Raw genomic sequence first — 47034 nt, 5'->3', positions numbered from 1 at the left:
AGGGCGAACTGAGGAGCGCGCAGGACCTCAACCGTGACGTCGAGACGCGCCTGCGGTCCCTGCTGGCCGAGGCCGGCGTGCACGGGCTCGTCGACGACGGCGAAGCACTCGGCAACGACCGGGCCGCGATCACCGGCGCTTTGCGGCGTGCGGCGTCCTTCCAGAGCCGGCGCGTCACCGACGACGAGACACAGCGGGGCCGGGAACTGGAACTCGGCCAGCAGGCCGGCACTCTGAGGCGCCAGCTACGGGTCATCGCCGAGGAACGTAAGCTCCTGACCGACCTCCAGGCCCAGGAGAGCGGCTATACCAGCGCGGTCGGCCGCGGTATGTCCCGCCTGTCCGCGCTCCACCTCGTCCCCGACGCATTCCCCGGCGAGGAATCGTGCCCGGTGTGTGGGTCGGTGCTGGACGAGCCCGATCCGACCGTCACCGACATGCATGCCACCCTGGGCGACCTCACCCGGCAACTGGACGCGGTCCACGCCGCACGCCCGCGCCGCGAGCACGCCCTGCGGGAACTGGACCTCCAGGCCGCGGAGATCCGCCAGCAGCTGCGCGGCGTCGAAGGCGCGCTGAGCGTCATCGCCGAGGAACGCTCAGCCACGCCGGACTCCTCGCCCATCCGAGACCCAGGCCTACACTCGCGGCCGATCGACGCCTACCTCTCTCAGATCGACGCGGCCGGCCCGGCGGCGACCTGCAGCGCCTGGAAGCCGACGTCGCGATCGCCCAACGCGTCGTCACCGGACTCGAAGCCAACTCGACGGCGACGACGCCGAGGACCGCCTCATCCACAGCCTCAGCTACATCAGCGGCAAGCTGACCAGTCACGCCGCACTGCGCCTCGAACACGGCGACCGCTGGTGCGCCTCGATGTGAAGAGACTGACCGTCGTCGGGACACCCCACAGGGCCGACGGAACTGTTGCGGATCGGCAGCGGCAGAACTGGGTCGGCTACCACATCGCCGCCACTCGCCTGCACCAGTACCTGGTCGCCAACCAACGGCCCGTCCGCGGTTCTGATGCTCGACCAGCCGACCCAGCCTACTACCCTCCGACATGGCCAAACGAAGCGGTCGCCTCGAAGACATCACCCTCGACGAGGACCGAGAAACCGTCAAACGGCTCTTCGAACTCATGCATCAGGTCACCACCAGCCTCTCCCCGGCTTCCAGATGATCGTCAGCGACCACGCCAACCTCCCCGACCCTGGTTCCAGGACTGCGTCCGCTACAACTGGCGCGACGGCGAAGCCCTCATCCCCAGACCTGGATCGACCAGCACTCCGCCGGTGCCTGACCCGTGTGAATCCCGCCTCCGCGGCACCGGGCTCCTCCACTGCCGGCGCCCCTGCCGCCACGACGCACAGAGCACCAGACAGGGGAAGGAGGGTGGCCGCCTGGCCTTGCTCCGTGAGCATCCGGCCGGCTGACAGGCGGATCGTGAACCGAATGCCCAGGACTTGCTGGAAGAGATCGCTGCGGGCGTCTGAAGGAAGGCGCTCGAGAGCACCGGGGGAAACGGTCATGACCGACCCGCTGTCATGAACTCCCGGCGGCCGATTCGATCACGGTGCGCAAGCGGTAAGCGAGACCCCCTCGCGAACCCGCACCCACGCCACCACGGCCGGGCTCGGGCCAGCGCCCCGGAGGTCATCAACAGCCGTGCCGTCGCCGCAGACGTGAAGACGCGATCCCCGCGCGCGCAGGGCTGACACGGTGTGGCAACCCGGCTCCGACGCAAGGCCCGCTCGTCCCGCAAGTGCGGGGCCGGCACCGGCGTCGAGGCCGTGTGATCCGGGGCGAGGCTTCTCGCTGCCACCCGTGCGAGGCCGACACCCCTGGCCGAGCCGTCCACCGCACCCGGGCCCCGACCGTCACAGCCCTGCCCGTCGGGCACCGAGGAGCCTCTCCCGAACATCTACCGGCCGGCGCAAGCCCCCTGCCCCGGTAGCCACCGCCCGTGCGCCTCACGGGCCACCACCAGGAGTACCCGGACGAGCTCCTCCCGGCACGAGCCACGCTCCTTCATCGCATGGCAGTTGGGGCACAGCGCAACCATCTGCGACGGATGGTCACGCCCACCCTCCGCAAGCCGCCGCACGTGGTCCACCTCCAGGATCGCCCGGCCGTCATCGGTGCAGTCGACGGGCTGACCACCACAGCCAGGGTTCTCGCAGAACCCCTGGCAACGAAGCAGTACAGCCTCCCGGGCCTGCGGGATCCGCACCGGGTTCCGGCTCACCGCATCACGCCGCCGGCCGGGGAGAGCGGCCTCGCGCCGCTCCACGTCCGCCACCAGCGTCCGGTAGCGCTCCACGGCCTCCGCGGTGGCGGGTTCCCGTGCCGCAGGCCGGGGTTCCGCAGGCTGCGGAGCCGCACGCCGCACCGCAGCGTCCACAGTGAGCGCACGGCCCTCGCACCGCTGGTGACGGCTACGGCCCGGCGTGGTCAGCCGTTCGCCGCACACCGGGCAGATCCTGCCGGCCCTCTCGGCCACTGGCGGGCCGGCTCGGCGCGTGCCGGCCCGGGTACGCCGGTGGAGCGGGGGAAGTGTCGGCACGGAACGGCCGACACTTTCGCGCGACGGCGGCGAATCCTGCGCACGGGCTGCGGTGAGCGGAATGGGCCACTCCACCACCGGCTCCCCTTGAGGCGGGGCTGCGGCACCGACCGCGCCGGAACCGGACGCGGCGGCAGGGTCCGAGCCCGGCCCGGCTCCGGCTCAGCGGGCCGCCGTCCCAGGCCGAGCCGGGCACCGTGCACCAGGAGCTCGTCCGCGCGGACGATCCACTTGCGGGCGCGGCTGCGCGACGCCAGGTGCTCGGCCGGCGGGCACCCGTTCGACTCCCAGCGCACCGGCACGTCCGCTGTCACCGAGACCGCGCTGCGCTGCCGGTCGAAGCGCACCTCGCACCCCGGGCCCAGGATGTCCAGCAGGTCGTCCTGCTCCCGGCGCAGGCCCGACAGGACCTCCGCCCGCCGTTTCCCGTCCCCGGGCGCCCAGTACGGCCCGGTCAGGGTGAGCGTGACCCGGGGCCGGGATCCGCGGTGCAGCGAGACGAGGACCGTGAACCACCGGGTGCGCCGAAGGACCACACTGCGTCGGTCGCTCGCCCAGACACTGGTGTAGTCGCCGACGAACTCCAGGAAGTCGTCCTCTTCCACATCGGTGGGCCTGTCCTCGATCACCGCGACATCCTATGATCCGCCCGACGAGCAAGCCGACGGCCCCGAGGGATCAGGCGACGCACAAACTTCGGGCCGGCCCGGACCACGTTGAACCTCCTCCCGGCCGCCCCGGAGAAGCATGACCGCTCGCAAGGAGCCTGATCCGGCCCGCGCGGAAGCGAGGCACCTCGCGCTCCACGCATCAGCCCTCCGCCACCGGCCGCACACCGCGGAGGGAGTGCTGGAGCGGCTGGACGGTGTCCGGCTCGACGCCGTCACCGCGGTCGCCCGTACCCACCGGCTCGCGCTGTATCGCGGGCTCGAAGGCCGTGTGCTTGCGTCGTCGGTGCGGGTCCGGCCTGCGGCCCGGCGCAGGAAGTCCTGGGCCATCGCCCCCGGAGGGCCCTTGTACTGCGGAAGCTCTCACCGGGCTCGGGATCATGATCGGGTGATCTCGGGCACGCCGGCGTGGTCGAGGAGCGCAAAGAGGCCGGCAATGGGTCCCGTGCGGGCGTCCGGCATGGTGGTGGTGACGATCAGACGCTCCGCGGCCCTGGAGAGACCGACGAAGAAGGCCCTCTGGCTTTCGATCGGGTCTCGGCTGTAGGCCCACCACTGGTTCTCGTCGAGGCCGAGGAGGAAGACGGTGTCGTACTCGAGGCCTTTGCTGCGGTGTGCGGTGAGCAGGACGATCGCGTCGGCGGCCTCGAGCCCCTCGAGGACATCGCTCCATTCGGCTGCTTCGTAAACGGCGGCGTCAAGGCGGGCTTCGAACGCCTCGGTGATGAGGTCGAGGTCCATGGAGGGAGTCGTTGCCTTCACGTACCGGCGCAGCGCGGGTGCGTCGAGGAGGTCCAGAAGGTGTCCGACGACGGTGGCGGCCGAGGTGGCCGACGGCGGGTTGGCGTGCAGCCAGGTACGCAGTTGAGCGGTGAGGCGGGGCGAGGTGTTCGCCGGTGTGGCGTTGAGTGGCTTCGTCGTCGCCGGATCCGTGGATGCGGAGCATGCCTGCCGAGGCCTCGCGCCACACGGGGGGCCAGGCCGTTAGGCCGGTCGGCGAGCCGGAGCAGTCCGAGGAGCAGGCAGGCGGTGTCGTTCTTCAGGAGATCCTGAAGTGTCACGGGGCGATGCGGGCCGCGACCCGCGCAAAGCCGACCGCGGACTACTGTTGTCGCTTCTGTGCGGGTTGCCGCCTGCACCGGTCCGAAAGGGACGGAATGAGACCATTTCACCAGCCGCTCGTCTCCGCCGTTGAGGTGGAGGAGCTCTTCGGGCTCTACAGCTATGAGTTGAGTTTCGGCGTCGGCACGAGCTCAGACATGCAGAGCGATCGCCTGACGCTGATCTACGGGAACAACGGCAGTGGCAAGACCACCATTCTCAAGCTCCTGTGGCATACGTTGTCCCCGTCCGACTCTCATGATCATCGGGCTGGCATTGCCAGGACCCCGTTCAAGTCGTTTATCGTTCACCTCACCAACGGGGACGTCATCCGGATCTCCAAGCTGAACGGGCTTCTGGTCGGGGGCTTTCTCGTCAAGGTGACGACGGACGGAGTGCCCCGGTTGGAGCAGCTGTACGTCGAGCTTCCGAACCGCGGTGACGTGATCGCCGTCTCCCCGGAAAGCCTGTCGGCTCCCGGGCCGTCGCAGGAAGGGCTCTTCGACGATCCGCAATCCGGGCCGCGCTGGCACGGCGACCCGATCCGGCGTCAACGGGAGGTCGCTTCCAGACGACGTGTACTGGGAACGGACAACGCGTTCGTCGCCTACCTCGAGAAGCTGAACGCCGCCCCGTATCTCCTGGCCGACGACAGGCAGATCTACGGGGATACGATCACGTCGCAGCCCGACAGGCGTCCGCGCTATGAGGCGGACTATCGGCCGCCGCCCAGACTCGGTGTGCAGCAGGACGAGGGTCCTGGCGGCGGGGTGGCGGCGGAGCTGGCCAATGCGATCAGCCGCGTGAACGCGATGATCCAGAGGAAGGCGCTCGCCGGCAGCGTCCAGGGGTCAAAGGGCTCCAACAGCGCCTACCTCGGAATTCTGCAACGCGCGGCGTCCACCGACCTCACCAAAGCCGACGAGAGGACTCGCGAGGAGCTCATCGAGAGCCTCGACCAATTGGCGGAACAGAGCCGTGAGTACAGCAGGTACGGTCTACTTCCCTCGTTCGAGCGGGACCAGTTCGTCGAGGCGGTCAAAGCTGTGCCCTCGTCGAAGATCGGTGTGGTCGAGGACGTGCTGAGCCCCTTCATCGATGCGCAGCAGGCGCGGCTTGAGGCTTTGGCGGGGACCGTCAGCCTGGTCCGCACCTTCACGACGGAGATGAATCGGTTCTTCAACAGCAGCGGGAAGGAGGTCACCTACAGTCGCGGCCGCGGACTTCAGGTCAGGCACGTGCCGGGTCGCATGCCCAGTGCAATCGGCTCCCGTAGCCGGAACTCGGGTCTGGGCGGGAGCCTCTTCCCGGAGCAGTTGTCGTCCGGAGAGCGGCAGATCCTCCTACTCCTACTCAACACTCTTCTCGCGCCCGGGAACACACGGCTGTTCCTGATCGACGAGCCCGAGCTGAGCCTGAATGTGAAGTGGCAGCGGCAGCTCATGGACGCGATGCTGGCCTGCACCGAGGGCAGCCAGGTCCAGTTCATCGTCGCCACCCACTCCATCGAGGTAGTGACCGGGCACCGCAGCTCCCTCGCTCGGATGATCTCCCGTCAGCGCGAGCCCGAGCTCGACCTGGAGGAGGAAGGTCAGGCCGACGGCGAGGCTTGGGAGTCGGAGGAGACAGAGCAGTGACGCGGGACGGGGAGATGGAGCTTCGACGCCGCCCGGAGGAACTGGCCACGCTGTACTTCCTGGAGCCCGAGATTCGGGACGTCATCGTAGAGGGGCGCGGCGACAGAAACTTCTTCACCTGGTTCGTCTCCGAGACACCGTCGCGGGGGCTTGTCCGGGTCTATGCCGTCTCCGACCGCGTGGACCTTCCGGACTCGGAGCTGATCAAGTACGGCCTGTTGACCGGGCAACGAAGCAGAGTGCTGCACCTGTCGAACGTCCTGTCGGAGCTGGGAGTCGACTCCGGGGCGGCCCGCCTGGTGATGGACGCGGACCTCGTGAGCATCGGGCTCGACGCCGACGCGGAGAACGACCTCCTCCTGCGCACAGACTTCTCGGCGCTCGAGGCCTACGCGTTCAACGAACGGACCATGAACAAGCTTCTGAGGATGGGGCTTGGAGCGCCGGAGACGGTGACCGCCGCAGACGTCCTCACGGCGGTCACACCGGGCCTGGTGACGCTCTTCCTAATCCGCGCCTGTCTGCGTGAATCGGGATGCGGAGCAGCTGTTCCGAACAAGGCCTTCGAGAAGATCTTCTCGGCCACGTCCTTGCCCATCACTGTCGGCGAGATATTCCAGGACGCCCTGAACGGGACCGGGAAGGCGGAACGCGGCGCCACCACGAAGGAATCACTCCTCAAGCGGTTCGGTGAGCTCGAGAAGCTCGTCACAGGCGACCCCCGGCACTTCGTCAACGGCCACGACATCAGCGAGCTCGTCGTTCAGTTCCTCAAAGCGCGCTGCAAGTCCGTCTTCAACCGAGACACGACCCGGACATACCAAGCCGGCCCCTCGCTGGAACTGCTGCTCATGGGAAAGGTGGATCTCAACGACCTGCGCCACCCCCTGTTCGAGAAGCTGGAGCAGTGGCTGCGTGAGAGCAGCTGCCCTGATAGCGCTCCACCCGTGTAGGACCGGCGTGGGCGGGTCGGCCCTCGGCCTCCGTCCTTGATTCGCCCTGCCGACCCGCCGCTCCGGTTCAGCCGCCCGCGGGAATGCTTCGCCCCTCTCTCCGGGGCGGGTCGGCTGCGGTACGCCCCCGTCGGCCATGCACACGGGAGGGCTTCGCGGGACCGGTGCGCGGGGCTGTTCCGGGCGAGTCTGGGCTGACCGTCGCCGACGTGGGCACCGTGCACGCACGCCTGGCAGTGGTTGTCCGGGCGCGCCGTGGCCTCTCCACGCCGACCGGGTGCCACGGGCTGGCCTGTCCCGCTCCCCCCAGCCGGCCGCCGCTGCCCTGGCCCGCCGAACCGGCACAGAACAGCGTCTTAAACAGCTAGAGTCACAGGTCAGGAAATGCCGTCCCCGCACATGCAGGGCTGACACCCCTACGGCGAAGGCAGCGTCGTCTACCTCGGAACCGTCCCCGCGCACGCAGGGCTGACACCCGCGGCATCACCGAGCTCGCGCTGACCGACCGCACCGTCCCCGCGCACGCAGGGCTGCCGTTTCCCTCCCTCCGGTCCTCACTCCTCCTGCATGACAAGACGACCCCGCTCTGACCACACCGCAAGCCCGGCCGAGTCCCGGCGCCTTCAGCGGAGCCGATTTCCTGCGTATGCAGACGCAGCGGCTCCAAAGCGGCTGGCCAGAGGGCTGCGGCCATTGCAATTCTCACCAGAGTGACTTGGAAATTCCCACAAGTCGTCATACGCCGATCTCATTCAATGACATCCAGGTGAAGGAGGACGCCCGCACCTGCCTGCGCCCTTGGCCAAGGCGTCATTGACACATCAGTGAGACAGCCTCAGGACATCCAGCTGAGACTTCGCACGCTGACGCCCCACCCAGGCGCCGACCGCGTGGCCGTCCAGCTTCTCGGCGGCCGGGACCGCCAGGTGGCCGTGGGTCTCGGCCCAGGCGCGGGCGTGGGCGTAGCCGCGGTCCCAGGAGCGGGCGTGCTTGTCCCAGATCATGCCGAGCTGGTCCAGCTCGTGGATCCGGACCGGGGAGAGCAGGCCGGCACCGCGCAGGTAGCGCTGGCGGTCGAGCCAGGAGATCAGCGCGCCGTCGCGGGTCTTGTCGGTGGGGTCGAGGTGGTGGTGCCCGCCCTGGAACGCCGCGGCCAGGGCGAACATCCGCTGCCACTCGGTGGCGCGCGGGTTGAAGGCGCGCAGCTTCACCGTGCGCAGGATCTGCGCGGCGTGCTTGCGGGCGTTGATCCGCAGCCAGTCCACCGGCGACTCCTCCGCGCCCTCCTCCCCGGTCTCGCCGTCGGCCTCCGAGGTGGTGAGCTCCTCCTCTTTCTCCCCCGCCCGCTTGGTGCGCAGCTCGGTGATCCGGCCGACCACGCGGGCGTCGTGAGCGGCCAGGGCCCGCAGGACGCGCCAGATGGTGCGGAAGGAGGAGGCCTCGATCTCGTCGTCGGCTTCGGCCTTCACCGCTTCTCCGGCCTCGGTCACCTTCGCCGGGTCGGCGGCCTGGGTGTCGTCGCCGACGAGGGGGGTCGGGAGGTAGACGGGGATGATGATCCAGGACACCTTGCCCTGCCGGTAGGCCTGGCGCAGGGCCCGGCCGACGGCCTGGACGACGTCGATGACGCTGGACTTCGGGTCCGCGAAGACGATGGCGTCCACGGCGGCCACGTCGATGCCCTCCGACAGCAGGCGCGAGTTGCAGATGATGCAGCACTCCTCGCCCTCCTCCCCCGGGCGCTCGCCGGTGGAGGCGGAGAAGGTCGTGAACGCGGCCCGCCGGTCCTTGAGCTTGTCGCTGCCGGCGACCGCGAGGGCGGTGACCCGCTCGGGCCGGTCCGCGACGGGGAGCAGCTCGGCGGTGGCGGTCATGGTGGCGGCGAAGTCCCGGGCGGCCTGCACGCGGGAGTGGAAGGTGATGACGCGGCGGAGGTCGAGGTCGGCGACGGCGCGCAGCACCGCGATCTGCAGGGCCAGGCGCAGGAGTTCCTCGTTGGAGCGCTGCGAGCGCAGGTCGGCGACGGCGGGCAGGTTGAGGAGTTCGCGCAGGTCCTCGTCGGTGACGACAGGTACGAGTACCCGGTAGTCGGCGAGGTAGCCGTGTTCGATTCCCTGTCCGAGGGTCCAGGTGAACACCGTCTCGCCGTAGATCGCCGGGTCGTCCATGGAGCAGAGCGCGGGCAGTTCCTGGCCGTCGCCGCCGGCGGTGAGGTCGGCCAGCCCGGCCTTGGCCTTCGAGTCGTCGGCGATCTTCGGGGTGGCGGTGAAGTACAGCCGGCGCAGCGCGCGGACCTTCTCGTCGGAGTGGATCGCCGCCCACGCCTTGCCCTCGGAGCCCGCGGTGCGGTGGGCCTCGTCGATGACCACCAGGTCCCAGGCCGGGAGCCCGAAGTCCTTGTGCGCCTTGACGATGCGCTCCAGCGACGCGTAGGTGGCGTAGACGGTGACCGGCTCGCCGGGCTTCACCGTGGCGACCAGGTCGGCGATCCGGGCGGCCTGGGTGGTCACCTGCGCCTCGACGCGGCCGCCGGCCTCCGCGCTCTCCAGCGCCTCCGCCCGCGAACACGCCGCCACCGCCAGGCCCCGGCGGCCGCCCTTGAGCGACCACGCGGTGGCGGTCTGCTCCAGCAGCTCGATCGTGGGCACCAGCACCAGGACCCGGCCCCTCGCGGCCAAGCGCCGGGCGCAGCCAGCCGCGATCAGCGTCTTGCCCGAGCCGGTCGCCGCCACGATCGTGGCCCGGCCGCCCATCTTGACCGCCTTCACGGCGGCAGCGACGGCGTCCTTCTGGAACCAGTGCAGGGGCAGCGGGTTGACGAGGACGGGCGGCTCTGTCTGGGCGGGCAGCGACGCCGGGCCCAGCTGCCCGGCCGGGACGTCCTGCCCGGTGGCGGCGATGGTGGTGGTCGTGGTGTCCACGGCGGCGGGGTTCTCCTTCGGATGCCGGGTGGTACGGGAACGGGGCGGCCTCGCCGTGGTGGAGAGGCCGCTGGTGCTGCGCTACTGCTCGGACACCGGGCCCTCTCCGCTGGGGCAGCCGGGAGAGTGCGCGGCGTACCAGTCCTCGGCCTGCTCTCGGCTCGGCAGGCCGTGCTCTTCTTCGGCGCAGAACCAGCACACCGCGGTGGTCGGCTCATCAGGGGCAGCGGGATAGACCAGCAAGGCGACTCCCTCGGGATTGGGCTGGGGGCGGCTGTCCGGTTGCGCGGCCGGCGGGCTGCCGGCTGCTTCGTCAGTCCGGGTAGGCGTACTGGTGGAGGCCGTCGATCAAGCTCTCGATCAGGTCACCGGAGGCGGTGGTCATCCACTCGGCGTCGAAGCCGTCGGTCAGGAGGATGTCGGCGAGGGCGTCGACGAGCCGCTGCGCGTCCTCCTGGCCAGGTGGGGAGTGCGGGTCCAGGGTCACTGTGGCTTCGGCCGCGGCGCGGGTCAGCAGGAGCAGTGCCGCTTCGGGGCCGGTGAACCAGCCGGGGCGCTGCGCGTGGTCGGGGACCGGCGGTGCGCTGGGGCGGTCGGCTTCGGCGAGGAGCCGGCGGGCGGTGTTCGGTGAGATGCGCAGGTTCCAGGCGATCTGGACGGGGTTGTGGCCGCTGTCCCTCAGCTGGGCGGCCATGGTGCGCAGCTCGTCCCGGCCGGGCTTCGCGGGCTGAGCGGGTTGGGCGGGCTTCTTCGGGTTCACGTGTTCTCCTCCGGGACCCAGGCGCGGACTTCGAGGTAGGCGATGTCGGCGTCCTCTACCGCGCGGCCGGTCTCCACCAGCCAGGCCTTCATGGCCTCGGTGACGTCGCCGTGGTGGTCGGCGACGCGCTGGGACCACTCGACGGCGTCGAATCCGCCGGAGGAGGCGGAGCCGTAGGTGCGCTCCTCGGTGCCGTCGGAGCGGGGGATGAAGCCGCGGCGGACCCCGCCGGAGTCCTTCTCGGACCCGGCAGAGTAGACGTACTGGTCGGCGCGCATCCGCACGGTGAAGGCGAGCTTGCCGCTGGTCTGCCCGGTGGAGTGGACGACCGGCGCGAGGTGGCTCGCGCCGGAGCGGATCGCCTGCTTCCCGGCCCGGCCGGCCATGGACCCGCCCGGGGTGCCGATGGTGTCCTTGCCGCGGACCCTCGCCTTCTGCCCGCCCTTGGTGGTGCGCCGCTTGGTGTTGGCCCCGGCGACGGCGGCCAGCGCCTCCTCGTCCCGCTCCCCGCCACGCACCGCACGGACCACCTGGCGCAGGGCGTTGACCATGCTGGCGCCCTTGCCCTTGGTGAAGAACTGCGAGACCAGGGAGGCGTCGCGGCCGAGCATCTTCGCGACCTGCCGCTTGGTGTAGCCCTGGTCGATCAGCTCCTGAGTCAACTGGGCGGCCTCGTTGGGGTTCTGCGGGTCGGCGGGGCTCAACTCTGCTCAGCTCCCTTCGCTGCGAGTTCGACGCGGCCCTGGCCGCGCAGCGTCAGGTAGTGCTCCTGGCTGACCGGGTGCGGGATGGGTCCGGTGAGGTGGCCCTTGAGGAGGTAGTCGCCCACCTCGCCCCGGTACGGCCAGGCCTGACGCTCGGTCAGGGCGATGGCGTCGGTACCGAAGTACACGACCGTGCCCGGCTTCGCGTGCAGCGCCCCGGCCGCGCCGACGATCTCCTTGCCGTCCCGGTACTTGGTGTCCAGCAGCGCCGCCCTCGCCCCGGACCAGACGTTGGCGGGCAGCTCGGGGTGGGCGTTGGGGTCGCGGGAGAACCCGGCCTGCCGCTGCCAGGTGACGACCTGCTCGTCCTGGCCGAGGATCTCCACCCCCGCCGGGAGCGCCTCGGTCAGCGGGGTGGTGCCGGTGACCAGGCGCGGGCGCTGGGCGAAGCCGCCCAGGCCGAACAGCAGCACGCTGCGGACCGCGCGGGAGGCGAGGTAGGCGGCGGTGCGCTGCCGCTCGTCGCCGTGCAGCTTCGAGAGGTTGGTCAGGTCCGCCCAGGCGGCCTTGAGCTTCTTGCCCCACTCATCCAGCGGCTTGCCGTCCTCCCACACGAGGCCGTCCAGCACCTCGACCTTCCACGGCATCAGGTGATTGGAGAGCGCCAGGTGGACCTCGGCGCCGCCCGCCCAGGTGGTGAACGTGGTCCCCGGGTCGGAAGGGTAGATCCAGGCGCGCTCGCCGGTCACCGGGGCCGGGAGCAGACCGACGTGGTTCCACCCGGCCGGGACGGTCACGCGGATGTTCCAGTGGGAGCAGGACATCAGGGCCTTGGTCTGCTCAGCCTCGCTCATCGCCGCGAATGCGGCCGCGGTGACCCGGCGCGGGGTGCCGACCGGGGACTTCCACAGGTGCTTGGCGTAGGCGAAGGTCCGGTCGTACTCCACCAACGCGGGCAGCTGCTCCGGCACCCGGGGCGGGAGGATGAGCTCGGTGCGGCCCTGACCGGCGGTCGCGTGCAGCAGACCGCGCAGCTCCTCGGACAGCACCGGGTAGCCGCCCGCCCACTTGCCCTTGGTGGGGATGGTGCGGGTCCACAGGTCCCGGCCGGTCTGCGAGGGGGAGCCCATCAGCACCGCGTCGTCCCAGTGCCGGCGCAGCGCCTGCCACAGCAGCGTGAACGCCATACGGCACGTCGCGACATCGGCGCCGTCCGCGTCGAACCACTCCCCCATCGACCGGACCTCCACCATGCCCGTGTCGGGCGCGGCCGTGGGGGCGTAGCGGCCGATGGGCTGACGCTGGTGCACGAAGTGCCCGGCCAGCTTGTCCCGACCCGAACCCACCGCGGTCGTCCACCGCTCGGACGGCGCGTTCAGCCAGGCCGCGACCGCGTCCTTGAGAGTCGAGTACCGCTCAGCACCGTCGTGCCACGGGGCACCCGCGGTGACGTAGACCCGCTCCGTGCCCGGCGCGGCGTGCAGCACCGCGTCCAGGATCTCCCCCGGCGTCTTCGCGCCCAGGGTAAGCCGGACGACCTGGTCGCGGACCGCCAGCTCGCCGGACGCGGCGTCCAGGAACACCGTGGCACGGGCCTGCTGCGTGAAGGCCGGACGCTTGGACACCAGACCGCTGGTCACCGCCTCGAACCGAGCACCCGCCGGGCCCTCCGGAAGGGTCGGCAGCTCACGCGGCACGGACTCCACCACCGGACCGGCCGGGGCAGCGACCGAAGCGACCGGGGCGGCGGAGACCTCAACCGGAACCTCGGCGACGGCCTGGTCCTCCACCTCGTCCGGCACCGCAGCCGTCACGGCGGCCGGGGCCGACTGCTCGACGGCGGGGGCGGGGCGGGTCAGCGCCGGAGCCACCGCGCCGACCGACGGCGGCGCAGCCTCAGCCACCGGAGCCAGGGCTTGCACGGGCGCGGCAGTGGGGACAACAGCGGCGGCCTGGTTCTCGGCCTTGGCGACGCGCAGGGCGGCCGGGGTGGGGTCAAGCAGTGGCGCGATCCGCACCACGTCCGCGAGCGTCAGGCCAGACGCCTTGGCGACCGCGTCGGCCTTGGCGGCCTCGTACCCCGCCAGGCCCGCGACCTTGCGCGCGCGCTGGGCAACGAGCCGGTCCAGCTCCTTCTGCGCCGCGGCCACCACCTTCTCGGCGGCCGTGATCTCGGAGCGCAGCTCGCGCAGACCGGCGAGCTCGGCGGTGTACGTCTGACGGTCCATCAGAACCTCACTCCCCTTCCGAGGTCTCGGCGGTGGCGTCAGCGATGGTGCCGAGGGGGCGGGCCCGGCGGGCCAGCGTCAGCCAGCCATCCGGGCCCTCGGTGCCGTGGATGTCCGCCAGCCCGGCGAGCAGGTGCGCGTACGCACCGCGCTTCGGCGCCCGCGGCTGCGCCGTGCCGCTCTCCCACTTAGCGAAGGTCTCCCGCCGGGTGAACAGCGCCGCCGCCACCTCGACCTGCGTCAGGCCTGCGGCCTTGCGCAGCCGCTCACGTTCGGCGGGCTCCGGCAGGTCCCCGCCGTCCCGTGCCTTGGCCAGCAGCGCGTCCACCGACGCATAGATCTCACTCATCACATACCTCCTATCTAGATAGATAGCACAGAGCATCGCATAGTTAGATATATTTTTCACCACATGCAAGTACACATAATGACCTCGTCAACGCCCGAGGGTTGCAGCCGGGAAGCCACCGTCGAAGACTGTGCCGCCAACGGCGGATGCCTGTCTGGCCCCACCGGTACCGTTGGGCCATGAGAGAAGCTGATGCACCCTCCGACGCCGAACGCCGCCGGGCGATCGAAGCGGAACTGATGCGGCTTGAGGAGAGTGCCAAGTACAGCTCTCAGGGCCAGTTCGAGCAGACAAAGCAGTGGCGCGTGGTCAACCTCGCCGTCGGCCTTCCCGCCAGCGTGCTGGCAGCAATCTCCGGAACCACCGCCTTGGCATCGACGGGCGGGCGGATCTGGGCCGGGATCCTCGCGCTCGCGGCGGCCGGCCTCGGCACGGTCCTGACGACCGTGAACGCATCCCACCGCATGAACCAGGCCTCCGCTGCCGCGAACGCCTACCTCGAAGTCCAGACAGCCGCTCGGCAACTGCGCGAGATCGACCTGCCTGTCCTGCCGGTAGAGGAAGCCCGCGCCGCACTCGCCGAGCTGACGGCCCGCCGGGATGAGCAGAACAAGACGGCCGAACCCATCAACCGCCGTGCACGCCGCAAGGCCCAGGAAAACATCGCCACCGGCGGCCAGACCTACGCCGTCGACCAGACCCTCACCACCCCGGATCGGTAGGAACGAATTGGCACTTTCCGTTGACCAAGGGTTCACGGTCTTCCTCGACCGTCTGGTGCCCTTGCAGAGCCAGCGCGACGCCGCAGCCCGCCACCGCGCCGGGATCGAGTCCTCGCTGCGCCAGGCACCCTTCGGTGTGCAGCGGTTCCGGGAGATCGGCTCCTCCTTCGGCCACGGAACCGGGATACGCAGCTACTGCGACGTGGACCTGCTGGTGAGCATCACGGCGTCCCGCCCGGGCAGCTCGGACACGGCGCTGGGCTGGGTGCGGGACGCCCTGACCCACAGCTTCCCCTCCACCGAGGTCGTGGTGCGCCGGCCGACAGTCGTGGTCAGGTTCGCCAACGGAACCGAGACCTGGGAGGTCCTGCCGGCTTTCCGCACCTCCCACGACGACCCGCCCGTCTACGACATCCCTGCCGCCGCCAGCGGGTGGATGAGTTCGGCCCCCACCGCGCATCTGAGCTACGTCAACGAGATCAACCAGAGGACGGGGATTGCTGGCGGAGCGAAGAAGCTCGCGCGCCTGGCCAAGGCCTGGAAGTACTACAACCAGGTCCCGGTGTCATCGTTCTACCTGGAGATGCGCGCCGCCCAGCACTTGGCCGGCGAGCGTGCATTCAGCCCGGTCTGGGACATCTGCCTGCTGCTGGAGAAGCTGAACACGAACCAGCTGGCGGCCATGAACGATCCGCAAGGACTAGCAAGCCCGTTCCACGCTTGTTCCACCGACGCCACCAGGCGGGACGCGCTGTCGAAGGTCAACACCGCCGCCGTCCGGGCCCGCAAAGCCCTAAACGCCCACAATGCCGACGACCCGGCAACCGCTTTCTACTACCTCGACCTGCTGTTCGGCGGGCGCTTCCCCGCCCGCTGACGCCGGCACCACGAGCTCTGGCCCTGTGCTGAAACCCAGCTTGGGTCGCCGTACCGGCGCCGCCGAGCGTCTGCCTCCAGCGGAGCGATAGCAGCACCCGCTCTGTCCGTGCCCATCTCCAGGTTGAGGCCGTGGTGGATGTCGGCCCCCGGGCCCGGCTTCCGTCGTCGGGCCGCGGGCTGGAGCCGGTGCCGGTCGGCAGCGTCGGCTGGCTACAGCCGTGATCACGGTGAGTCACTTTCGAGGGTGGCCACCGGCGTGCGGTGGACCAGACCCCGCCCGGAGAGGCTCACAAACTCCTCAGCATCAGGCAGCTTCAGGGAGTTCCGGTTCCAGGAATCGCGGTGCGACCAGTAGGCCGAGCGCGTCGAGCGCTGCAACCTGCTGGTGGGTGAGTTGGGCGGCGTCGCACCGACGCTGGTCGATCCAGGTGTCCAGCCTGACGTGGTCGGTGTCGACGGTCTCGACATGTCCGTCGGGAACCTGGAGGTGACCTTCGCGTCGGAGGAACCTTCGCGCGGCGCGCAGTCCGCGCGCGAAGGCCACCGCCGGGCCGGTGGTCTGCCGCAACAGCAGCAGGGCGTGCGGGTGAAGGTCCGGGTGCTGGCGTGCCAGGAGAGCCAGTTGGGCGAGCTGCCCCGGCTCCAGGATGTGACTCCGATCGATCTGGTGATCCAGCCACGCCTCCAGTGAGAGGTCCGTCTCGGCAGCGACCTGGTACGTGGGCCCCCAGTCGCCGGTGGCGAGGCAGCGCTGTACCCGGGCGCAGTTGTACTGCCAGTCGATGCTCCAGGCCGGGTTCCAGCAAGGGTCGATGGAGTTCAGCGCCTCGATGCGTTCGGGGGCAGTTCGTCCTCGCGGGTCATGGCTCGCATCTGGTCGAGCCATCGGGCCAGGTGGGTGTCCGCGCCGGGGGTGTCGGCCGTGACTGCGAGGGTGTGGTGGGCGTTCGCGTAGTCGCGGGCCAGGGCGAGGTTGTGCTCGAAGCTGCCGGGTGGGTGGGGCCAGGAGATGCGCAGTGCGTACAGGGCGAATGCCTGGTCGGGGTCGAGGGTGCCCTCGGCGTAGCGGTTGCGCTGCTCGCCGATCCAGGAGCCGAGGTGGACGCCTGCGGAGTCACGGTGGTCGGTGGGGACTTCGAGATGGCCGTGCTCCTCGTAGAAGCGCATGGCGGCTTCGTAGCCGCTGTTCCAGCCGTCGCCCTGGAACTGGTGGGCTCGCAGGGAGAGTACGCGGGCGATCTCGTCGGGGCGTTCGGGCTCGGTCAGGACCGGGTCTTCGGAGCGGCGGCCGGGGCCGCGGCGCAGGCGGGTGTAGAACTTGCTGTCGGCGGTGCGCAGCCCGTCCAGGATGGCCCACAGGTCGCGGAAGTCGGAGGACTCCATGGCCTCGCGGGTGGTCTGTCCTGGGCGGATGTACACGGGGATGATCAGTGTGGCGATCTTGCCGCTGCCTGGTGGCTGGCGCAGGGCGCGGCCGAGGGTCTGGATGATGTCGACGACGCTGCGTTTGGGGTCGGCGAGCAGCACCGCGTCGGCTTCGGGCATGTCGACGCCTTCGCCCAGGCATCTGACGCTGCTGAGGATGTGGGTGTGGGTCTGTCCGGGTAGGAGGGTGGTGCGGCTCTGCCAGGAACTTCCTGCGAAGCGCCAGAGTTTGGTGTTGCGCTCGGAGCGGGCCTGGCGGCTGTCGACAGCGGCGGCCCACAGTTTCATGGGCTGGTCGCCCTGGGTGAAAGCGGTGGCGGTGCGTGGCAGGGTGCGGGCGAAGGTGCGAGCGGCCGCGATCAGGCGGTGGAACGTCAGGACGCGGCTGAGGCGGTAGTCCTGTACGGCGCGCAGTAGTCCCACTTGCATGGCTGCCAGGCGCAGTCCGTCCAGGTGAGGGGTGGTCTCGGCCGTGGTGAGGATGTCGTGCAGGTCCTCCGCGCTGATGACGGGGACGACGACGCGGTAGTCGGCGAGGATGCCCTGGGCGATGGCTTCGGCCAGTTCGAGGCGGAAGACGACGGGTCCGAACAGTGCGGGGTTGTCCATCGATGCCAGTGGTTGCTTGTACGCGCCGGGCTTTCTGGACTTCGGGTGGCTCCAGCGGCGTGGCGTCGCGGTCATGTAGAGGCGGCATTGGGCGGGGATCTGGGCATCGTCGTGGATGTCGCCCCAGCTCTTGTCGAGGCTGCCGGTGGTGTGGTGGGCCTCGTCGGCGACGGCGAGGGCCCATTCCGGCAGGCCGTGGCGGCGGTGGGCCTCGACGATCGCGGGCAGGGACTGGTAGGTGGAGAAGACGATGGTCGGGCCGCTGTGGTCGGCGACGTGGCGGGCGAGTTCGGCCGGGTTGGTGGTGAAGGGGATGCACAGATCGCCCCGGCCGGACGGGGGCAGGGCGCAGACCGCGATGTGCTTCTCGTCCGGGCGGCCGCGGTCCCACTCGCGTGCTGTCTGCGCCACCAGGTCCTGGCTGGGGGCGAGTACGAGGATGTTGCCGTGGCGGGTGTAGGTGTCGGCGCTGACCCGGGCGATGACGGTCTTGCCGGTGCCGCAGGCCGCGACCACGGTCACGCGTGGGTGGCTTCGGAGGCCGGCGGTGATGGCGGTGACGGCGCGCTGCTGGTGCGGGCGCAATCGGATGGGCTGGTGGGGCACGTGGGGCGTCCTAGGCGACCGACAGTTGGATCGGCGGGGCGCTCGCCGTGCCTGCACGGCTCGCTGCCCCGTTCCGGACACCGATTCGATCGTATTTCCGGTACCCCTTGTCAAACGGATCTCGGAATTCTCGTCGATTTGACCATCAGGGTTGCACCTTCAGGACCGTGAATGTCATTCTGGCACGTTCGGGTTGCCTTGATTCCTCTGTTCCGCGTGAATCGGTTGGGCCGCGGGTGCAGCGGGGCCGTTGCCGTGACAGGTTGCAGCGGGCAGGGGTCACATCGCCAAGCGGCCGCCGGTGTGGTGTCCCGCGCCCTGCCGTGCGGCGCCCAACGGCTTCCGCCGCTTTTCGTGGTGGCGCTCTTGGAGTCAGGGGAACGATTCTCCCATCCGACAGACGGGGCAACCTTTCTCATATTCGGCAGACAATTGTCAAGATTTGGCGCGCTTTGCTGAATTCTTTTCCCCGTTCCTGCGCTTCGTACTGCTCGGCGTGGTAGCCATGACCGCAAAGGTGAGGGAGAGTCATGGATTCGGTGGCGGGCTTGGATCGGGTACGGGTGCGCGAGCTGCCGTTGCACGTCCGGTTCATGGCGGGCGAGTCGACCGGCTCTTACGTGACCCGCCTGGCCGGCCGAAACGGGCTCGAGGTCCAGCAGTTGCTGGACGAGGTCGGGCAGGGCAGCACGAGGGCCGTCGCGCCACACCTGACCGAGCTCTACCTCAACCGCACCGCCGCCGAGCGCTTGGCCGCCCTGGCCGGCCGGCCGCTGGAGGTGATGCGGCGGGCGCTCGCGAGCCTGGACACGGCGTACCTGCTCGACGACGGTGACGGAGCTCCCGCCTGGTCGTTCCCGTGGTCGGTGCAGGACGGCTATCTCGTGCGGGCCTGCGCGTTGTGCGCGGCCCGCCGCGGCATCGGTGAGCCGGCCTGGATGATGGTGGCGGACCCCTGGCACCTGTGCGCCCGGCACGCACGGTGGTCGGACAACTCCCGTGATCCGCAGACCCCCTGGATCGACGTGGCCGACTGGCCGCAGATCCTGGCAGCGGAACGCCAGCGGGTGGCCATGGAACGGCGCCTGGGCCGCACCGCACGCGCGCTGTTCGCCGACGCGCACACGATGAGCGGAACCGACCCGAGCGCACCGGACAGACTCCGGTCGATGGCCGACCGGCTCGGGGAGGCACGGGCCGCCCCCTTGCTGTCCTACCCGCACACCGTGCGCATCGCCCGCGTCCTGGCGCGGGCCGAGCGTCGCCGGCTCGGCCAGGAGCTGACGGCGGACTCCTACAAGGACTGGTTCACCCGCAGCTCACAGGAGCTGGGCCCCAGGTACCGGGGAGTGCTGAGGCGGTGGATGGAGTGCCACAAGCCGGTTCCGGCCCCGGAGCCGAGGCACAGAGGAGAGTCGGGGCGGGCCGTGCTGGTCGCACCGCACACACGGATCGCGCCGCTGGATTCGGTGCACCAGCTCAGCTGCCTGCCCTCCGGCCCGGTGGCCGGCCCGTTCGACCGGCCATTCCTGTGACGGCCGCAGTCCGCGAGGAGCGAGGGCGGCCTGGCAACCCGGTACGGGTACCGGCAGCCGGAGCCGGCGACGCTCAAGTCGCTGCGCCCGAAGCGCGGCGTAGCTCCTGTGGAGAGGAATGTCAGGGTGGACGTCTGGGCCTCGGTGAGCTCTGGTGAGGACGGGGCGTCGTGGGTCGATCCGCGAGTTCTGCGCGGGGAAACACTGGAGGAGGCCCCGTCGTCGATCCCTGCGACCTACCCGGGGCGGCAGGGCATCGCGACAGGGTGGTGGGCGTCCACCACCGGCACTCTCGTGGAGTGCGGTACGGAGGTGGAGCGCCGCGGGGCCGTATACCTCGACTTCGATCCGTCGGTCACGGCCTTCACCGCCTCCCGGGTCCGGCTGCGATGGCAGCACGAGGACCAACAGGGCACGGTGGCACCGGCGTTCTTCGCCCGCACCCGTGCCGGGCGGCGCTTGGCGGTCGTCCACCCGGCCCGGCCCGGGCCTCGGGGCCGGTACGAACGCGAGGTGCTGCAGGTGGCCGCTGAAGCCGCCGGGTGGAGCCTGCGCGAACTTGGGCCGCCTGACCGGATCCGGATCGCCAGCCTGGAACGCGCCGCGGCGTTCAGGTTCGCCGAGTTCGGCGACCCTCGGGTGCGGACCGCACTGCGAAGGGCCTTCAGCGTGCCGCGCCCGCTCCAGGAAGGCGTGGCAGCCGCAGGCCTCCTGCCGGGCAGCAACTCCCGTGCCTACCACCTGCTGTGGACCGGTGACCTGATGACCGACTGGAGCCGGCCGCTGCTGCCGATATCGACCGTGTGGACCAGTACGGAGGACGCGTGATGACCGCCGTTCAGGACAGCATCCCGCCGCTCGTTGAGAGTTCGGCAGCCGTGTGCGCTCTCGAGCCCGGCCAGCGGGTCCGGTTCGACGGCGAGGCGTACGTTGTCGCCGGCGTCCGGGGCCCCAGCGTGCAGCTGCTGTGCGAACAGGAGCCCTGCAGGTCGGCCGCCGTGCTCCTCCAAGTGCTGACCGGTGCCGCGGACTTCGCGGTCCTCGACGCGGCCGGCGCGCCCAGGCCGCTGCAGCAGGTCCCGGACGTGGACATCCTCGATGTGCTCGATCAGGGCAGACGCGAGCGGATCCGCGCGTGGGAATGGCATCTGGTCGAACTGCGCGACGGAGTCCCGCCCGGCTCGGCAGCAGGCACGAAGCCACGCTCCGCCTACGAGACGACGAGGTCACAGCGGGAGCGGTTCGCCGCCAAAGCGGCGGAGCTGAGGGCACTGGGCTGGCGCGGCGTGTCGAACAGCACCATCCGGCGCAAGTTCCTGTCCTACCAGGACCAAGGCGTCGCCGGGCTCGCGCGGCTCGCCATCGGACAGGTCCGCACTGACGAGCGGGTGATCCAGTTGCTGCTGCGCGAAGTCAGGCTCGCGGTCGGCGAGTCCTCGGGATGGGCGAACCGGGTCTACGAGCGGCTGCTGACCGCGCTCCACACGGAACACCCCTCCGAGTACGAGAAGTTGGCGATCTCACCAGCGACGTTCTACCGGCTGATCAAGCGCCTGGGAATCTCCGTCGCCTACCTGCAGGCCCCGGTACAGAACCGGCTCGACCAAGAGAACTCCCCCGCGTCGCCGTTCACACCGACCACGGCAACGATGCTGGGAGAGCAGGTGCAGATCGACTCCACCGGCCTGGACATCCTGGCGGTCGGCGACGACGGATTCACCGTGAGCGCGGAGCTGACCTGCGCCATCGACGTGGCCACCCGCAGCATCATCGGTGCGATGATCGTGCCCAAGAGCCCGGGCCGGGGTCCGCGCGGCCGCAGGCTCGGCGGGCGCGCCACCCGGACGTTCGACGCGACGCTCCTGCTCGCGCAGGCCCTCGCCCCGATGCCAGGCCGGGCCGGCTGGTCACCCCTGGCCCTGGCCGAGCAGTCCGACCTGCCCTACGCGGACCTGGTGGCCTGCGACCCGCGGATGGCCAGCGCGGCCGCCCGCCCGGTGATCCGTCCCAAGATGGTCGTCGTCGACCACGGGAAGATCTACCGCAGCGAACACTTCGTGGACGTGTGCACCTCTCTGCAGATCTCGGTCAGGCCGGCGCGGGAGCGCACCCCCACCGACAAGGCGGTCATCGAGTCGACGTTCTCGGCGATCAAGAAGATGTTCTGCCAGTACGTTTCCGGCTACACCGGCTCCAGCCTGGCCAAGCGCGGCAAGCTGGTCGCGCGGCAACCGCTGTGGAGCATCAACGAGTTGCAGGACCTGCTGGACGAGTGGATCGCCCTGCGCTGGCAGCAGACCCCGCACGACGGGCTCCGCAGCCCGCTGCTGCCCGGCATGAAGCTGACCCCGAACCAGATGTACTCGGTGCTGGTGGCCTGCGAGGGACAGGTGCCGCTGCCGCTGAGCGCGGAGCAGAACCGCAAGCTGCTGCTGTGCGAGCGCCGGGTGATCACCGAGAAGGGCGTCACCATCAACAACCGCACCTACAACAGCGACGCCCTGCAAGCCTACGCACGGCTGCACACCGGCATCACCGGTCAGGGACACCGCTGGGAGATCCGCCATCACCCCTACGTGCCGCGGTACGTGTGGCTGTACGACCACCGGGACGGGCAGTGGGCCGAGGCCGAGTTCATCCACCAGAAGCAGATCGGCGACGAGTGGACCCAGTACGAGTGGGAGGTCGCAACCGCCCACCACCTGGCCCGGGGCAGCACCAAGGAGCAGCAGCAGGCCATCGCCCAGGCGGTGCGGGAACTGCGCGAGCGCGCCCGCTGCGGGCCCACGGACCAGCCCGCCCCGGACAGGACAGGGCGACGCCCACGGCCCGCTGCCCCGTTCACCGGTCCCGACCTGCCGGTGCGGGTGCCCGAGGTCGACCCCTACGAGGGCATCACGCTCCCCACTCCGGAGAGCGTGGCAGCCGCACGCGTGCTGGACGCGTCGGTGAAGAACCTGTTCCCCGGCCAGTGGTCGCCCGCGACGCCGACGCTCTCCGCCGACGCCACACCCGTCTCCGGGCAGGAACCCGCACCCGCCACGGACGACGAGGCCGCCAGCCTCGTCTCCCCCGACGAACGGGCCAGAGTTTCCCGGCCGCGACTGGCCGCCAGCGCCGCTGGCCTGTTCCGAGACCTCACCGCTCCGCCCCGGGCCGACAGCCGGCCGGCCACGGGCACCCCTGTCCCTGATGACCCGTCGAAGGAGCCCGCATGAACCGCCTGGACCTGATCCGGTCCACTCCGCTCCCCCACGGCATCGCGGTAACCGGCGCCTACCGGCCCGCCCGGCTCACCACCAAAGAAGGCTGGAACGAGTTCGCCCACCACATCCTGGCCGCGCCCGACCTGCAAGACTGCGCTCCGCTGGGCACACCCGTCCGCGACAGCGACCCGCGGATGCTCCACCACGGCGAGATGCTGCCCGTGGACACCGACGACCTGTGGCGGGGCCTGATCGATGCGCGGCGGATCCTGCGGGCCAACCGCTCGCGCAGGGGCCGCCGGGTGAACATCGCCATCGACGGGGACCGCGGCACCGGCAAGACCACGCTGCTGCGCCTCATCGGCCGGGCCCACCAAGGGCAAGCCGAGGAAGCCCGCGGCGTCGACCCCGAACGCATCCCGGTCGTCTACGTCGACGTCCCGCTCGAGCGGGACAGCAACCTGCACTGGTCGCTGCCGTTCGCCGACTTCCTCGGTCTCAACCACTTGGTCCAGCCCGCCCGCGCCAGTGCTCAGGGCGGTGCTCGAGAGGACCGCAGCGTCGACATGACCGGGCCGATCACCCGCGTCATGGAAGCGGCCCAGACCGAGCTGATCCTCATCGACAGCATCCACCGGCTCACCGAAGCCGAGCGCCACATCGCCTTCCAGTACTTCTTCACCCTGCAAGAACACGTTCCGGCCACCTTCGTCTTCTGCGGTGTCGGCGCCCAGGAGACCGTCCGCTCGGCCTACCAGAAGTACCGCAGCCGGATGCCGCACCAACGTGCCTCCTTCGACAGCGACATCCCCGTGCTCTGGGTGGGCCCGGTCTCCCTCGGCAAGAGCGAGGGAAGCGACTGGATCAACGTCCTGCAGCGCATCGAGGGGGACCTGCGCCTGTACCGGCACACGCCGGGCACGCTCACCACCAAGGAGATGGCCCTCTACCTCCACAAGCGCACCGGCGGCTACATGGAGACCCTCACCTTCCTCATCTGCCAGGCAGCCCAGGCCGCTATGGACGACCCAACGTGCGAGGCCATCACCAAGGAACTCCTCGACACGATCCGCGCCGGCCGCAACGACCCCACCCCATAGCCCCCACGCGCCCGGCCCTCACCCGCCCAACCGCTGGTCGGTCTTCGAGGTACCACCGACCAGCGGACCGTGACCGCAGCACACAGTCCGCTCCACTCCCGGAGCTTGAACAACCGGAAGCAGCGGCAGCACTCACTGCGGGTCATAGAAGCGGACATCGCAGCCCGCTCACATGCCGGCCACACAGACACCAGTCCGCAGGGTCCGGCCTGCCCGTGGACATGGGCAGGCCTCCGGAGACGGAGACAGTCGTCCCCGGGGCCTTCTCCATACGTTCCACATGAGCGCCCGGGAGTGACTTCCTCCCCTACTGTCGCCAGCGCAGCCCCGGCCGCGCCCCACCCGACAGTGCGCGGTGGCCTTGGTCAAGCAAGCCCTGGGCACATGCAACCACCAAGGCCACGCCTCCTGCAGTCCCGACTCCTTGGCAGCACCAGCGCCAACAGAAACCCAGGCAGAACCACCCGGCCGGTACCGCTCTGACACCCGCCCCCTCACCGATAGGCTGACTGACAGCCCCAACAGCCAAAGCCTCTGATGGCGTTCTCATAAGCCTTGGAACGTAGTTGCAGCTCCTGAAACACTGCAGCTCAGATGCCCTGCTCTGAGTACTCCCTGACGCACCATCCATCAAAAAACCAGGCCAGCACCCTGTTACGGCACGCCTACCTGATCTCTCAGCTTGTGAAACAGACCAGTTCAGAGGCCATCAAGAGCCCCACTGCGTTTCAGATCCACTGAGGCCACACAGTCGTCACGGCGTCAGGGGGTTGCGCCAGCTCCGGAGCCGGTCGGCAGCCGCTCGGGTGTCGGGGTGGTCGTGTCCAAGCACCCGCTCACGGTCGGCCAGCACCCGCTCCAGCAGGTCGGTCGCCTCACCCATACGCCCAGCCTGCCAATAGGAGGCAGCGAGGTTCGCACGGGCGGACAGGGTGTCGGGATGCTCCTCACCGAGGAGCCGCTCACGGTCGACCAGCACCCGCTCCTCGAGCACGATCGCCTCACCCGTACGCCCAGCCTGCCGGTAGGAGGCGGCGAGGTTCGCACGGGTGGTCAGGGTGTGGGGATGCTCTCCACCGAGGAGTCGCAGGCAATCGGCCAGCACCCGCTCCACCAGGTCGATCGCCTCACCCGTACGCCCAGCCTGGTAGTAGGAGGCGGCGAGGTTCGCACGGGCGGACAGGGTGTCGGGATGCTCCTCACCGAGGAGCCGCTCACGGTCGACCAGCACCCGCTCCTCGAGCACGATCGCCTCACCCGTACGCCCAGCCTGCCAATAGGAGGCGGCAAGGCCCGCACGGGCGGACAAGGTGTGGGGATGCTCTCCACCGAGTAGCCGCTCACGGTCGGCCAGCACCCGCTCCAGCAGGTCGGTCGCCTCACCCGTACGCCCAGCCTGGTAGTAGGAGGCGGCGAGGTTCGCACGGGCGGACAGGGTGTCGGGATGCTCTCCACCGAGGAGCCGCACGTAATCGGCCAGCACCCGCTCCTCGAGCACGATCGCCTCACCCGTACGCCCAGCCTGCCAATAGGAGACGGCAAGGCCCGCACGGGCGGACAGGGTGTCGGGATGCTCTCCACCGAGGAGCCGCACGCAATCGGCCAGCACCCGCTCCTGCAAGTCGGTCGCCTCACCCGTACGCCCAGCCTGCCGGTAGGAGACGGCAAGGCCCGCACGGGCGGACAGGGTGTCGGGATGCTCTCCACCGAGGAGCCGTTCGGCGTCGGCTGCGAGGCTCTGCCAGTGGGTGACGGCGACGCCGAACAGGCCGGTGTTGTTCAGGCTGGTGCCCGCGGTGAACAGGAGTGGGTGGCCGTTGGGGTGCCAGAGGTGGTTGTCGGCGTGGGTGGTGAGGGTGTCGGTGTTGGCGCGCAGGACGGTGGTCAGGTCGCGGGCGGTGTGCTCGTGTTCGGGCCAGGTCTCGGCGAGGGCGTCGGCTGCGGCGTGGACGGTGGCGGGGAGTTGGGTGGGTGGGGTGGTTTCGCGGGTGGCACGGGCGGTGAGGGCGTGCAGGCGGACCGCGCGGTTGGTGTCGTGGGTGTCGTGGTTGATGAGGGCGTAGTGGTGGAGCAGGCGCAGGGCGGCGCGGGCCTGGCCGGCGGTGACCGGATCAGGGTCGGAGGTTCCGGGGGGTGGTGGGATGCGGTGGGTGGTGAGGTAGCCGGTGGCGGCGTCGGTGGCCCAGAGGGTGTCGGGGTGGCCCGCGGGGTCGAGGTGGGCGGCGAGACGGATCGCTGGGACGGCCAGGCCCACCGGTTCGCGTTGCTGGGCGGCGTCGAGGGCCAGGAGGAGCGAGGCGGTGACCTGACGGCCGTAGCCGTCGGTGTCCGCACCCGGCGGCAGCAACGTCTCCAGACGCGAGGCGCGGTCGGTGAACAGGCGGAGGTAGGTGGCGCAGTCGGCGTCCTCGTTGATCATGTAGGCGGCGGCGTGGGCCAGCGCCAGCGGCAGCCCGCCCAGCGCCACGATCAGGTCGTCGGCGCGGTCGTCGAGGAGATGCCCGGCGCCGGCTTCGCCGAGGCGCTCGCGAAGATAGGCGAGGGCTTCGTCGGTGGTGTAGGTGCCGATGTCGACAATCGCGCGGCCGCTGCCGGTGACGAGGGCGTCGCGGCGGCGGGTGGTGGCCAGCACCCGCCCATTCGTGCCCGCGGGCGGGTGGGGCCACCACGGCCCGGTGTTCTCGAGGTCGGTGAGGTCGTCCAGCACCACCAGCCAGGAGCGATCGGTGACGGCCAGCCACTCCAGGAACGCGGCGGCGTCGCGCTCCGCGTCCTGCCCGTCCGCGCCGGGCACGCCGGCCTTCGCCGCAGCCTCCGCGTACGTCGAGATGATCTGGGTGATCTCGGTGGCGTCCACCCACACCAGCACATCCACCCCGTCGGTGTGGGCCCGGTGGACGCAGAAGGCGGCGAGCTGTGACTTGCCGACGCCACCGCCGCCTGACAGGACCTGGGTGAGGACCACGGTCGCGTTGCGCTCCCGGGCCCGGTCGATCTGCTCCTGCAGGCCCGGGCGGGACTGGAACGCGGAGGCGAGCGGCGGCACCGTGCCCACCCGCACCGGCCGCCGCACCGGCCCGGTCGGTGGCGGGGGGTGGTGGTGGGTGACTGTCAGGTTCCCGGCCTGGTAGACGTCGCCGTGGACGGTGCTGTGGTCGATCCGGTTGTCCACCTCGGTGTGCTCGACCCGGCTGCCCGCCCCGATCGCGGAATGGGCGACGTCGCGCCCCGCACCGACAGCCCCCTCGCCCGACACATCGACCCGCACCGAGGACGGAGCCCCCGCAGCATCCGATCGCTCCGCCGGCACCGGCCCGTCGCCCTCACCGTCCTGCGGCGCTGCGGGGAGGCCGTCCCCGCTGGAGGCCTGCGCGCCGTCCCCCTCGACCGGAGAGGCGCTGCCGGTGCCGGGGCCCTCCGGCGGGCCGCCGGGTGCGGGACCGGCGGCCTGCTCGTTCGGCTTCCGGCGTCGGCCGCGCCACGACCAGGACGGTGGGGTCACAACCGCCTCCCGTTCGGATCGGTGCTGTGGACATCGCCGACGACGGTGACGGTGACGGGTCCGGAACGAGCAGCGCGAACGTCGACGTCGTGCCGGTCGAAGTACGGGATGCCGCCTTCCGCTGCTACGGGTCGGACGTCGAGCTCTGTCGTCACCACGACCACGGCTGCATCCACCACGCACTCCCGACACAACTCCCGGCAGTCACCCGCCCGTCCACCCCAACGGCAGCGTACGCCCGACACACAGCCCGCCACGGCCGAACCCACCAATCACCCTCCCGCCGTCCGGGCCCGGCGTGAGGAGCCGACGTAGGAGACCGACCCACCACTGTGCCCGGCGTCGCGGATCACCTCGCACTGGCGCTCCGGCGGGTATGCGACGGGGACGTGGCTGTCGGAGCTACGGGCCGCGGCGCAGGTGCCGGCGGGCGAGCAGGGGGGCGCTGGCGCCGGAGCGGCGCCGCGCGCTGGAGGCGATCGACCCGTGGTGGTGCCCGGTGTGGCCAGTCACCTGGCAGCGTGCCTAGAGCGTGGCCAGGTCCTGGTGGCTCGACCTGGACGGGCGCGTCGACTGGACCACCCTGCCGGTGGAGACGGTGTTCGAGGGTGAGCAGCTCGGCCGTTGGATGCAGGCGCAGCGGGCGGGCTGGCCGGGTCTGGAGGAGGACCAGCGGGATCTGCTGTCGGCGGTCGGCATCGAGGAGGACCTCGAGCTGGTGGCCGCGAAGCAGGCGGCCGAGGCGAAGCCGACAGTGTCCCGCGGTGACCGGTTCCAGCAGGGCCTGGTCGCGCTCGCCCAGTTCGTGGAGCGGGAGCGGGAGCGGCATCCCCGAGTGCCCCGCCCGCACAAGGAGGCGGTGGAGGCCGTGGAGGCCGGGCCGGGCGGTGAGGAGCGGGTGGTGGTGTCGCACTTCGCGCTGGGCACCTGGTTGAACAACCAGAAGGCCCGCCGGGCAAAGCTGTCGCCGGGCCAGCTCGCGCAGCTCGCCGAGCACGGCGTGGAGTGGGCGTAACGGGCCTGTACGGGCCCGGGAAGGACGGTCGTAGCCCGGGCGACGGTGGCTCCCGCCCGTGCGGGGGCGGGTGCCTCCGTCCTGCGGCGTCAGGAACTGCGCCAACTCCGGAGCAGGTCAGCCGCTGCTCGGGTGTCGGGGTGGTCGTGGCCGAGGATCCGCTCGGCATCGGCCAGCACCCGCTCCAGCAGGTCGGTCGCCTCACCCGTACGCCCTGCATGCCAGTAGGAAGAGGCGAGGTTGCCGCAAGCGGTCAGGGTGTCGGGATGATCATGGCCGAGGAGCCGCTCACGGTCGGCCAGCACCCGCTCCAGCAGGTCGATCGCCTCACCCGTACGTCCCGCGTGCCAGTAGGAGAGGGCAAGGTTCCCGCGGGCGGTCAGGGTGTCGGGATGATCATGGCCGAGCAGCCGCTCACGGTCGGCCAGCACCCGCTCCTCGAGCACGATCGCCTCACCCGTGCGCCCCGCCCGCCCGTAGGAGGAGGCGAGGTTCCCGCGGGCGATCAGGGTGTCGGGATGATCCTCACCGAACAACGCCTCGGCATCGGCCAGCACCCGCTCCTCGAGCACGATCGCCTCACCCGTGCGCCCCGCGTGCCAGTAGGAGAGGGCAAGGTTCCCGCGGGCAGCCAGGGTGTCGGGGGCGTCGGTTCCGAGCAACCGTTCGGCATCGATCAGCACCCGCTCCAGCAGGTCGATCGCCTCACCTGTACGCCCCGCCCGCCGGTAGGAAGACGCGAGATTGCCTCGGGCGGTCAGGGTGTCGGGATGGTCTTCATCGAGCAGCCGCTCACGGTCGGCCAGCACCCGCTCCTCGAGCACGATCGCCTCCCCTGTGTGCCCCGCTTGCCGGTAGGAGAGGGCAAGGTTGCTGCGGGCAGTCAGGGTGTCGGGGGCGTCGGTTCCGAGTAACCGTTCGGCATCGGCTGCGAGGCGCTGCCAGTGAGTGACGGCGGCACTGATCAGGCCGGCGCTGGTGAGGGTGTTGCCTGCGGTGAACAGGACGGGGTGGCCGTCGGGGTGCCAGAGGTGGTCGCCGGCCAGGTTCGCGAGGGTGTCGGTGTTGGCGCGCAGGACGGCAGTGAGTTCGTGTGCGGTGTGCTCGTGCTCGGGCCAGGTCTCGAAGAGGGCGTCGGCTGCGGCGTGGACGGTGGCGGGGAGTTGGGTGGGTGGGGTGGTTTCGCGGGCGGCGCGGGCGGTGAGGGCGTGCAGGCGCACCGCGCGGTGGGTGTCGTGGGTGTGGTGGGTGATGAGGGCGTAGTGGTGGAGCAGGCGCAGGGCGGCGCGGGCCTGGTCGGGGGTGACGGGTCCGGGGTCGGGAGTGCCGGTGGGTGGTGGGGTGCGGTGGGTGGTGAGGTAGTGGGTGACGGCGTCGGTGGCCCAGAGGGTGTCGGGGTGGCCGGCGGGGTCGAGGTGTGCGGCGAGGCGGATCGCGGGGGTGGCGAGGCCGGCCGGTTCGCGTTGCTGGGCGGCGTCGAGGGCCACGAGGAGTGAGGCAATGACCTGGCGGCCGTAGCCGTCGGTGTCGGCGCCCGGTGGCAGGAGGGTGGTGAGGCGGGAGGCGCGGTCGGTGAACAGGCGGAGGTAGGTGGTGCAGTCGACGTCTTCGTTGATCATGTAGGCGGCGGCGTGGGCCAGGGCCAGCGGCAGTCGGCCCAGTGCCTCCGCGAGGTCGTCGGCTCGGTCGTCGAAGAGGTGGAAGCTGGCAGCTTCGGTGAGGCGCTCGTGCAGGTAGGTGAGGGCCTCGGTGGTGGTGTAGGTGCCGATATCGACGATCGTGCGGCCGTTGCCGGTGACGAGGGCGTCGCGACGGCGGGTGGTGGCCAGCACCCGCCCGTTCGCGCCGGCGGGCGGCCGCGGCCACCACGGGGCGGTGTTCTCGAGGTCGGTGAGGTCGTCCAGCACCACCAGCCAACTGCGGTCGGTGACGGCCAGCCAGTCCAGGAACACCGCCGCGTCGTGTTCGGCGTCCTGCCCGTCCGCGCCGGGCACGCCGGCCTTCGCAGCGGCCCGCGCATAGGTCGAGATGATCTGCGAGGTCTCGGCGGCGTCCACCCACACCAGCACATCCACCCCGTCGGTGTGGGCCCGGTGGACGCAGAAGGCGGCGAGCTGTGACTTGCCGACGCCACCGCCGCCTGACAGGACCTGGGTGAGGACCACGGTGGCGTTCCGCTCCCGGGCCCGGTCGATCTGCTCCTGCAGGCCCGGGCGGGGCTGGAACGCGGAGGCGAGCGGCGGGACGGTGCCGACCCGTACCGGCTGCCGCACCGGCCCGGGCGTCGGCGCGGGATGGTGGTGGGTGTGGTTGATGGTGAGGTCGCGGCCGACCTGGACCACGTCCCGGCCGACCGTGGTGTTCTCGATCCGGTTGTCCACCTCGGTGTGCTCGACCCGGCTGCCCGCCCCGATCGCGGAATGGGTAATGTCGCGCCCCGCACCGACAGCCCCCTCCCCCGACACCTCCACCCGCACCGAGGACGGAGCCCCCGCAGCATCCGATCGCTCCGCCGACACCGGCCCGTCGCCCTCACCGTCCCGCCGCGCTACGGGGAGGCCGTCCCCGCTGAAGGCCGACGCGCCGTCCCCCTCGAACAGGGAGGCGGCGCCGGTGCCGATGCCCTCCGGTCGGCTGCCGGGTGCGGGAACACCGGCCTGTTCGTTCGGCTTCCGGCGTCGGCCGCGCCACGGCCAAGGGGGTGGAGTCACAACCGCCTCCGGTTCCGATCGGTGCCGTGGACGTCGCCGACCACGGGGACGGGTCCGGGACGAGCAGCGCGAACGTCGACGTCGTGCCCGTCGAAGCACAGAACGCCGCCTTCCGCTGCCACAGGCCGGCCGCCGGGCACCGTCGTCACCACGACCACGGCCGCATCCACCACACACCCCCGCGACAACTCCCCGGCGGTCACCCGCCCGTCCACCCCGACGGCAGCGTACGCCCGACACACAGCCCGCCGCGCCCGAACCCGGCAACCGCCCTCCCCCGAGCGGTCCGGGCCCGGCGGTGGGAGGAGCGGCAAAACCTGCTCGCCGCAATCGGCATCGCCGAGGACCAGGACCTCGCCGCCGCCGACACCGCACCTTCTCCGGGGCCAAAGCTTGGATCGTGGGAACAGGTTCAACGCGGTTGGCGTGCCGCCGTCCCGGAACACCGGACGAGTGATCACCTGGCCTGTCCTGTTCGACGCTGTACGTCAAACGGCGGGCTAGCGCCAGATGACCGCGCTGCTGTAGGGAAATTCCCAGTGGTCGACGTTGCCGATGATCTGGCCGGCGTTATTGATCTTGTCTGCCCTGGAGCGATACGAGCCGCCCGGAATCTCGTCGGGTAGGTGGGTTGCGTTTCCTGCGGTGTCCCAGACGGCGGCGTGGCTCTTGGACGAGCCGACGGCCAGGCCCGGATCGTTCAGCGCGACCACGCTGGGCCGCTCTTCGCCGGGGGTGGGCTTCATCACGACCATGCCGCCGCTGCTGTCCCACCGCACGGTCTGGGTGATGTCACCGATCTTGGTACGGCCGAGGAACACGTCGCGGTTGTTCACCTCGTAGGCGTAGCTGTTGTCGGAGGCTCCCGCCATCATGCGGAAGACGCAGCAGCGCAGCGCCCTGGCGGCCCGCGAGTCGCCGGTGACCGGCTCGTAGGTGTCGCCGACGACCGTTCCGCGGTTGTTGATGTCCCATGCGTGCGCGATGTGGGGGTACGGGCCGATGCCCAGATACGTGGCCTTGCCGTTCGGGTCCCAGCGCACTGCGGCTGTACTGATCGTGTGCGGGAACACGGCGTGCCCGATGATCTCCCCGGAGTCGTTGATGCCGGTCGCGAAGGTGCGGATGGCTCCGGGCGGCTTCTCCAGGAGGGTCGGCTTGCCGTCGCGGTCCCAGCGGGCGGCCCAGCTGTCGTCACTGCGGTCCGACAGCGTCCCGGTCGCCACGTGCTGGTTGTTGATGTCCTCGACACGGCTCTGAAGGTATCCGTCGGGTTCCTGGAGGCGCCTGGGCGTGCCGGAGGCGTCCCATGTCACTGCGTGCGTCTTCTCGTCGGGCGTGGAGGCGAAGCCGCCGATGATCCCGTCGTCGTTGACGGCCCTCGGCGTCACCCATTTGCTGCCCAGGCCGGTGAGGGGGGTGGCCCGGCCGTCGGGCTCCCACCGGACCTCGACAACGTTCTGCTGGCTGGCGTCGCGGGCCGAACCGACGACGTGGCCCTTCTCGCTCAACAGCGAAGCCCAGGTCGCCGCGTAGCCTTCCGGCGGCTGCAGCCGGTACATCACCCGGTCGGCCGTGACGGTGCTCCGGACACTCTGCGCGGTGCCCACCGGCAGCATGGCCGCCACCGTCAGGGCCACCGTCGCCATGGTACGTACCGTCAACTCCGCCTCCATGGGCCGTCGCGGGGTTCAGTCCTTGGGTGTGGCGAAGCGCTTGAACGCCTCCCGGGTACTCGGTCCGGCGATGCCGTCGATCGGACCGTTGTAGCTCTCCTCCGCCTTCAGCCGACGCTGCAGAGCCTTGATGGTCTCGGTGCTGACGGCGCCGTCGATCGGACCGGTGTAGCTCCAGTACGTCTGGAGGAAGCGCTGGAAGGCCTTCCAGCTCTCGGTGTCCAACAGGCCGTTGATCTCGCCCGGGTAGCCCCAGTACCTCGCCAGCCAGTCCTGGAGGTACTCGGCCTGCGAGGCGTTCAGGCCGAGGTTCTCGACGGTGGTGAGCCGTGCGCCGGCCTGCGCGCCCGCCGCCTGCCGGTCGGCCGGCGCGGGCGTCGCGAAGGCCGCGACGGACGGCCCGCCGACGACGATGCCGGCGACGATGGCGAAGCTGACGAGGGACCTCGTCATCGAGCTGGACCGCATACGCTCCTCCTCGGGATCGTGGGCGACGTCCGGGGCCACCGAAGGACCGATCGCCCACGTACCAGTGTCGCCCCTGCCGGTCACGCCGAACAGCCACCAATCGGGCACCTCCCCACCGGATCACGCCAACTCGGCACCGGCCGGAACCCACCGACCGACGGTCCGTCAGCCACCCGCCAGCGGCGATCCGCGCCGAGGACGGCTGCCCTCCGGCCGCCACGCCACACAGCAGGAGGCGGTCAGCGGTGGCGGATGGGGTGGGGGTGCGGTGTCGTCCGGTGGCGGGGCCGAGGTCGGCGCGCCAGGAGGTGACGGCGTGGCGGGCGGCGCTGACACGGTCCTTGGGCAGCAGGGCGGTACGTGCTCCTAGGCGGTGGAGAGCGTCGGTGAGGGGGTGAGAACGCCGGGGGTCCAGAGGACGACGGTGCGGTCGGCGAGGAGGGTGCAGGTACCGGCGGGTGAGCAGGGGGCACTGGCGCCGGAGCGGCACCGCGCGCTGGAGGAGACCGACCCGTGGTGGTGCCCGGTGTGGCCGGTCACCTGGCAGCGCGCCTACGCGACCGCCCGGCTGTGGTGGCTGGACACCGACGGCCTGGTCCACTGGCCGCGGCCGCCCCTGGACACGGTGTCCGAGGGTGAGCAGCTCGGCCGCTGGGTGCGGCCTGGCGGGTTCGGGCGCACGGGGGCGGACCCTGCGCCGTGTGTGCTGGTGGTCCTGTCGCCGGGTCCGCGCGCAACGGTTGGGGGTGCCGGGAGGCGGTGTTTGTTGGGGTGGGCCTGGGGCCGGGGCCGTTGGTGTGGTCTTGAGTGTGGGTGTTCGGCCTGTCGTGCGAGAGCGGGCGGTGGTGTCCGGTACTTCGTGGTACGGGGGCTGTCGGGTCCCCGGCACATCCCGCACGGCCGCGCCGGAACGACGGCCCGCGGCGCGGTCGGCTGGTGCCACGTCTTCTTGGAGGTTTGCCATGTCACACAGGCCCGTGTTCCCGAACCGTCTTCGTCTGGGGACGGTCCTGCCGCTGTTGTCGGCCGTTGCCGCGACGAGCGTCGTGGTGGCGACGCCGGCCCAGGCCGCCACCGTCACCTGCAAGGTCAACGGGGTCTCGGTCACCGGTTCGACGATCAACGGCAGCGAGGGCGAGAACGAGATCGACTGCCCCGCGATCCCTTCCGGGGTCACCGTCAACGGCGTCGGCCGCAAGAACCTCATCCGGATCAACGCGGACGGGGCCCAGTACGCGATCGGCAACCGCGGCACCGTCCGGGGAGGGAGCGGCGACGACACCATCGTCGTGACCGGGGGATCGGCTGCTCGCGCCGGGGGCGCGGGGAAGGCGGGCAACAGCGGGGAGATCTACGGCGGAGGCGGCAACGACATCGTGATCGTCACGGGCGGGAACGGGGCGAAGGGCAGGGACAGCACGGCGAACGACACCGACGGGAGCAGCTCGTGCGGGAACGGAGGGCGCGGGGGATCGGCAACGACGGTCGCATCAGCGCCCACGGCAGCATCAGCGCCACCGGTGGACGCGGCGGGAACGGCGGCAGGTACCAGGGCCTCGCCGATTGCGACGGCGGCCACGGCGGTGACGGCAACAACGAGCGCATCATCGGCAGCGGGACGGGCAGCACGGTCACCGTCGTCGGTGGAGCGGGCAGCGGCGGTGATGCCTCAGGCGAGGGCGGCGACGGCGGCCACGGCAACGACGGCAAGGTCACCGTGGAGGACGGCTTCCCCGACACCGTCGCGGTCCGTGCGATCGGCGGACGCGGCAGGAGCGGGGGGGTGGCCTTCGGTTCCGGCTACGACGGGGGCGGTGGCCGGGGCGGCAACGGCAACAACCGGACCATCGAGGTCCTCCTGGCCGGACGCGCCTACGTGCAGGGCGGGGACGGCGGCAACGGCGAACCGGCCGGGCGGGGTGGCAAGGGCAACGACGGCACCATCCTGACGGTCCCGCCGGGCGCCTACGACGCTCCCGGCGGCACCGACGGAACGAACGTCCGCTACTGACCCCGGGCGGTGGATCGGTGGCCGGCGTGTCGGAGGCGGCCGGGACGGCGTCGCCGACACGGCGACCGCGGACCGGCCGACCCCCGGCCCGGCCATGACCGCTCAGCAGTTGGTGCGCCCAAGGCCCGCTGTTGTCCGGCCCCGAGCACAGCCCGGACCAGTTCCTGGTCGCCAACTGCGCACTCGAGGGCTGGCTCAACGCCAGGTCACCGTCAGAGAGCGGGGTTACCACCGGGTTCACGTTGCAGGCGCCTCCGGAATCCCGGAGCCTATCGGCTTCCGGCGGGGACGGCGGGGCAGGCGGCGGGCACGGTGATCACCTCGACGGCGTGGTCGCTGGGGTGGTCGGCGACCAGGAGGCGGCGCAGGTCGATGCCGTAGCCGGCGGCCGCCGCCACGCCCAGGTCCGCGAGGCCGACGGGCCGGCCGGCGGCGCGCCGGTGCTGGCGCGGGAGGCGTCGGGGGCCGGGTCGGTGCCGGGGAGATCTTCGGTCGGCCGCGGTCGCCGGTGAGACCCCCTCCACGTGGATCCGGACGGCACGGTCCGGCGGCCGTGGACGTCAGTCAGAGGGCGAGTCAGGCTCATCAGCGGAACCACCAGTCACATCATCACTGTCAGAGGTTGTGGACGTGGGCCTGGAGGACACTCCGGGCGGCCAGTTCCGGGGTGTCGTGGGAGGGCGGCCCGCTGGATTTCGGGGTCGCCGAGGAAGTGGTCCTCGTAGACCGCGACCCAGCCGTCGCCGCCGTCCAGGCCGCGCTCGACCCACCCGACCGGGTAGCCCTCTGCGAGGATCACCAGGACGTCCGGCTGCACCGTCCAGCCGGAGAGCACCCAGGCGTGGCCGAAGATGGCGGGGTCGAGGGGGATGTGGACGTCCATGCCGCGGGGCAGGCCGCGCCCCGCAGCGGATCGCGCGGCACCCTCACCGTCCTGGAGGCGGGCTCGGCGGTCAGTGTCCGGGGTCCGGGCGGTGGCGGTCGGCGGAACCAGGCGGGCGCTGCGGAGGGTGTCGTGGGCCGTGCGCTGGTCGTGGTGGGCACGGGCCGGCCGGACTCGTCGAGCAGCGGCTCGGCGCGGCCGTCGGCCAGCAGGATCACCGCGATCCAGCCGCACGGTCCCCACGGGCCCTCGCGCAGCGGTCCGGTCCAGCCGACCCTCACACCCTGGTGGTGGAGCTGGTGGACGCCACCGGCTTCCGGCGCCGACCAGGACGTGGTGGTCCAGCCCGGGCCGTAGGAGAGGGTGAGGTCGTCCGTGCGGTCCGGCGGGCCGAAGCGGCGTACCGGATCGAAGATGATGCGCAGGACCGCGTCGGGTTGCGGGTCGGTGTCGTCGGGGTGGGGGACCGTGGAGGCCGGGGCCCGGTCGCGGCCACTTCGACGGCGGGTGCCGTTTCTCCCCGGGTAGCAACGGCGCGCGACGAGGCCGGTTCGGCGGTGCGGGCGGCGCGCTGTCTGGTGGCCGTTTCGCCCCGGGGTGATTGACCGGCGGTCCAGTCGACCGGGTTTTGGAGGGTGCCTTCGGGCCGGGGCACGGCTCCCGGCCCGGATTTCTCCCCGGGGCGTTCCGGCCGGATCGCGGTCGGGGTGTCCCGCCGTGTTGTCCTGGTGGCTCGACTCCGACGGCCGCGTCGGCTGGGCGCGGCTGCCCCTGGACACCGTGTTCGGGGGCGAGCAGCTCGGCCGCCGGGTCCAGGCGCAGCGGGCCGGCTGGCCGATCCTCGAGGAGGACCAGCGGGACCTGCTGACGGCGGTCGGCATCGAGGCCGACCCCGGGCTGGTGGCCGCGAAGGCCGCCGCGGAGGCGAAGCCGACGGTGTCCCGCGGCGACCGGTTCGCCCAGGGCCTGGCCGCGCTGGCGCAGTTCGTCCAGCGGGAGCGCCATGCCCGGGTGCCCCGCCCGCACAAGGGGCCGTGGAGGCCGGCCCCGGTGGCGAGGAGCAGGTGGTGGTCTCGCACTTCGCGCTGGGCACCTGGCTCAACAACCAGAAAGCCCGCCGCGCGAAGCTGACGCCGGGCCAGCTCGCTCAGCTCGCCGAACACGGCGTCGAGTCGACGTAGCCGGCCGCGTTGGGATTCCCGCGACACTCCCGCGAATCCCGTCCACCGACGAAGTCGGCAGGTCAGGGCTCCATCGTGGGGTGGAGGCCCGACCGGGAACACCAACTCGACGCCTCAGGGGTGGGTTGGGCGCTTGCTCGATGAAGGGGCCGCGGGACTGCCGGTGCGCGATGATGGGCGGCGAACCCGGCACCGGGGGTGCGTGTGCCGGGGTGTGGAACGGGGCAGGGGGCGTTGCGTGGAGATCGTTGCCAGTGCGGGGTCCGGGTGCGGGGCATGGCCGGAATTGACGGCGGACCGGCGTCCGGTGCTGCTGGTTCCCGCCGCGAAGGCGCGGCCGGTGCGGGTGGAGGAGGGGTGGGCCCGGGACCCGGGTGTCCTGGAGCGGCCTCCGGCCGCCGGCTGGTCGGCGCTCGCGGGTGCGCCGGGCCTGACGGTGCGCGGTCCGGACGGCCGGGTGTGGTTCGACCGGCCGGTCACCGCCGGGCGCGAGTGGTGGCGGGCGCTACGCACCCGCGAGGTCCTGTTGCTGGTGACCGGCCCGTTCACCGGCGTCCCCGACCTGCGGCCCGCCGCGGCCGCGGGCCGGCTGTTCCTGCTCACCACCCCGGTACACACCACCCACGGCCCGCAGGATGTCGGAACGAGAATCTGAGCGGCTCCACCCCGCCTCACGGGACGGGCTGCCTGGCCGGGCCATGACGGCGAGCCGCCGGTCGTCGAGGGCACCGTCATCCGCCCGGCCGCCGAAGATCTGCCCGGCATTGCAGTGAACCGGCCGTGGTGGTCGGGCACCGGCGCCACCGAGTCCGACGTGGACCGCTGCTGGCAGGCGTTCGACCTGGCAGCGGATGACGGCGCCTTCCACGACCGGTGGCCGGCCGGGGTGGTCCCGCCAGACGGCGCGCCGTTGCGGTTCGGGATCGAGCCGGTCCCGGCCCTGGGCGTCGACGGTGCCGTAGCGGCACGGTCTCCGCCGTCTGCGCGTCCGGGGCGCCCCAGAACCTGGCGTCCTTGACGATGAACTCGGCCCCGTGCTCGGGCGACCGGCGGCAGTGTGCGCCGCCCTTGAGTGATGCGCTCTGCTCCCGGCGCCGTCGCCCTCCTCGGGCTGGCACGTCTGCTCGCCAACCCGCAGCTCTCCGAGGACCTCGCCCGGATGGCGGCACGCCCGGCGACGGTGGTCACCGCGATGCGCTGGGGCGTGCGCACGGGGGGGTACCGCGGCCACCCGGACCACGGGCCGCTGGACGCGCGGCCGGCATCTCCCGTGTCAGCCGGCCGGTGTGTGCGGGGGCCGGATCAGCCCGAGTTGACACAAGTGGAGCCGTACCCCGGGTAGACGATGCTGAGGACGCCGCGCGAGTTGCCGCAGATGTCGGTCGGGATGTGGACGGGGATCTGGGTCTGGTTGCCGGACAGGACGCCGGGAGGTCCCTGGAGGGCGACGGCGCTGTGTGTGGCGCCGGCGCGGTTGGCCTTGCCCGAGGGGGTGTGGGGCTGGGGCAGGTTCTCCGCCGTGTGGTGGTCCTGGGCGACGTTGAGGTGGCCGGTGGCCTGGTCGTAGACGACGACCTCGTCGTCGGTTTCGTTGCTGACCGACTGGATGGCGACGCCGGATCCGGGGGTGAAGCCGATCCACGGGGCGATGCTGGTGCCCCGGATGAGCAGGTAGCCGGTGCCGGTCTCGTCGGGGCCGGTGAACAGGGCGATGGGGTCCTCGTCGGCGAAGTGGGCGACGGCCGCGTTGACGATGCCGGCGTCGCCGAAGGCGAGGATCAGGCCTACTTTGGTCCGCACCTCAAGGCCCATGGCCGCCAGTTCGGAGGCGACGCCGGTCTCCCGGGCCAGGGCGGCGGCGCTGGGAGCCTCGCCGGCCGGGGCCTGGTCGGCGGCGCGGGCCGGGGAGAGGGCCGCGAGCGGGAGTGCCGCGACGGCCAGGGCGGCGACGCCCAGGCGCACGCGGTGGCGCAGCGCCGTTGCGGTGACTTTCCGGACCTGTACGTGATCGGTCATCCTCGGCTCCGTTCATGGGGATGGGTACACACTGTCGGACACGAACATCACGGTCTGTTCCTATTTGCTGACTGTGTGCGTCTGTGGTCGAACGTAACCGGCGGCGGGCCTTCCGGCCATCCGGGACGGCGCGGGGAGTCCGATCGTGCGGGTGTCGGGACGGTGGTCGTGGTGGTGCGCAACGGCCCGGCGGTCTGCCGGGCCGTTGCGGGGTGTGCGTCAGGAGAAGCGCACGGAGCGGAGTTGCACCTGCTGGCCGCGGATCCCGCCGGGGGCGAGGACGTCAACGGCGGCGACCTCGTCATCGGCGCCCGCGAGAACGAGGGCCGCGCCCTGCTCCGCCGTCGGCAGCGGCACCGGCCCGGACACCGCGGGCCCGGTGGCCGGCCGGGGTGGTCCCGCCGGACGGCGCGCCGTTGCGGTTCGGGATCGACCCGGTCCCGGCCCTGGGCGTCGACGGTGCCGTAGCGGCACGGTCTCCGCCGTCTCCGCCGTCTGCGCGTCCGGGGCGCCCCAGAACCTGGCGTCGTTGACGATGAACTCGGCCCCGTGCTCGGGCGACCGGCGGCGCTGTGCGCCGCCCTTGAGTGATGCGCTCTGCTCCCGGCGCCGTCGCCCTCCTCGGGCTGGCACGTCTGCTCGCCCACCCACAGCTCTCCGAGGACCTCGCCCGGATGGCGGCACGCCCGCGACGGTGGTCACCGCGATGCGCTGGGACGTGCGCACAGGGGGTACCGCGGCCACCCGGACCACGGCCGCTGGACGCGCGGCCGGCATCTCCCGTGTCGGCCGGCCGGTGTGTGCGGGGGCCGGATCAGTCCGTGTGGGTACAGCTGGCAATGGCGCCGAGTCCCGGGTGGAGAATGCTGACGACGCCGCCCGCGGTGCCGCAGATGTTGATCGGGATGTGGACGGGGATCTCGGTCTGGTTGCCGGACAGGACGCCGTCAGGTCCATGGAGGGCGACGGCGCTGTGTGTGGCGCCGGCGCGGTTGGCCTTGCCCGAGGGGGTGTGGGGCCGGGGCAGGTTCTCCGCCGTGTGGTGGTCCTCGGCGACGTTGAGATGGCCGGTGGCCTGGTCGTAGACGACGACCTCGTCGTCGGTTTCGTTGCTGACCGACTGGATGGCGACGCCGGATCCGGGGGTGAAGCCGATCCACGGGGCGATGCTGGTGCCCCGGATCAGCAGGTAGCCGGTGCCGGTCTCGTCGGGGCCGGTGAACAGGGCGATGGGGTCCTCGTCGGCGAAGTGGGCGACGGCCGCGTTGACGATGCCGGCGTCGCCGAAGGCGACGATCAGGCCTACTTTGGTCCGCACCTCGAGCCCCATGGCCGCCAGTTCGGAGGCCACGCTGGTCTCCCGGGCCAGGGCGGCGGCGCTGGGAGCCTCACCGGCCGGGGCCTGGTCGGCGGCGCGGGCCGGGGAGAGGGCCGCGAGCGGGAGTGCCGCGACGGCCAGGGCGGCGACGCCCAGGCGCACGCGGTGGCGCAGCGCCGTTGCGGTGACTTTCCGGACCCGTACGTGATCGGTCATCCTCGGCTCCGTTCATGGGGATGGGTACACACTGTCGGACACGAACATCACGGTCTGTTCCTATTTGCTGACTGTGTGCGTCTGTGGTCGAACGTAACCGGCGGCGGGCCCTCCGGCCATCCGGGACGGCGCGGGGAGTCCGATCGTGCGGGTGTCGGGACGGTGGTCGTGGTGGTGCGCAACGGCCCGGCGGTCTGCCGGGCCGTTGCGGGGTGTGCGTCAGGAGAAGCGCACGGAGCGGAATTGCACCTGCTGGCCGCGGATCCCGCCGGGGGCGAGGACGTCAACGGCGGTGCCCTCGCAGTCGAAGTCGAGGTAGATGGTGGCGGCCGACAGGGTGAGGTTCCGGGGCGAGTGGGCCGGGTCGTCGTCGGTGGTGCCGGGCAGGTTGATGCACTCCCCGCTCGGCGGGTTGGTCAGCCCCTGCGGGAGGCCGGGGCCGACCTTGTAGAGGAACTCGCCGATGGCGGCGTCGGCGGAGGTGGGGAGGGCGAGCAGGAGAGCGCCGGCGCTGATGGCGGCGACCGTGGCGATGCGGAGACGACGCATGGATGCGGCCCTTTCTGACTGGCCCCTGGGGGTCCGGCGGAGTGAGGCGTTTTCGCGCTCGGGTGGCAGTCAAGCACCGAAGGTGAACACTCGCCCTCCTCGCGTCCGGGTGGACGGGAGCACGAAAGGGCGCCCGTCTCACGGCGTGCGCCCCCGGCCGGGCCGGCCCGGATCGATGCACCGACGATGCGGACCAGGACGGCGGTCGGCGTGCGAGCGGCCGGTGAGTGACTGTCAGCGCATGGGGCCACCGGTCCGTTCCCGGCGCCTGAAGACCGCGGGGCCGGCCCACACTCCTCCCGTGCCGGGCAGCCCCCCGAAGCCCCGGCTCCGTGGCCCGTGCGTGTGACGCGGGCGTGGACGTACGGCCCGCCGCGCGGGGTGAGGGCGGCGGGTGTCGGGCAGTGCGGACGGCGGGGCCCTCCGGCCCCGGCACCACTGCCGGAGCCGGGCCGGTGAAGGCCCCCGCGGGTCGGCCCGCAGGATCCGTCATGTCCTTCCGGAGGATCGTCCATGCCGCGCAACCCCTCGCCACCATCACCTGTACCGTCGACGGGGCTGCTGTGAGCGGGTCGACGGTCAACGGTTCCGAGGGCGAGGACCTCATCGGCTGCCCCGCGGTCCCCGCCGGTGTCACCGTCCATGGGCACGGCGGGAACGACAGGATCCGGATCAACTCGGACGGGGCCGCGTTCGAGGTCGGCAACCAGGGCCAGGTCAACGGCGGCACCGGAGACGACTGCATCCTGCTCAGGGGCGGTGGGGCCGGCCTGATCGGTGCACCTGGTTCGAACGGGACGGCCGGGAACACCGGGCAGGTCTACGGCGGGGGCGGCAACGACACCGTGACCGCCATCGGCGGTGGCGGGTCGCAGGGCCTGAACGCCGAGGGCTCCTGCGTCCACCGGTGCGGCGACGGCGGCCACGGCGGCGCAGGCAACAACGACCGTGTCTTCGGCAGCGGGAGCGGCACCACCGTCGAGGCGTCCGGCGGGAGCGGCAACGACGGCCGTGTCACCGTCGAGGAGGGCCTCGCCGGCTTCGAGGCCGTCCGCGCCACGGGCGGCGACGGTGGTCGTGCCGGACAGGTCGGCACCACGTGCCGGGGGGGAAGGCGGCCGCGGCGGCGACGGGAACAACCGCCGGATCACCGCCCTCAAGGCCGGAACGGGCCACGTGCGGGGCGGCGACGGACACCCCGGTGGCAGGGGTGGGAAGGGCAACGACGGCACCGTGGACACCGTCCCGGCCGACAACTGCCAGGCCCCGGGCGGAGCTGACGGACAGTCGTACTGAGTCGCCCTCCGGGCGGCCGCCGAGGCCACCGGGGAACCGGTGCGGCGCCTTCCCGTCGCACCGGCCCCCGTCCCGCGCTTGCCGCGCTCGCCTTCGACGGGCCGCGTCCGGCCACCGGCCGAAGGGCGCGTCGAATGCGACGCACGACGGGCCGCGTCCGGTCCCGGCCGCCCTCAGCGCCGGCCCCGGTGGTCGATGCCTCGAAGACGCGGTCGGCGCGGCCGGAGCCGTCGATGTGACCGTGGCCGGCGCCACCGGCACGCGGGCCGGTCGGCCGAACGGTCAACCGACGACCGCATGGAAGTTGTGGGTACCGCCGGCGCAGAACAGGACCAAGGGCTCCGGCGGGAAGGACTGGACGGTGCCGCCACCCTGCTCGCACTGCTGGACGGTGACCGGCGGATCCACCAGCGTCACCGGTGTGCCCGAAGGGCACGTGGCGGCGAGGGCCGGGCCGGCGCCCAGGGCGAGAACGGCGATCACCGGCAGGAAGAGGGCGGCGGTACGCCCGGAAGAGGTCATGGCACGATCGATAACCGTGCCCGGGCGGCGGCAAACCCGCCCCACCCGTACGGCCGCGCGACCAGGGACCATCACCCTCCGCACGCACGCGGGCCCCGGCGACGAACAGGCGAAAGGAAACCACGGACGCCGACGCCCTGCCCGCAGGCCAGCACCGTGGCTGCCCGGCTCGCCACTCCCGCCGCTCGCATCCCCCACAAGCGGCGCAGCGCCCTGGTCGAGCCGGGCCTCGCTCAGCTCTTCCAGCAATCCGGGCGCCGACTCCACCTTCGAGGACACGACGCGGTGGACACCGAGACCGAACTCCTCGGCACCGTGCGCGACATGAACAAGGATCTTCCGTCCGAAAAGCCCGACCCCCTCGATGGTTGAGGGCCGCGGGTCGCGCGACAGCCCTCCCGCCCGCCCGGCGACCGCACCGGAACCTCCCCGGCCCAAGGTGGCCGCCCGGCTCGAAGAACCGGGCGGCCCGCGGACCGCTACGACATGGGCCGCTCCTGACGACGGGTGAGCTCCACCGTCGTCGAGCCCACCACAAAGTCGGCACCAACCCCCGCCGCACCGGATCAATCACAAGCTCACGGGCGGCAGGGCCCGCCCCCTACGAGCAGGAGTTCGGGACGCCGGGGTTGAGGAGGGCGATGACGTCGACGCTGTTGCCGCAGAGGTTGGCCGGGAGGTGGACGGGGACCTGGAACTGGGTGCCGGAAGCGCCGCCCGGGCTGCCGGCCGCGACGCCCTCGGCACCCCCGATGCGCCGGCTGCCGGTGTCGGTGACCTCGGGGAAATCCTCGTCCGCGCCGGGGTCCTCGGCCAGGACGAGGTTCTTGGTCGTGCGGTCCCAGACCACCACGGGCTTGGACGTGCGGTTGATGACCGAGCGGACGGCTTCGCCGGGCTGGGTCTGCAGCTCCGCCCACGTGATCAGGTTCGTGCCGCGCAGCGCCAGGTAGCCGGTCCCCGTCTCGTGCTTGCCGGTGAACAGAGCGAAGGCTCCACCAGGGAGACCCTCGAACATGTCGACAGCCCGGAGCACGGTGACGGCGGGCCCCTTCGCCCCGATCAGGCCGTCCTTCTCGACCGTCTCCAGACCCATCGCACGCAGCTGCGCCGCGACGTCGGACGCCTGCGTCGCGGTCAGGGCCGCCGTCTGCTCCGAGGATGAGGGCGCCACCGGTTCGGGGGCCGGCGCCGCGCTGCCGTTGGGGGTGAGAAGGGCCAGCGGCAGAACGGCCGCGCCCACGAAAGCGCCCCACTGCCACCTGGGGCGGCGCCGGTTGCGAGTGGTGCCGGAGAGGATCACGTGAGTCTCCCTTTCCCTGTTCCCTGCTCATGGGTCTGACGACGGTGCCTCCACCGCCACAGGTGAACAGTAAGTGCTCAGACAACAGCAATGCGTGATCTCACCCAGGGAATGGCGGTCCGGCCGCGTCGGACGGCGCCAGCCGGAAGAAGTCCGACCCCGGCGACCCACTGGTACTGGCGAACATCCCGCGGACGGACACGCACGCCCACCGGCCACCGCCGGCCGACAGCGAGCTCACCCGGGCCATCGCGACCCCGGCACACGCCTACCGGCAGAGCCCGCACCGGCTCCTGGACGCCCTCGCGACCGCCGTCGACGCCCAAGGCAAAGGCCCGCCACCGTGCCCGGCGCCGAACCCCACCCCAACCGCGCCGCCCAGGTATCCATCGCGGCCCTCGCCCGCATACCCCACCCCCACCTCGCCCGCGCCCCGCGCCAATGGGAACCCGTCGCCAGCACCCGCCCCGCCCGACCGGGCCGGCCACACCCCCCCACATCACCTGGCAACGCACCCCGCGCCATCGGCAACCCCCTCTCGCCGCCTACCCCGTCTGCGTCCCGCACCACACCCGCGGCACCACCCAGGAGGCTCGTGCCCCCCCGGGGGGGCCACCGACGCCTGCGCACCCGCCACCACACCTGGCCCGCCGGCGACGAGCACAGCCCCGTCCTCGACGTCGCCGCGCTCCCCGAACTCCACCACGCGCAACGCGCCCACCAGCGCGTGATACGCCGCCCAGGCGCGGACCTCGCCTGGAGCTGGGCCCAGACCATCACCACCCGCTTCTCACACACCAGACCCCGGCCGCCCGCGGGGAGTGGAAGTGTCGGACCGGTTCCTCCGTGTTCCATGATCAGACTCAGAAGCCTCTAACCGGCGGTAGCGGGACCACCCGGGTGGCTGGGTCGAACCCGCTGAAAGGGGGCTACCGAAGGCCGTGCCGTGTGGGAGAACCTGGGCCACGCCTCGCTGTCGTCCGCGAAGCCTCGAGGTGTCTTCCGACGCCTTTCCTCTGTTCCCCCCTTTCGGTTCCGGATCCCGGCACGCCTCACAACGGCGCGTCCCGAGGTTCGGTGCTCAGTGCATACGAATCGAGTTCTGAAGTGCGTACGTCGTTCTCCCGTTCCCTCACGCCCGCGGCCACAACGGTGGTCGCCTCGGTGGCGGTCTCCGTGTTGCTGGCCTCCGGCCAGGCGATGGCCGCCGCCGCTCCCGCCCCGGGTGCAGACGGCCAGGCCGCCCGGGCGGCGGCCGTCGTCGAGGCGGCCACCGGCACTGGAGGTGTGGCTTCCGTCCCTGCCGGTCTGGCGCCCGCCACCTCTACGGGCAGTGTCGGGATGGGGGCGGCAGACGGCTCCAGCCTGGGGATGGCCCTGCCTTCCAGCCGCACCACTGCCGGCGTCCGGGCCGGCAACGGCAGTGTGGTCTACCCCGGCGCCGTCAAGGACGGCAGTGTGGCAGTGCAGCAGCTGGACGACGGCGGGATCCGGGCGCTGGTCACCATGGAGAGCGCGGCAGCCCCCTCGGACTACCGCTTCAGGCTCGACCTGCCGCAGGGGGCGCAGCTCCAGCAGCACGGCGACGGGAGTGTGGACGTCGTCCGGGACGGTCAGAGTCTGGGCCGGTTCGAGGCTCCGTGGGCCAAGGACGCGAACGGCGGCGCGGTCGCGACCAGCTACCGGATCGAGGGGGACTCGCTCGTCCAGCACGTCGAGGTCACCGCCGGCACTGCTTTCCCGGTGGTGGCCGACCCCACGTGGCAGGGGGTCTGGAACCGTGTCAAGGCCGGGGCGAGGAAGGCCGACCAGCAGGCCGTGCTCGGTGCGATCGGGGGGTGTGTCATCGGTTCGATCGGCGCCGGCGCCGGCTGTGGCCCGGGCGCGGCCACCGGAGCCATCGGCGGCGCCGTCAAGGGCGGCCTCGAGGGCTTCTTCAAGGGCAAGTGAGTCCACCGAAAGGACATGGCACCGTGAAAGACGAACAGCGCGCCTCCGGGCCGCGCTTCGGATTCGACGGGGAACTGTGGGTCCTCACCACGTGCATGCTTGTCGCCCTCTGGGGTATCCGCCGGCTTCTCGTCCTCGTTCTCCCCGGGGAAGGCCTCGCGGGTTTCGGGACGAGCGTGCTGGCCGCTGTGCTGGCGGGCCTGACCGTCAGCGCCGCGGCCCGGGCGTGGAGACGCGGTAGGACCTAGTGAACCAAGGGTGTCGCTGCCTCCCGGCTCCCAGGGAAGCAGCGGCACCCCGAGGAGAAGGCCGCCGTCCCCGACAGGGTGGCGGCCTTCGGCATGGACGGGCTGCGGGTCGGGGGTCGGCGGTGGCATCCTCGGCCTCGGCTGCTCGGCCGGTAAGCTTGTGATTTATCCAGTTCGGCGTGGTTTGGTGCCGACTTTGT

The 47034-nt window shown here is 71.4% G+C and carries 38 protein-coding genes and 3 pseudogenes; 18 read left to right on the top strand and 23 right to left on the bottom strand.

Annotated features, from left to right (window positions below; translation table 11 throughout):
* A pseudogene (locus BLU95_RS43545) lies at nt 1-1436 on the top strand (hypothetical protein); the annotation flags it as partial.
* A 488-nt stretch (nt 1437-1924) separates the two neighbouring features.
* Here BLU95_RS43545 and BLU95_RS45740 read toward each other — a convergent pair.
* Together BLU95_RS45740 and BLU95_RS41145 are read right to left on the bottom strand one after the other, a co-directional pair.
* Nucleotides 1925-2233, bottom strand: a complete 309-nt coding sequence (locus tag BLU95_RS45740) for an HNH endonuclease (protein ID WP_353653596.1) — start codon at nt 2231-2233, stop codon at nt 1925-1927.
* A gap of 1379 nt (nt 2234-3612) precedes the next feature.
* A complete protein-coding gene (locus tag BLU95_RS41145) occupies nt 3613-3975 on the bottom strand; it encodes a 3'-5' exonuclease (RefSeq protein ID WP_093858165.1) in 363 nt (120 codons plus the stop codon).
* 203 nt (nt 3976-4178) lie between these two features.
* Between BLU95_RS41145 and BLU95_RS41140 the strand changes: the two genes are divergently transcribed.
* Complete coding sequence (locus BLU95_RS41140) at nt 4179-5972, top strand: AAA family ATPase (protein ID WP_159424673.1); 1794 nt, start codon at nt 4179-4181, stop codon at nt 5970-5972.
* Complete coding sequence (locus tag BLU95_RS41135) at nt 5969-6925, top strand: hypothetical protein (protein WP_093858167.1); 957 nt, start codon at nt 5969-5971, stop codon at nt 6923-6925. The genes BLU95_RS41140 and BLU95_RS41135 overlap by 4 nt, the downstream gene beginning before the upstream one ends.
* Before the next feature lie 821 nt (nt 6926-7746).
* Here BLU95_RS41135 and BLU95_RS41130 read toward each other — a convergent pair.
* The 5 genes from BLU95_RS41130 to BLU95_RS41110 all read right to left on the bottom strand — a co-directional run bounded on the left by BLU95_RS41130 (nt 7747) and on the right by BLU95_RS41110 (nt 13887).
* A complete protein-coding gene (locus BLU95_RS41130; RefSeq protein ID WP_093864536.1) occupies nt 7747-9846 on the bottom strand; it encodes a DEAD/DEAH box helicase in 2100 nt (699 codons plus the stop codon).
* 313 nt (nt 9847-10159) lie between these two features.
* Nucleotides 10160-10606 carry a type I phosphoribosyltransferase gene (locus BLU95_RS41125; RefSeq protein WP_093864535.1) on the bottom strand — a complete coding sequence of 149 codons (447 nt, stop codon included), beginning with the start codon at nt 10604-10606 and terminating at the stop codon, nt 10160-10162.
* Complete coding sequence (locus BLU95_RS41120; RefSeq protein WP_093864534.1) at nt 10603-11310, bottom strand: hypothetical protein; 708 nt, start codon at nt 11308-11310, stop codon at nt 10603-10605. Before BLU95_RS41120 ends, BLU95_RS41125 begins: the two co-directional genes overlap by 4 nt.
* Entirely contained in the window at nt 11307-13538 is a 2232-nt protein-coding gene (locus BLU95_RS41115) for a hypothetical protein (RefSeq protein ID WP_093864533.1), read from the bottom strand. The genes BLU95_RS41120 and BLU95_RS41115 overlap by 4 nt, the downstream gene beginning before the upstream one ends.
* 7 nt (nt 13539-13545) lie before the next feature.
* The gene (locus BLU95_RS41110) at nt 13546-13887 is read right to left on the bottom strand and encodes a helix-turn-helix domain-containing protein (RefSeq protein ID WP_093864532.1); all 342 of its coding nucleotides are present in this window, start codon (nt 13885-13887) and stop codon (nt 13546-13548) included.
* A 179-nt stretch (nt 13888-14066) separates the two neighbouring features.
* Here BLU95_RS41110 and BLU95_RS41105 point away from each other — a divergent pair, with 179 nt between their 5' ends.
* Both BLU95_RS41105 and BLU95_RS41100 read left to right on the top strand, forming a co-directional pair.
* Nucleotides 14067-14609 (top strand): SLATT domain-containing protein, encoded by a 543-nt coding sequence (locus BLU95_RS41105; protein ID WP_159425284.1) that lies wholly within the window; start codon nt 14067-14069, stop codon nt 14607-14609.
* Nucleotides 14610-14616: 7 nt separating this feature from the next.
* On the top strand, nt 14617-15486 hold the full coding sequence (locus tag BLU95_RS41100; protein ID WP_159425283.1) for an SMODS domain-containing nucleotidyltransferase: 870 nt from the start codon (nt 14617-14619) through the stop codon (nt 15484-15486).
* Between the two features lie 306 nt (nt 15487-15792).
* Here the strand turns inward: BLU95_RS41100 and BLU95_RS41095 are convergent, their stop codons facing one another.
* Together BLU95_RS41095 and BLU95_RS41090 are read right to left on the bottom strand one after the other, a co-directional pair.
* A complete protein-coding gene (locus BLU95_RS41095; protein WP_093865493.1) occupies nt 15793-16374 on the bottom strand; it encodes a Helicase associated domain protein in 582 nt (193 codons plus the stop codon).
* A complete protein-coding gene (locus tag BLU95_RS41090) occupies nt 16308-18128 on the bottom strand; it encodes a DEAD/DEAH box helicase (protein ID WP_159425282.1) in 1821 nt (606 codons plus the stop codon). The genes BLU95_RS41095 and BLU95_RS41090 overlap by 67 nt, the downstream gene beginning before the upstream one ends.
* 539 nt (nt 18129-18667) lie before the next feature.
* On the opposite strand from BLU95_RS41090, the gene BLU95_RS41085 reads away from it, so the two are divergent.
* The 4 genes from BLU95_RS41085 to BLU95_RS41070 all read left to right on the top strand — a co-directional run bounded on the left by BLU95_RS41085 (nt 18668) and on the right by BLU95_RS41070 (nt 23969).
* Nucleotides 18668-19663 (top strand): TniQ family protein, encoded by a 996-nt coding sequence (locus BLU95_RS41085; RefSeq protein WP_231978160.1) that lies wholly within the window; start codon nt 18668-18670, stop codon nt 19661-19663.
* Between the two features lie 108 nt (nt 19664-19771).
* A complete protein-coding gene (locus tag BLU95_RS41080) occupies nt 19772-20491 on the top strand; it encodes a TnsA-like heteromeric transposase endonuclease subunit (protein ID WP_353653529.1) in 720 nt (239 codons plus the stop codon).
* Nucleotides 20491-22881, top strand: coding sequence for a Mu transposase C-terminal domain-containing protein (locus tag BLU95_RS41075; RefSeq protein WP_093864528.1), 2391 nt, complete (start codon nt 20491-20493; stop codon nt 22879-22881). Before BLU95_RS41080 ends, BLU95_RS41075 begins: the two co-directional genes overlap by 1 nt.
* The gene (locus tag BLU95_RS41070; protein WP_093864527.1) at nt 22878-23969 is read left to right on the top strand and encodes an AAA family ATPase; all 1092 of its coding nucleotides are present in this window, start codon (nt 22878-22880) and stop codon (nt 23967-23969) included. The genes BLU95_RS41075 and BLU95_RS41070 overlap by 4 nt, the downstream gene beginning before the upstream one ends.
* 754 nt (nt 23970-24723) lie before the next feature.
* Here the strand turns inward: BLU95_RS41070 and BLU95_RS41065 are convergent.
* Both BLU95_RS41065 and BLU95_RS41060 read right to left on the bottom strand, forming a co-directional pair.
* On the bottom strand, nt 24724-27471 hold the full coding sequence (locus tag BLU95_RS41065) for a tetratricopeptide repeat protein (protein WP_231978159.1): 2748 nt from the start codon (nt 27469-27471) through the stop codon (nt 24724-24726).
* Nucleotides 27468-27647 (bottom strand): hypothetical protein, encoded by a 180-nt coding sequence (locus tag BLU95_RS41060; protein WP_093864526.1) that lies wholly within the window; start codon nt 27645-27647, stop codon nt 27468-27470. The genes BLU95_RS41065 and BLU95_RS41060 overlap by 4 nt, the downstream gene beginning before the upstream one ends.
* Before the next feature lie 356 nt (nt 27648-28003).
* Here BLU95_RS41060 and BLU95_RS41055 point away from each other — a divergent pair, with 356 nt between their 5' ends.
* On the top strand, nt 28004-28486 hold the full coding sequence (locus BLU95_RS41055) for a helicase associated domain-containing protein (protein WP_093864525.1): 483 nt from the start codon (nt 28004-28006) through the stop codon (nt 28484-28486).
* An 89-nt stretch (nt 28487-28575) separates the two neighbouring features.
* Here BLU95_RS41055 and BLU95_RS41050 read toward each other — a convergent pair whose 3' ends face one another.
* The 4 genes from BLU95_RS41050 to BLU95_RS42850 form a co-directional block, all read right to left on the bottom strand.
* The gene (locus BLU95_RS41050; protein ID WP_231978158.1) at nt 28576-31197 is read right to left on the bottom strand and encodes a tetratricopeptide repeat protein; all 2622 of its coding nucleotides are present in this window, start codon (nt 31195-31197) and stop codon (nt 28576-28578) included.
* 500 nt (nt 31198-31697) lie between these two features.
* The gene (locus BLU95_RS41040; RefSeq protein ID WP_159425280.1) at nt 31698-32837 is read right to left on the bottom strand and encodes a hypothetical protein; all 1140 of its coding nucleotides are present in this window, start codon (nt 32835-32837) and stop codon (nt 31698-31700) included.
* A 51-nt stretch (nt 32838-32888) separates the two neighbouring features.
* Entirely contained in the window at nt 32889-33341 is a 453-nt protein-coding gene (locus BLU95_RS41035) for a peptidoglycan-binding domain-containing protein (protein WP_093864522.1), read from the bottom strand.
* 366 nt (nt 33342-33707) lie between these two features.
* Complete coding sequence (locus tag BLU95_RS42850) at nt 33708-33881, bottom strand: hypothetical protein (protein WP_159425279.1); 174 nt, start codon at nt 33879-33881, stop codon at nt 33708-33710.
* A 907-nt stretch (nt 33882-34788) separates the two neighbouring features.
* Here BLU95_RS42850 and BLU95_RS41030 point away from each other — a divergent pair.
* Nucleotides 34789-35352, top strand: a complete 564-nt coding sequence (locus BLU95_RS41030) for a hypothetical protein (RefSeq protein ID WP_093864521.1) — start codon at nt 34789-34791, stop codon at nt 35350-35352.
* 269 nt (nt 35353-35621) lie between these two features.
* Here the strand turns inward: BLU95_RS41030 and BLU95_RS45930 are convergent, their stop codons facing one another.
* Both BLU95_RS45930 and BLU95_RS42845 read right to left on the bottom strand, forming a co-directional pair.
* Nucleotides 35622-35876: an ImuA'/RecA-like NTPase gene (locus BLU95_RS45930; RefSeq protein WP_502689779.1), complete on the bottom strand. Its 255-nt coding sequence runs from the start codon at nt 35874-35876 to the stop codon at nt 35622-35624.
* A 77-nt stretch (nt 35877-35953) separates the two neighbouring features.
* Nucleotides 35954-36235 carry a hypothetical protein gene (locus tag BLU95_RS42845; RefSeq protein ID WP_159425278.1) on the bottom strand — a complete coding sequence of 94 codons (282 nt, stop codon included), beginning with the start codon at nt 36233-36235 and terminating at the stop codon, nt 35954-35956.
* 132 nt (nt 36236-36367) lie between these two features.
* On the opposite strand from BLU95_RS42845, the gene BLU95_RS42840 reads away from it, so the two are divergent.
* The 3 genes from BLU95_RS42840 to BLU95_RS41015 all read left to right on the top strand — a co-directional run bounded on the left by BLU95_RS42840 (nt 36368) and on the right by BLU95_RS41015 (nt 38071).
* The gene (locus BLU95_RS42840; RefSeq protein ID WP_159425277.1) at nt 36368-36592 is read left to right on the top strand and encodes a hypothetical protein; all 225 of its coding nucleotides are present in this window, start codon (nt 36368-36370) and stop codon (nt 36590-36592) included.
* A 360-nt stretch (nt 36593-36952) separates the two neighbouring features.
* Nucleotides 36953-37366 carry a hypothetical protein gene (locus tag BLU95_RS41020; protein ID WP_093864519.1) on the top strand — a complete coding sequence of 138 codons (414 nt, stop codon included), beginning with the start codon at nt 36953-36955 and terminating at the stop codon, nt 37364-37366.
* A 357-nt stretch (nt 37367-37723) separates the two neighbouring features.
* Entirely contained in the window at nt 37724-38071 is a 348-nt protein-coding gene (locus BLU95_RS41015) for a hypothetical protein (RefSeq protein ID WP_231978157.1), read from the top strand.
* Nucleotides 38072-38718: 647 nt separating this feature from the next.
* Here the strand turns inward: BLU95_RS41015 and BLU95_RS41010 are convergent.
* From BLU95_RS41010 to BLU95_RS41000, 4 genes are all read right to left on the bottom strand, one after another.
* Nucleotides 38719-39432 (bottom strand): chaplin, encoded by a 714-nt coding sequence (locus BLU95_RS41010; protein WP_231978156.1) that lies wholly within the window; start codon nt 39430-39432, stop codon nt 38719-38721.
* A gap of 219 nt (nt 39433-39651) precedes the next feature.
* Complete coding sequence (locus BLU95_RS42835; protein ID WP_159425276.1) at nt 39652-39789, bottom strand: hypothetical protein; 138 nt, start codon at nt 39787-39789, stop codon at nt 39652-39654.
* A gap of 457 nt (nt 39790-40246) precedes the next feature.
* Nucleotides 40247-40966: a chaplin gene (locus BLU95_RS41005; RefSeq protein ID WP_159425275.1), complete on the bottom strand. Its 720-nt coding sequence runs from the start codon at nt 40964-40966 to the stop codon at nt 40247-40249.
* 219 nt (nt 40967-41185) lie between these two features.
* A complete protein-coding gene (locus BLU95_RS41000; RefSeq protein ID WP_093864517.1) occupies nt 41186-41515 on the bottom strand; it encodes a hypothetical protein in 330 nt (109 codons plus the stop codon).
* A 491-nt stretch (nt 41516-42006) separates the two neighbouring features.
* Between BLU95_RS41000 and BLU95_RS40995 the strand changes: the two genes are divergently transcribed.
* Nucleotides 42007-42795: a hypothetical protein gene (locus tag BLU95_RS40995; RefSeq protein WP_093864516.1), complete on the top strand. Its 789-nt coding sequence runs from the start codon at nt 42007-42009 to the stop codon at nt 42793-42795.
* 298 nt (nt 42796-43093) lie between these two features.
* Here BLU95_RS40995 and BLU95_RS40990 read toward each other — a convergent pair whose 3' ends face one another.
* Nucleotides 43094-43333: a hypothetical protein gene (locus tag BLU95_RS40990; RefSeq protein WP_093864515.1), complete on the bottom strand. Its 240-nt coding sequence runs from the start codon at nt 43331-43333 to the stop codon at nt 43094-43096.
* Nucleotides 43334-43489: 156 nt separating this feature from the next.
* On the opposite strand from BLU95_RS40990, the gene BLU95_RS40985 reads away from it, so the two are divergent.
* On the top strand, nt 43490-43705 hold the full coding sequence (locus BLU95_RS40985; protein ID WP_093864514.1) for a hypothetical protein: 216 nt from the start codon (nt 43490-43492) through the stop codon (nt 43703-43705).
* Nucleotides 43706-43934: 229 nt separating this feature from the next.
* On the opposite strand, the pseudogene BLU95_RS44880 reads toward BLU95_RS40985, so the two are convergent.
* Nucleotides 43935-44081, bottom strand: a pseudogene (locus tag BLU95_RS44880) (chaplin); the annotation flags it as partial.
* A gap of 689 nt (nt 44082-44770) precedes the next feature.
* Between BLU95_RS44880 and BLU95_RS45925 the strand changes: the two are divergent.
* Both BLU95_RS45925 and BLU95_RS40975 read left to right on the top strand, forming a co-directional pair.
* Nucleotides 44771-44917, top strand: a pseudogene (locus tag BLU95_RS45925) (IS110 family transposase); the annotation flags it as partial.
* Nucleotides 44918-45743: 826 nt separating this feature from the next.
* Nucleotides 45744-46586: a hypothetical protein gene (locus BLU95_RS40975; protein ID WP_159425274.1), complete on the top strand. Its 843-nt coding sequence runs from the start codon at nt 45744-45746 to the stop codon at nt 46584-46586.
* Nucleotides 46587-47034 lie beyond the last annotated feature (448 nt).

Source organism: Streptomyces sp. TLI_053, from assembly GCF_900105395.1.
Classification (GTDB): domain Bacteria; phylum Actinomycetota; class Actinomycetes; order Streptomycetales; family Streptomycetaceae; genus Kitasatospora.
Note: the sequence above shows the minus strand (reverse complement) of the source record. Positions and strands in the feature narration are given on the sequence as shown.

Bases quoted from the DNA above. Each gene is read 5' to 3' on its own strand.
- BLU95_RS41005 (WP_159425275.1), bottom strand. From the start codon at position 40,966: ATGACCGATCACGTACGGGTCCGGAAAGTCACCGCAACGGCGCTGCGC.
- BLU95_RS41105 (WP_159425284.1), top strand. From the start codon at position 14,067: ATGAGAGAAGCTGATGCACCCTCCGACGCCGAACGCCGCCGGGCGATC.
- BLU95_RS41110 (WP_093864532.1), bottom strand. From the start codon at position 13,887: ATGAGTGAGATCTATGCGTCGGTGGACGCGCTGCTGGCCAAGGCACGG.
- BLU95_RS41145 (WP_093858165.1), bottom strand. From the start codon at position 3,975: ATGGACCTCGACCTCATCACCGAGGCGTTCGAAGCCCGCCTTGACGCC.
- BLU95_RS41035 (WP_093864522.1), bottom strand. From the start codon at position 33,341: ATGCGGTCCAGCTCGATGACGAGGTCCCTCGTCAGCTTCGCCATCGTC.
- BLU95_RS41095 (WP_093865493.1), bottom strand. From the start codon at position 16,374: ATGGCTCGACCAGATGCGAGCCATGACCCGCGAGGACGAACTGCCCCC.
- BLU95_RS41010 (WP_231978156.1), bottom strand. From the start codon at position 39,432: ATGACCGATCACGTACAGGTCCGGAAAGTCACCGCAACGGCGCTGCGC.
- BLU95_RS41070 (WP_093864527.1), top strand. From the start codon at position 22,878: ATGAACCGCCTGGACCTGATCCGGTCCACTCCGCTCCCCCACGGCATC.
- BLU95_RS41115 (WP_093864533.1), bottom strand. From the start codon at position 13,538: ATGGACCGTCAGACGTACACCGCCGAGCTCGCCGGTCTGCGCGAGCTG.
- BLU95_RS40990 (WP_093864515.1), bottom strand. From the start codon at position 43,333: ATGACCTCTTCCGGGCGTACCGCCGCCCTCTTCCTGCCGGTGATCGCC.
- BLU95_RS41000 (WP_093864517.1), bottom strand. From the start codon at position 41,515: ATGCGTCGTCTCCGCATCGCCACGGTCGCCGCCATCAGCGCCGGCGCT.
- BLU95_RS41140 (WP_159424673.1), top strand. From the start codon at position 4,179: ATGCCTGCCGAGGCCTCGCGCCACACGGGGGGCCAGGCCGTTAGGCCG.
- BLU95_RS40995 (WP_093864516.1), top strand. From the start codon at position 42,007: ATGTCCTTCCGGAGGATCGTCCATGCCGCGCAACCCCTCGCCACCATC.
- BLU95_RS42845 (WP_159425278.1), bottom strand. From the start codon at position 36,235: ATGGACGTCCACATCCCCCTCGACCCCGCCATCTTCGGCCACGCCTGG.
- BLU95_RS41075 (WP_093864528.1), top strand. From the start codon at position 20,491: ATGACCGCCGTTCAGGACAGCATCCCGCCGCTCGTTGAGAGTTCGGCA.